General features: G+C 45.7%; 51 protein-coding genes (1 of these 51 running past the window's edge). 15 read left to right on the forward strand and 36 right to left on the reverse strand.

Going from position 1 to position 57,671, the window contains the following annotated elements; translation table 11 throughout:
• The first annotated feature begins 147 nt into the window (after nt 1-147).
• The 3 genes from A8O23_RS09175 (at nt 148) to A8O23_RS09185 (ending at nt 2,655) form a co-directional block, all read left to right on the forward strand.
• A complete protein-coding gene (locus A8O23_RS09175) occupies nt 148-1,293 on the forward strand; it encodes a cation:proton antiporter (RefSeq protein ID WP_153042136.1) in 1,146 nt (381 codons plus the stop codon).
• Nucleotides 1,294-1,458: 165 nt separating this feature from the next.
• Nucleotides 1,459-1,983: a hypothetical protein gene (locus A8O23_RS09180; protein WP_153042137.1), complete on the forward strand. Its 525-nt coding sequence runs from the start codon at nt 1,459-1,461 to the stop codon at nt 1,981-1,983.
• Nucleotides 1,984-2,139: 156 nt separating this feature from the next.
• Entirely contained in the window at nt 2,140-2,655 is a 516-nt protein-coding gene (locus tag A8O23_RS09185; protein ID WP_066619975.1) for a hypothetical protein, read from the forward strand.
• Between the two features lie 129 nt (nt 2,656-2,784).
• Here A8O23_RS09185 and sdaAA read toward each other — a convergent pair whose 3' ends face one another.
• Complete coding sequence (gene sdaAA / locus A8O23_RS09190; RefSeq protein ID WP_066619978.1) at nt 2,785-3,690, reverse strand: L-serine ammonia-lyase, iron-sulfur-dependent, subunit alpha; 906 nt, start codon at nt 3,688-3,690, stop codon at nt 2,785-2,787.
• Nucleotides 3,691-3,902: 212 nt separating this feature from the next.
• Here sdaAA and A8O23_RS09195 point away from each other — a divergent pair, with 212 nt between their 5' ends.
• Complete coding sequence (locus A8O23_RS09195) at nt 3,903-4,454, forward strand: Crp/Fnr family transcriptional regulator (RefSeq protein WP_066619981.1); 552 nt, start codon at nt 3,903-3,905, stop codon at nt 4,452-4,454.
• Between the two features lie 69 nt (nt 4,455-4,523).
• A complete protein-coding gene (locus A8O23_RS09200) occupies nt 4,524-5,093 on the forward strand; it encodes a DinB family protein (protein WP_066619983.1) in 570 nt (189 codons plus the stop codon).
• A gap of 131 nt (nt 5,094-5,224) precedes the next feature.
• Here A8O23_RS09200 and A8O23_RS09205 read toward each other — a convergent pair whose 3' ends face one another.
• Together A8O23_RS09205 and A8O23_RS09210 are read right to left on the reverse strand one after the other, a co-directional pair.
• Complete coding sequence (locus A8O23_RS09205) at nt 5,225-6,043, reverse strand: hypothetical protein (RefSeq protein WP_153042138.1); 819 nt, start codon at nt 6,041-6,043, stop codon at nt 5,225-5,227.
• A gap of 122 nt (nt 6,044-6,165) precedes the next feature.
• Nucleotides 6,166-7,590: a thioredoxin-like domain-containing protein gene (locus A8O23_RS09210; RefSeq protein WP_066619988.1), complete on the reverse strand. Its 1,425-nt coding sequence runs from the start codon at nt 7,588-7,590 to the stop codon at nt 6,166-6,168.
• Nucleotides 7,591-7,776: 186 nt separating this feature from the next.
• On the opposite strand from A8O23_RS09210, the gene A8O23_RS09215 reads away from it, so the two are divergent.
• From A8O23_RS09215 to A8O23_RS09230, 4 genes are all read left to right on the forward strand, one after another.
• The gene (locus A8O23_RS09215) at nt 7,777-8,238 is read left to right on the forward strand and encodes a hypothetical protein (protein ID WP_066619990.1); all 462 of its coding nucleotides are present in this window, start codon (nt 7,777-7,779) and stop codon (nt 8,236-8,238) included.
• A 160-nt stretch (nt 8,239-8,398) separates the two neighbouring features.
• Nucleotides 8,399-9,247 (forward strand): phosphatase PAP2 family protein, encoded by an 849-nt coding sequence (locus tag A8O23_RS09220; protein ID WP_074988350.1) that lies wholly within the window; start codon nt 8,399-8,401, stop codon nt 9,245-9,247.
• A 105-nt stretch (nt 9,248-9,352) separates the two neighbouring features.
• Nucleotides 9,353-10,138, forward strand: coding sequence for a phosphatase PAP2 family protein (locus tag A8O23_RS09225; RefSeq protein ID WP_066620437.1), 786 nt, complete (start codon nt 9,353-9,355; stop codon nt 10,136-10,138).
• A gap of 146 nt (nt 10,139-10,284) precedes the next feature.
• Nucleotides 10,285-11,790, forward strand: coding sequence for an NAD(P)H-hydrate dehydratase (locus tag A8O23_RS09230; protein ID WP_066620439.1), 1,506 nt, complete (start codon nt 10,285-10,287; stop codon nt 11,788-11,790).
• Between the two features lie 61 nt (nt 11,791-11,851).
• On the opposite strand, the gene A8O23_RS09235 is transcribed toward A8O23_RS09230, so the two are convergent.
• The 12 genes from A8O23_RS09235 to A8O23_RS09290 form a co-directional block, all read right to left on the reverse strand.
• Nucleotides 11,852-12,700: a UbiA prenyltransferase family protein gene (locus A8O23_RS09235; RefSeq protein WP_066619994.1), complete on the reverse strand. Its 849-nt coding sequence runs from the start codon at nt 12,698-12,700 to the stop codon at nt 11,852-11,854.
• A 189-nt stretch (nt 12,701-12,889) separates the two neighbouring features.
• A complete protein-coding gene (locus A8O23_RS09240; RefSeq protein WP_066619997.1) occupies nt 12,890-13,438 on the reverse strand; it encodes an inorganic diphosphatase in 549 nt (182 codons plus the stop codon).
• 52 nt (nt 13,439-13,490) lie between these two features.
• Nucleotides 13,491-15,161: an alkaline phosphatase PafA gene (gene pafA / locus A8O23_RS09245; RefSeq protein WP_066620000.1), complete on the reverse strand. Its 1,671-nt coding sequence runs from the start codon at nt 15,159-15,161 to the stop codon at nt 13,491-13,493.
• Nucleotides 15,162-15,361: 200 nt separating this feature from the next.
• Nucleotides 15,362-16,252 carry an ATP synthase F1 subunit gamma gene (gene atpG / locus A8O23_RS09250; RefSeq protein ID WP_066620003.1) on the reverse strand — a complete coding sequence of 297 codons (891 nt, stop codon included), beginning with the start codon at nt 16,250-16,252 and terminating at the stop codon, nt 15,362-15,364.
• 68 nt (nt 16,253-16,320) lie between these two features.
• Nucleotides 16,321-17,901: a F0F1 ATP synthase subunit alpha gene (atpA, locus tag A8O23_RS09255; protein WP_066620005.1), complete on the reverse strand. Its 1,581-nt coding sequence runs from the start codon at nt 17,899-17,901 to the stop codon at nt 16,321-16,323.
• 2 nt (nt 17,902-17,903) lie between these two features.
• Nucleotides 17,904-18,461 (reverse strand): ATP synthase F1 subunit delta, encoded by a 558-nt coding sequence (atpH, locus tag A8O23_RS09260; protein ID WP_066620007.1) that lies wholly within the window; start codon nt 18,459-18,461, stop codon nt 17,904-17,906.
• A gap of 69 nt (nt 18,462-18,530) precedes the next feature.
• Entirely contained in the window at nt 18,531-19,028 is a 498-nt protein-coding gene (locus A8O23_RS09265) for a F0F1 ATP synthase subunit B (protein ID WP_066620010.1), read from the reverse strand.
• Between the two features lie 127 nt (nt 19,029-19,155).
• Nucleotides 19,156-19,416, reverse strand: a complete 261-nt coding sequence (gene atpE, locus A8O23_RS09270; RefSeq protein WP_066620019.1) for an ATP synthase F0 subunit C — start codon at nt 19,414-19,416, stop codon at nt 19,156-19,158.
• 37 nt (nt 19,417-19,453) lie between these two features.
• Nucleotides 19,454-20,506 carry a F0F1 ATP synthase subunit A gene (gene atpB, locus A8O23_RS09275; RefSeq protein ID WP_066620441.1) on the reverse strand — a complete coding sequence of 351 codons (1,053 nt, stop codon included), beginning with the start codon at nt 20,504-20,506 and terminating at the stop codon, nt 19,454-19,456.
• A gap of 44 nt (nt 20,507-20,550) precedes the next feature.
• On the reverse strand, nt 20,551-20,934 hold the full coding sequence (locus tag A8O23_RS09280) for a hypothetical protein (protein ID WP_066620028.1): 384 nt from the start codon (nt 20,932-20,934) through the stop codon (nt 20,551-20,553).
• 9 nt (nt 20,935-20,943) lie between these two features.
• Nucleotides 20,944-21,180: an AtpZ/AtpI family protein gene (locus A8O23_RS09285; RefSeq protein ID WP_066620031.1), complete on the reverse strand. Its 237-nt coding sequence runs from the start codon at nt 21,178-21,180 to the stop codon at nt 20,944-20,946.
• 159 nt (nt 21,181-21,339) lie between these two features.
• The gene (locus A8O23_RS09290; RefSeq protein WP_153042139.1) at nt 21,340-21,744 is read right to left on the reverse strand and encodes a hypothetical protein; all 405 of its coding nucleotides are present in this window, start codon (nt 21,742-21,744) and stop codon (nt 21,340-21,342) included.
• 571 nt (nt 21,745-22,315) lie between these two features.
• On the opposite strand from A8O23_RS09290, the gene porW reads away from it, so the two are divergent.
• From porW to uvrC, 3 genes are read left to right on the forward strand one after another with little or no spacing between them, the layout of a single operon-like run.
• Nucleotides 22,316-24,886 carry a type IX secretion system periplasmic lipoprotein PorW/SprE gene (porW, locus tag A8O23_RS09300; RefSeq protein WP_153042140.1) on the forward strand — a complete coding sequence of 857 codons (2,571 nt, stop codon included), beginning with the start codon at nt 22,316-22,318 and terminating at the stop codon, nt 24,884-24,886.
• A 4-nt stretch (nt 24,887-24,890) separates the two neighbouring features.
• Nucleotides 24,891-27,185 carry a penicillin-binding protein 1A gene (locus A8O23_RS09305; RefSeq protein ID WP_066620037.1) on the forward strand — a complete coding sequence of 765 codons (2,295 nt, stop codon included), beginning with the start codon at nt 24,891-24,893 and terminating at the stop codon, nt 27,183-27,185.
• Between the two features lie 13 nt (nt 27,186-27,198).
• Nucleotides 27,199-29,004: an excinuclease ABC subunit UvrC gene (gene uvrC / locus A8O23_RS09310; RefSeq protein ID WP_066620038.1), complete on the forward strand. Its 1,806-nt coding sequence runs from the start codon at nt 27,199-27,201 to the stop codon at nt 29,002-29,004.
• 256 nt (nt 29,005-29,260) lie between these two features.
• Here the strand turns inward: uvrC and porN are convergent, their stop codons facing one another.
• The 10 genes from porN to lipB form a co-directional block, all read right to left on the reverse strand.
• Nucleotides 29,261-30,304 (reverse strand): type IX secretion system ring subunit PorN/GldN, encoded by a 1,044-nt coding sequence (gene porN, locus A8O23_RS09315; protein ID WP_239693373.1) that lies wholly within the window; start codon nt 30,302-30,304, stop codon nt 29,261-29,263.
• Between the two features lie 19 nt (nt 30,305-30,323).
• Nucleotides 30,324-31,922 carry a type IX secretion system motor protein PorM/GldM gene (gene porM / locus A8O23_RS09320; protein ID WP_066620041.1) on the reverse strand — a complete coding sequence of 533 codons (1,599 nt, stop codon included), beginning with the start codon at nt 31,920-31,922 and terminating at the stop codon, nt 30,324-30,326.
• A 59-nt stretch (nt 31,923-31,981) separates the two neighbouring features.
• On the reverse strand, nt 31,982-32,773 hold the full coding sequence (gene porL, locus A8O23_RS09325; protein WP_066620044.1) for a type IX secretion system motor protein PorL/GldL: 792 nt from the start codon (nt 32,771-32,773) through the stop codon (nt 31,982-31,984).
• Between the two features lie 75 nt (nt 32,774-32,848).
• Entirely contained in the window at nt 32,849-33,880 is a 1,032-nt protein-coding gene (gene porK, locus A8O23_RS09330) for a T9SS ring complex lipoprotein PorK/GldK (protein WP_066620443.1), read from the reverse strand.
• Nucleotides 33,881-34,080: 200 nt separating this feature from the next.
• Nucleotides 34,081-35,049: a PorP/SprF family type IX secretion system membrane protein gene (locus A8O23_RS09335; RefSeq protein ID WP_239693374.1), complete on the reverse strand. Its 969-nt coding sequence runs from the start codon at nt 35,047-35,049 to the stop codon at nt 34,081-34,083.
• Nucleotides 35,050-35,190: 141 nt separating this feature from the next.
• Nucleotides 35,191-35,982 carry a uroporphyrinogen-III synthase gene (locus tag A8O23_RS09340; RefSeq protein ID WP_066620046.1) on the reverse strand — a complete coding sequence of 264 codons (792 nt, stop codon included), beginning with the start codon at nt 35,980-35,982 and terminating at the stop codon, nt 35,191-35,193.
• A gap of 62 nt (nt 35,983-36,044) precedes the next feature.
• Nucleotides 36,045-37,172: a DUF4271 domain-containing protein gene (locus tag A8O23_RS09345; RefSeq protein ID WP_066620048.1), complete on the reverse strand. Its 1,128-nt coding sequence runs from the start codon at nt 37,170-37,172 to the stop codon at nt 36,045-36,047.
• A 3-nt stretch (nt 37,173-37,175) separates the two neighbouring features.
• Nucleotides 37,176-38,210 (reverse strand): MraY family glycosyltransferase, encoded by a 1,035-nt coding sequence (locus A8O23_RS09350; RefSeq protein WP_066620050.1) that lies wholly within the window; start codon nt 38,208-38,210, stop codon nt 37,176-37,178.
• Nucleotides 38,211-38,284: 74 nt separating this feature from the next.
• Nucleotides 38,285-38,689, reverse strand: a complete 405-nt coding sequence (locus tag A8O23_RS09355) for a hypothetical protein (protein WP_066620052.1) — start codon at nt 38,687-38,689, stop codon at nt 38,285-38,287.
• Complete coding sequence (lipB, locus tag A8O23_RS09360) at nt 38,673-39,407, reverse strand: lipoyl(octanoyl) transferase LipB (RefSeq protein ID WP_066620055.1); 735 nt, start codon at nt 39,405-39,407, stop codon at nt 38,673-38,675. Before lipB ends, A8O23_RS09355 begins: the two co-directional genes overlap by 17 nt.
• A 141-nt stretch (nt 39,408-39,548) precedes the next feature.
• On the opposite strand from lipB, the gene A8O23_RS09365 reads away from it, so the two are divergent.
• A complete protein-coding gene (locus A8O23_RS09365; RefSeq protein WP_066620058.1) occupies nt 39,549-39,902 on the forward strand; it encodes a YraN family protein in 354 nt (117 codons plus the stop codon).
• A 233-nt stretch (nt 39,903-40,135) separates the two neighbouring features.
• On the opposite strand, the gene A8O23_RS09370 is transcribed toward A8O23_RS09365, so the two are convergent.
• Both A8O23_RS09370 and A8O23_RS09375 read right to left on the reverse strand, forming a co-directional pair.
• Nucleotides 40,136-41,041, reverse strand: coding sequence for a toxin-antitoxin system YwqK family antitoxin (locus tag A8O23_RS09370; RefSeq protein WP_066620060.1), 906 nt, complete (start codon nt 41,039-41,041; stop codon nt 40,136-40,138).
• A 236-nt stretch (nt 41,042-41,277) separates the two neighbouring features.
• Nucleotides 41,278-42,078 carry a septal ring lytic transglycosylase RlpA family protein gene (locus tag A8O23_RS09375; RefSeq protein ID WP_066620062.1) on the reverse strand — a complete coding sequence of 267 codons (801 nt, stop codon included), beginning with the start codon at nt 42,076-42,078 and terminating at the stop codon, nt 41,278-41,280.
• Nucleotides 42,079-42,490: 412 nt separating this feature from the next.
• Here A8O23_RS09375 and A8O23_RS09380 point away from each other — a divergent pair, with 412 nt between their 5' ends.
• Nucleotides 42,491-43,399 (forward strand): DUF72 domain-containing protein, encoded by a 909-nt coding sequence (locus A8O23_RS09380; RefSeq protein WP_066620065.1) that lies wholly within the window; start codon nt 42,491-42,493, stop codon nt 43,397-43,399.
• A 344-nt stretch (nt 43,400-43,743) separates the two neighbouring features.
• Nucleotides 43,744-45,282, forward strand: a complete 1,539-nt coding sequence (locus A8O23_RS09385; RefSeq protein ID WP_082882973.1) for a tetratricopeptide repeat protein — start codon at nt 43,744-43,746, stop codon at nt 45,280-45,282.
• A 479-nt stretch (nt 45,283-45,761) separates the two neighbouring features.
• On the opposite strand, the gene A8O23_RS09390 is transcribed toward A8O23_RS09385, so the two are convergent.
• The 9 genes from A8O23_RS09390 to A8O23_RS09430 all read right to left on the reverse strand — a co-directional run.
• Complete coding sequence (locus A8O23_RS09390) at nt 45,762-47,066, reverse strand: sensor histidine kinase (RefSeq protein WP_066620068.1); 1,305 nt, start codon at nt 47,064-47,066, stop codon at nt 45,762-45,764.
• Nucleotides 47,050-48,432, reverse strand: a complete 1,383-nt coding sequence (locus A8O23_RS09395; protein WP_066620070.1) for a sigma-54-dependent transcriptional regulator — start codon at nt 48,430-48,432, stop codon at nt 47,050-47,052. The genes A8O23_RS09390 and A8O23_RS09395 overlap by 17 nt, the downstream gene beginning before the upstream one ends.
• A gap of 432 nt (nt 48,433-48,864) precedes the next feature.
• Nucleotides 48,865-50,046, reverse strand: coding sequence for an ABC transporter permease (locus A8O23_RS09400; protein ID WP_066620072.1), 1,182 nt, complete (start codon nt 50,044-50,046; stop codon nt 48,865-48,867).
• Entirely contained in the window at nt 50,043-51,284 is a 1,242-nt protein-coding gene (locus tag A8O23_RS09405) for an ABC transporter permease (protein WP_066620073.1), read from the reverse strand. Before A8O23_RS09405 ends, A8O23_RS09400 begins: the two co-directional genes overlap by 4 nt.
• A gap of 10 nt (nt 51,285-51,294) precedes the next feature.
• Nucleotides 51,295-51,987, reverse strand: coding sequence for an ABC transporter ATP-binding protein (locus tag A8O23_RS09410; protein ID WP_066620075.1), 693 nt, complete (start codon nt 51,985-51,987; stop codon nt 51,295-51,297).
• 339 nt (nt 51,988-52,326) lie between these two features.
• Nucleotides 52,327-53,787 (reverse strand): TolC family protein, encoded by a 1,461-nt coding sequence (locus tag A8O23_RS09415; protein WP_066620077.1) that lies wholly within the window; start codon nt 53,785-53,787, stop codon nt 52,327-52,329.
• An 11-nt stretch (nt 53,788-53,798) separates the two neighbouring features.
• Nucleotides 53,799-55,049 (reverse strand): efflux RND transporter periplasmic adaptor subunit, encoded by a 1,251-nt coding sequence (locus tag A8O23_RS09420; protein WP_066620078.1) that lies wholly within the window; start codon nt 55,047-55,049, stop codon nt 53,799-53,801.
• 243 nt (nt 55,050-55,292) lie between these two features.
• The gene (locus A8O23_RS09425) at nt 55,293-57,362 is read right to left on the reverse strand and encodes an insulinase family protein (protein WP_066620081.1); all 2,070 of its coding nucleotides are present in this window, start codon (nt 57,360-57,362) and stop codon (nt 55,293-55,295) included.
• 33 nt (nt 57,363-57,395) lie between these two features.
• Nucleotides 57,396-57,671: the 3' end of a M16 family metallopeptidase gene (locus A8O23_RS09430; protein ID WP_066620087.1), read on the reverse strand. 1,050 nt of this gene lie beyond the right edge of the window; the window shows 276 of its 1,326 coding nt (coding positions 1,051-1,326); its start codon lies off the right edge, out of view — the gene reads right to left on this strand; the stop codon is at nt 57,396-57,398.

A 57,671-nucleotide genomic window follows, 5' to 3' on the forward strand; every position in this document is an offset into this window, starting at 1 on the left:
TTATCTTTTTATAAGCAGAATTAAAATACTACACTGGCTCCTCCCATATCTATTACCGGAGAAGTCCGTATTTATCTTGCTACAGATAGTTACTGAATGACCTTAGACCCATACACCTTTCTCATAATTCTTAGCAGCCTTATTGTCATGTCATATTTGTTTGACATGGCTGCTAAACGCACCAAAGTGCCTTCCGTGATTTTCCTGTTGGCAACTGGCATTCTGCTGAAGTCTATTGCCGTCATGTTCAATGTTACCTTACCAGGGTTGCGCAACATCCTGGAACTCTTCGGAATTATTGGTTTGATCTTGATAGTACTGGAAGGAGCCTTGGATTTGGAGCTCACCAAAGAGAAGCTCCCGCTTATCCGGAAAACACTCATCACCGCCACGATCACGCTCCTGATCACTGCCGCGCTTATTGCCTGGTTCGTTAATTTCTGGCTACAGGTGCCTTATAAAGTAGCCGTAGTGAACGCAATTCCCCTAGCTGTGATCAGTAGTGCCATTGCCATACCCAGTGTAACCAACTTGTCTTTGGAAAAACGGGAGTTTATTGTGTATGAAGCCACTTTCTCAGACATAATAGGCATTATTGCTTTTAATTTTGCGGTGCAGAACGATACCATTGGTGTGGGGTCTTTCGTGACATTAGGCCTGGACCTAGTCAGCATCTTTATTATTTCTATTATCTGCACGCTTATCCTACTGTTCTTTATAGACCGAATCAAGAGCCACATCAAGTTCTTCCTGATTATTGCTATACTGGTACTGCTTTACTCAATAGGCAAAAAACTGCACCTGTCTTCTTTGCTCATGGTACTATGCTTTGGACTGATGCTGAACAACGCCGTGCTCTTTGTAAAAGACCGCTTAGCCAAAGTACTCAGCCTCCGGAACCTGGAAGAAGAGCTGATTCATTTAAAGCAGATTAATGGCGAGACCGCGTTTGTAATTAGAACCTTCTTTTTCCTGCTGTTTGGGTTCTCTATTAACCTGCCTGAACTCGCTTATTTAAACGTGTGGGTTTTAGGTTTCACTATCTTCACCATTACGCTTCTGGTACGGTACCTGTACCTACAGTTTGCGGCGAAAGTGCCTCTTATTCCAGAATTGTTTATAGCCCCCCGTGGCTTGATTACCATTCTGCTTTTCTACAGTATTCCACAGAAATACCAGATCATTGACATGAACGAGAGCGTGCTCTTCTTTGTGGTACTGCTCACCGCATTGCTCATGATGATCGGCTTGCTGCTTACCCGTAAACAGGTTGACGACATTCCGAATTACTGATAAAAATATGTGCTATTAGTTCATTTAAAAGAGAAACGCACGTGATCACGTGGCGTTTCTCTTTTAAATGAGGATAATACTTCTGTCTACAAACGGCACTGCCTTTCTCTTTGCAACTTATTTTAGTACCTTGATGATATAACTGCTTTATTGAAGCTCTTTGCCATGAAAAAGTTCTCCTGTATTCTTTCCCTGTGTATAATTACCTGCATGAATGTAGTGAGTCAAACTTTACCTAACATAGGCATGGTTATCCCGAGACCTTACCATGTTGGTATTTTAGCAGTCAGCACGCGCTCACAGGCTCCCTTGCTGCTTCTTGAAAACCAAGAAACCTCTTTTAATTCTCTTATTGTGGATCAGGAGGACATTTTGGTCAAGAAAACGTATACAGACTCTTTGTTACTGGTGTCTTTAGGGGAGAAAGCGAAACACGGCGTTGTAGTTGCCGAATTAAAAAGCAAGCGCCCTCTCTTCCGGTTAGAGCATGTGCTGGACTATTATAAAGTTTCTGCCGAAAAACGGCAATTGAGAGTGTTAGTAAACAACAAACTAGTAGATCCTAAACTGCTGCTAGCAGACATAACCAGAATAGCCAAAGTGGAAGTGGTGATACAGGACAAGCACAGCCCCATCCGCTACAGCTGGAATGAAAACGAAGAGTTCCTGAATATTGTGACGGTTAAGTAAGACAAACAGTAAATACCTTGAGTAGGGTAATATATTGGACAACTACAGCCCTATTAATAAAAGCTACAGAGGTAATAAGAAACTCTTTGAAAAATATTTTGTGTTGATATTCACAAATCCTTACTATTTATTCCACAATAGCCCGCCTTTGTTTAGATGAAAAAGCATATTTTATTGCTTAGCTTTTTCATAAGCTTATTGTTTTACAATCAAGCATTTGCAAGAGAGAAGGAAAGTAACTATTCCAGTGATAGTACGCTTATTTTACAAGAGGGATTAAAAATTGCTCTTTCTGATACTACATTCATTTCAATAGGCTCACTAACTACTTCTGTTAAACATAACAAACTTCTTCTTTTAGACTCAGTTCTATTAGTTTTACACGAGATTAGTAAGAAGAATTTACCAAAACTAAATAAGTTAAAATTTAAAGTTATCACAGAAGAATATGCTTGCAATTTAGCAAGCCAAGCCTCATCCTTAATGGTGTTGGAGATGGAAATACTTTCTATGACAGATGAAAAAGCCAGACTTAGAATTAAGAGAACCTGCGTAAGTTGGATTGATAATGAATGTAGGCTTAACTTTATGTGCGGGGCAGGACTGGGAATAGAATTAAATAAGAAGAATGATAATTGGGTTGGTGAAATTAAATCAAGCTGGGCCTATTAAATTATCAGCAGCACTATCATTAAAGGGCCACCTTAGTAACAACCTTGAATTATACTAATGCTGGAAAAATTAGAAGCGCCTGTTTTGGGCCTGTTTTCAAAAAAACGAGCCTAAAACAGGTATTTCTCATTACACATCCTCTTCATCAGGCAGAATTTCTACGTCCTGCACCAGCACCATTTTCTCTATTTCGCGACCTTTGGGGGTATTGGCCAAACCACCCAAGGCAGTTTCTTTGTACTTGGTTTCCATGCTTTGCCCTACCTCGCCCAAAGCCATCACGCATTGGTCAACTGGAATAACCGGGTTTACACCGGCTATGGCAATTTGAGCACTAGAGAACGCAATGGCTGCTGCACTGGCATTCCGGACAATGCAAGGCACCTCTACCAGCCCCGCCACCGGATCACAAATGAGACCCAGCATACATTGTATGGTAATGGCTACCGCTGCAAATGTCTGCTCTACGTTTCCGCCTAGGCAATACACAATGGCCCCTGCGCCCATGGCTGCCGCACTGCCTGTTTCAGCCTGACACCCACCTACAGCACCTGCCAGCGAGGCATTTTGTTCAATGATTAACGCTATACCAGCCGCCACTAGTAAACCCTCATGTATTTTGCGGTCATCTAGCCCATGCTGGTCTTGCAAAGTGGTGAGCACGCCCGGAAGAATGCCCGAAGCCCCAGCGGTAGGCGCCGCTACCACCCTGCCCATACACGAGTTTACTTCCTTGGCTCCTAAAGCCCGGCTAATCAGCAACTGAAATTCAGGCGACAACACCGTTACAGGAGCTGCAGCCACTTTTTTAGCACCGTTGTTCACCATACCTGAGCGGGAAGTCATGTCTTGGCTGAGGCCGGTTTTCACGGCATCACGCATGACATCATAGGCTCGGGCTAAGCCTTCCCATATTTCATCTTCTGAGCGGCCTTTCTGCTCTATCTCGTACCCCAGTACCGGTACGTACAGCGGTTCACCAGTAGATTGGCAATGTTTCTCCCAGCTCGCAAAATCATTAAAAAGTAAGGCCATATTTAAATTCTGATTTCAAAATGTAAGACAAAAAGCGTCATCAGCTTTTCAAGGCACAACTGCTTGCACAAGCGCAATTGACTTTTAAATTTACAGAAAAGATAAGTGATTCTGACGTTCCGCCCGCAAGTACCAAAGGCACAAAACTTTTACTTAGTTCCGAATCCGTTTTTCTTCTATTTTTCTGAAAACAGCCTTAAAACACCTTTCTCATGCTGGCCTCGCTGCTGAAACAGATTCCTTATTTTTCAGAAGATGACATTGCCGCCTTTGAGCCGCTCTGGAGAAAACGTGTCACCCTTAACCGCGGCGATTTCCTGATCAGGGAAGGGCAGGTGGAGCAGCATCTGTACTTTGTTTTGAGCGGCGCGCTTTGGCTCTACTACCCGGCGCAAGATGAAAATATCTGTGTCGGTTTTTCTTACCCCAATACGTTGGTGACAGCTTTTCCATCACTAGTGAGTCAGCAGCCTTCAACATACTGTATTCAGGCTCTCCGGAAAAGTGAGTTGTTGGCCATCTCAAAATCTGATTTTGAGGAGATTCAGGAAAAACGGCCGATATTCAGCAGGTTCTGGCGCCAGGAACTGGAAAAAGCCTTGGTGGGCAAGATGGAGCGGGAAATTGACTTACAACTCCTGAACCCCGAGCAACGCCTACAGCGCCTGCTCAACCGAAGCCCCCATATTTTTCAGTTGGTACCCCGCAAGTATATTGCCTCTTACCTGCGCATGACTCCTGAGACGCTGAGCCGCATCATGTAAATCTTGATTCTGGTCAAGGTTCGGTTTTGCCACGGCCTCTACCTTTGCCAAAAAGAAACAGAAAAAGCCATGAACACTACCTCTCTTCTCGCTCAGCTACAGACTCAGGTGCAGCAACTGAAAGCCTCCGTCACGTCAGAATTTCTGCCGTTGGAAATCGCTACCTTAAATTTCAAGCCCCACGCCACGAGCTGGAGCATTCTGGAATGCCTGGAGCACCTAAACCGCTACAGCCGTTTTTACTTGCCGCATTTTGCGAAGGCTCTTGCCGCCGCCCCCACCTTGGCCCTTCCGCAACCGGTCCGTTACTCTTGGCTAGGGAAAAAATCTTTAGACATGGTAAACCCAGGCAACGTGAAAAAGCATAAGACCCTGAAGCACATGAACCCGCACAACAGCCAGTTGACTGCCGCCGTGCTAGATGAGTTTTTACAGCACCAAGACACACTGCTCAAGTTGCTGGAAAAAGCCACCAAAGCCGATGTGAACAAGAAAACCATTCCGGTGGAATTTTTCCGCCTGCTGAAAATGCGCACGCTGGAAGCCTTTGAGTTTCTGGTTATGCACCAGCAACGGCACGTGCAGCAGGCGCAAAGGGTACAAGCACAGTCAAAGCAGCCTATTAGTTTGGTCGTGTAAGGTTAATCTATTCAATTATCCGGCCCTTGTTTAAAAAGTTTAAACCTCCTTCTCGCAGGTTCAAATAAAGAACTGAGCCCGAGGAAAGAAGGTTTAAAATTCACTACAAACTAGCAGAATCCAGGGGGAGATTAATCGCAGATATAGCTGTAATTGTGCGTAACAGATTGATTACCGCTGGTACGGATTGCTTCAGTTGGTACGCCTTGCGCATTGTAAGTATAAGCTACAGTGTAACTGTCTACCACTGCACCCGTTGATCGTCTTACAATTTTGTAGCTTGTAACATTTCCGGCATGCCAATTAGGGGCGGGGGCGTAAATCATGGTTCTATAATATTGGTTCAGCGGAGAGGCCGGAAGCAAGTTCTTTTTACCATCATATGCAATAGTAATGTCTTCTACAAAAAACGGAGGCGAGTTAGGCACTGATCCATCATACGCATAGGTAGTCTTCTCAATATGTGTGTTTACGCCATTAGTGTAGTCAAATTTAAACCGATATGGTATAGCCGTAGGCTCAGTTGCAGGGTGCACAGTAGTCTCTATTAATTGACCGGCACTGTTGTAGGTATGCAGATACACCTCAGATTCTCTGCGGTCTGGCAAGCGTGGTATACTTCTAGTTTGCTTTATAAGTTGACCTTGCGCATTGTATTCGTATTCATACAAATAGGTACCATCATTCGCGCTGCTAAGTTGCCCTTGCTCATTGTAGGTAAATTGTGTTATCCAGTTCACTGTATCACCAGTAATCTTGATCTTTACTAACTGATTCTGCTCATTGTATTCATATTGGGTGGCAAGCGGCGAGAAATGACCGCCTACAGCCACTGAAGAACTTATCCGGCAGTCGGCAAGTGGTTGGGGGTCTTCTTCATCTGTCTCCTTTTCAAAACAACTTACCAACACAACCGAACAGATCAATGGATAAAGTAATTTCCTAAACATGTTATTGAATAAATTATAGGATAATGACAGATTATATACTGTAAGTATACTATTTATTTCAATTAAAGTATCTGTTTATCAGCTACTTTAATTGAAATAAAACCAAAAACGCAAAGAGCCTTTTAGGACAAAGAAAGATGCACATCAATTATTTCACGCTCCCCCGTCTCAAGGTTCACCTTCCAAAGTTCGTGGGCGTTGGTGTTGGTAATCCAGAGAGAGCCTTGGTGGAATAATACATCATTAGGCTCATCCAGACCAGCCACAACCGTTTTAATTTGCTCTTTCTGCAGGTCAAGGACTTTTACTTTGCCGTTGTAGGTGTCTGCCAGATAAAGTTTCTTAGCGTGGTGTGTTATTCCTATACAGTGTTGTAGGTAAGCATCATAAAAATCACCGTCCTCATCTCCGAACTCAAACAGGCCACGGCCAATGAGGGTGGTGACAGTGCCTTGCTCCAGATTGACAGCACGCACGGCACTGGCTTCAGGATCAGCTACGTACAGGGTGCGGTCTAATATAGTGAGGCCGCTGGGCTGGTTAAAAGCTGCTTCGCGCAGAATACCATCGGCCAGGGCTTCGCGACCAGTGCCGGCAAAGCGGTATACTTTTTCTGTCTCAAGGTTCATGCAGAGCAATTGGTGATTGCCGGCACTGGCTATGTATAGATGGTCACCGTCCAGACATAAATCCCAGGGGCTGTTGGGGTGTACCGGTTCGTCTAGCTGATCAAAGAAAAAATAATAACTCACCTCACCCGTTCCGGCGGCAGTGGTCACTTCTCTAGTGGCTAAGTTTACCTTTCGGATGGCGTGGTTACCGGCATCAGCTATGTATAAAAAATCATTGTATATGGCCAAACCGTGTGGTTCACTGAAGCGAGCCTCAGCATTGTTCCCGTTCTCAAAGCCTTGTATTCCGCTGCCAATCACTTCCAGCACCTGTCCGTTTGTGTTCAGCTTCAGTATTCTGTTGTGGCCGCTATCTGAGACATAAAGATCTCCAGATTCATCGGCTATCAACTTTGAGGGGAAGCGCAGAAAACGGGAATTTGCCTTTTCTCTTTTGAACGGAAAAGGGGTACGGTCTATCTTGTCCCCGAATGATTGAATGAGCTCTTCAATGTGTGGCTTGATGATGTCATAGATTCCTTCGCCAGGCTTTTGCCCCACAATTTTGCCGTTGGGGTCTATAAGGGCCACGGTAGGCCAGGCGCTCACGGCGTACTGCTTCCAGACTTCAAAATCGGCATCATTCACTACAGGATGCTCAATCCCGAACTTCAGAATAGCCTGCCGAATTGCGTTCAGACGCTTCTCGGCGTCAAACTTACCAGAGTGCACGCCAATCACCACCAGTTCCTGCGGGTATTCCTTTTCAAGCTGCTTCAGGTCGGGCAGCAGGTGCTGGCAGTTGATACAGCCGAAGGTCCAGAAATCGAGCAGCACAATTTTGCCCCTGAAGTCTTTTAAAGAATAGGCCCGGTCGGTGTTGAGCCAGCCGTGGCGGGTGTTTATTTCTGGGGCATTAACGCGTCCGGTGAGCATAGTTTATAGTAGAAGCTTACCTAAGTGAACCCTGCTGCTGCTAAAAAGTTACGCCTCCGCGGGTAGCTCGCTTGCCCCAAGTCCGGCAGAAAACCTTATTTTTGCTTGTACCTAAATGGCTACAACACAGTCTAAAGAAGCTTACTTAAGAAGGAACGTTGGTTTCTAAACTCAATATACAGACGCATGAATAAGATATTAGATTTTGTAGCGCTTCTCTTTGACATCAGGACAAACCGAAATTCAGAAGGAAATTCTTACCGGCCTCGGCTTTGGCTTCCTGTTTTGCTGCATTACCTGAAGCTGGCAGTAATCATATTTGCGGGATCAATAGTGTTGCTCCTCATCATCAGCTTGTTGACAAAAACGTACTTTAAAGAGCGCAACACCCATCGGCAACTGGAAAAACTAAGTACCCAGCTTGTACAATACCAGCAGAAGCACAAGACGCTACCCATCACTTTAGAAAATTTTATAGCCAACGACCCGCTGAAAAGAGACATGACCATTGACAGCTGGGGGAATGGGATAAATTACACACCTAACCACACCGGACGAAGCTTTACCCTCACCTCACCGGGACCAGACCGGAAACTTCATACAGAAGATGATCTACAGGTACAATCAGCCAATAGGTCTGCTCTTTAGCTGCTAAGTACCGCCGTATTCATTGTTATACCCTCCACTAAACCGGAGCGCCTTACTGGTGGCTTTCTTACAGCTCTGGCATTTCTAGGTAAATTGCTAGCTGAACTAGACTGCTAAAACTCCGTACAAACGGAAGTTCTTCTCACCAGAATTAGATTGTATGACAACATTATTTACTCAAACTCCTCTTCGTCAATTGCGGCACCTGCTGTTAGTTCCTTGCCTTTGGTTCTCCTTTTTACCAACCACAACATTTGCGCAGGTTACTTCCACTGTTCCTGCTGATACCTTACAAGCAACAGAGGCAGTATTAGACACCACGCTAACTTCTACTAAGCCATTAAATCCTGATCTGCGGAAAGGTGAACTCAGGAAAAGAATTATTGCCCCGGCTATTTTTGTGGGACTTGGTCTGCTGATGATTGACAACCCCGTATACGACCGGCACGACTTCCGCTATGACCTGCGCACAAAGCCTTTCCCCAACTTCAAAACCGACATAGATGATTACACTATCTTCTTGCCGGCAGTTGGCTTGACCGCCTTCAATATTTTATCGTCGCAAAACAGGCACGACGTTACGCGGCAAATAGGGTTGTTGGCTGCCTCTGGCGCACTGGCTTCAGGTATTTTGTGGCCCCTTAAAAAGGTAACCGCCGTGCCCCGGCCCAATGAAGAAAACGCTTATTCTTTTCCGTCTGGCCATACCACCTATGCGTTTGTAGTAGCCACTATGGTGAGCCGTGAGTTCAAAGGAAAAAGCAAATGGATTGGAATTGCCAGCTACACCGCCGCCGGTACTACTGGTATGATGCGCGTTTTGAATGATGCCCACTGGTTTTCAGATGTGCTAGCCGGTGCCGGAGTAGGCATTTTGTCTACCAACCTGGTGTATTTAGCGCATGACCGCTGGTTCCGTAACAAAGGCTTGAACACTGACACTGCTATTTACCCCACCATACTGCCTAACGGATCGCCTGGGGTTGGCTTGGTTATTCACCTAAACTAATAATTCTGCTGTTTTAGCTTTGTTTTCTGAAAAACAAGCCTAAAACAGCTATTACCGTTGTGCTCTAATTATGTATACTTGCTGTTTCTCAAGCTAAATATTCACGTGAACATCAAGAAACTATTTGCGGTACACCTGTTGTGGCTGACGGTGGCTTCCAAGGCTTTTGCCCAAGTTGTTCCTGCCGATACAGTGGCAGTGCCGTTGCCAGACACTCCAACCTCACAGAAATTAGAAGAAAGCCACTCCACCGGCCGCTTTGTTAAAAGAGCAGTCATTCCGTCGGTTGCACTCATAGGCTTGGGCTTATCTACCATGAAAGACAATGGCTTTTACAGCAGCTATGACGCCAGTAGAGATGCCCGCCGCGCTTTCCCTAACTTCAACAACAACCTTGATGATTACCTTTTCTTTGTGCCTATTGCAGGTCTGTATGGCTTCAACCTTTTCTCGTCACAGAACCGCCACGACATAAGGAGACAAACTGGATTGGTATTGGCTTCTGGCTTAGTCACCACTGCCCTAGTATACCCTACCAAAATTTTAACGGCACAGGAAAGACCCAATGGGCTGCCCCGGGCTTTTCCCTCGGGCCATACTGCCTATGCCTTTACCATTGCCACCATTGTAGATAAAGAATTCAGAGACAAAAGCGTTTGGATAAGCGTGGGCAGTTACACCATTGCCACGGCCACGGGGGTTATGCGTGTGCTCAACAATGAACACTGGATGTCTGATGTATTAGCCGGCGCTGGCGTAGGTATTCTCTCCGTGAACACAGTTTACTTTATACATAACCGATTAGCCAAAGACAAAGGGCTCAACACCAGCCTTGTGCCTACGGTTTTACCCAACGGCAGTTTGGGCATGGGCATGGTAGTACAATTTTAATTGCTGATTGGTAGTTGTTTGTTGCTGTTTTGAATTCCTTTTTATGAGAGCTGTGGGTAATCATGCTTCTGAAAGATTTTCTCTTCAAAAGAAATCTTACGTATGAACAAATAACAATGAGCAAGGAACAACCAGCAATTAAAAAAATGAAAATTCTGACTGCCGCCCAAACTCGTGAGGCCGATGCTTACACCATTGCCCATGAACCCATTTCGTCTATTGATTTGATGGAAAGGGCCGCTGGCGCGTTAGTTCAGTGGATTGAAAAAGAATATGGGCCAGAGCAGCCTTGGTATATTTTCTGCGGACCTGGCAATAACGGCGGAGATGGATTGGCTGTAGCCCGCTTGCTGTTTCAAAGAGCTTATGATGTTCAGGTGGTACTCGTGACCGAAGGCCAGAACCATTCGCCTGACTTTCAACAGAACCTGAACCGACTTCCTACAGAAATACCGGTTACGCGCACCGCTTCTCCAGACGATTTACCTTCACTGCTCTCTTATGCCATGGTGCTGGACGGGCTGTTTGGCTCCGGCTTGTCCAGGCCATTGGTTGGTTTACACGCTCAAGCAGTACAGCATATAAATAACAGTGCGGCTACTGTCATCGCCATTGACCTTCCTTCCGGGCTTTTTGCAGACGCCCCAACTCCTACAGATAGTGCCGTAGTGGAAGCAGACGTGACTCTTTCCTTCGAAAGACCTAAACTGGCCTTTCTTCTCCCGGAATCAGGTAGTTTTGTGGGGAAGTGGCACGTGTTGCCCATAGGCCTACACCCTGATTTTCTGAACAAGGCAGATTCTCCTTATTCGTTGCTCACCCCGGAGCGCTTAAAGGAGGTTCTAAAGCCGAGGCTGAAATTCACGCACAAAGGAACTTACGGCAATGCGTTACTGGTAGGGGGCAGCTACGGAAAAATAGGAGCCATTACCTTGGCAGCGAAGGCTGCGCTTAGAGCTGGGGTTGGCTTACTGACAGTGCAAACCCCTATGGTGGGCTATTCTATTTTGCAGGTGGCTGTGCCAGAAGCCATGGCACTCTCTGATGCACATGAGCAGCACATCACTGCTTTTCCGGAAGAGGTAAACCAATACCAGTGCATAGGAATAGGACCCGGTTTAGGGCAGGCAGCAGATACGGCGCTGGCACTAGAAAAATTGTTCCGGCAGGCTTTGCCTCCTTTGGTGTTAGACGCTGATGCCCTTAATTTATTAGCACTTGACCGTCAGTTGCTGCGCAATTTACCTGCCAACAGCATACTTACTCCCCACCCTAAAGAGTTTGAGCGATTGGCTAGCCCAGCTAAGCATGACTACCATCGTCTGCAACTACTCAAAGACTTCTGTCAGGAACATGAATGTTACGTTGTGCTGAAAGGGTACCATACCTGTATTGGCACACCCACTGGTGAATGTTACTTCAACACCACCGGGAATCCTGGTATGGCTACAGGCGGCACCGGAGATACCCTTACCGGAATTTTGGCAGGCTTGAGAGCACAAGGCTTTTCTCCTTTAGACACTTGCCTGGTGGGTGTGTATTTACATGGTTTGGCCGGTGATTTGGCAGCGGAGCAAGAAGGAGAGTATGCTTTGATTGCTTCTGATGTTACTCAGTATCTAGGGAAAGCCTTTCAACAATTGCTGCAATAGGTTCTGTTGGTGGAAAACCAATGTTTTAGGCCTGTTTTCAGAAAAACAGCCCAGAAACAGATCAGCTGAACAGCCAAACCAGCAGCACTTGCACCAGCATCATTCCGTCAGCAGCAATCAGAAAGAAATATTGAGATCTATTTGCATGGGTTTTCCTGATGAGTGCCGCGGCTGCAACGCCTGACAGCGCCAAACCTAGTGCCTGCCACCATGTAGCACCAATAGGAGAGGATAACACAAATAGCAGCAGAAGCAATAAAGCCAACTTCTTTGTTCGTTCTACCCCCCATTTTACCGGAAAAGTTATCGTCCCCGTCAGTTGATCTTTGTTCACGTCTCTGATATCGAAAACAAGGGTAAGGGAAAAAATAAATAGGAAACGGCGCAGAAATAAGAACAGATTCTCAGGGCTAAATAAATCATGGGCGGCTTCCATCAGGGGCAGCTGTACAGTTATGGCTGTCCATACATACGCTATCATAAAAACTTTTAAAAGGGGAACATCCCGTAGGGGAATATACCGGTCCTGCTCAGGGATGAAGGGAACCGAGTATAACCCTGCCACCACCAATAAATGCAGTATGAACCAGAAATTGAGCTCAAACAGTGCGGTGTAGTATAATGTAATGGCACAAAGGGCACTTGCCATTGCAATTGTTTGTAGCAGCAGCCTGTTTTGCCTCACCCACTGTGTTCGCTGGCTTACCAGCTCTTCCTGGTTAAACTTGTAAGGCAAGAGACCATCAATGTTGTAAACAAACATTGTCCCGAAAAACACAATGGCTGCCAAACGAAGTGAGGCCGGTATTCCGCTAAGCAAATAGGTTTCATAGACAAGCCCAGCTGCACACCCCGATATGAACAGGTTGCTGTACAGAATTGTATTTAAAATGTTCTGGGCAAGCCTCATCTTATTGGTTTCTCAGATAGAACAGCTGTTCTGGCAAAAATACGCCTATTTTCTCCCGGTAAACAAATTGGTTTCATTGCCCTACCCCAAACTTTTGAGAGTATAGACTAAATAGGCCTGAAGCCACAAAAGAAAAGCGTCGCCTACCTATACGGGCAAGCGACGCTTTTAAAGGTAATTACTGCTTTGTTATTTACCTTCTCTGAAGGTAGTATTGTACAGCTCAATGCTTTGCTCAATAATTTTATAGGCATCTTCACGACCTAAGAAGTTTTCTACAATTACTTCTTTGTTTTCAAGCTTCTTGTAATCTTCAAAGAAACGCTGTATCTCAATAAGCGTGTGCGGAGGCAACTCAGAAATATCGTTGATGTGCTTTACAGACATGTCATTGGCAGCAACGGCTATGATTTTGTCATCTTCCTCGTTGTTGTCAATCATCTGCATTACCCCAATCACTTTGGCATCAATGAGGCACATGGGGGCCACATCAATAGAGCAAAGCACCAGAATGTCTAACGGGTCCTTGTCATCGCAGTAGGTCTGCGGAATAAAACCGTAGTTAGCCGGATAATGTACTGCTGAAAATAATACACGGTCAAGCTTAAGCATGCCGCTGTCTTTATCTAACTCATATTTTGCTTTAGAACCCTTAGGGATCTCAATGATACCGGTCACTACCTTTGGCGCATCTTCGCCGAAGCTCACATCATGCCACGGATTGGCGTTGTTTTTCATGTTGTTCTTTTAAATACGTATTAATCTTTCATCTATCACTTCTGCGGAAGTGTTACTTCCAAATATACTCTGTTAAAGGGCGACCCATGTTGCCATTGGGTTCTTGAATACGCAAAAACGCCGCTAAGCTAGGAGCAATATCTATAATTTCTGTTCTTACGTGAGATTCTCCTACCGGGATTTGCCAGCCGTACCACAAAAGTGGAATGTGGGTATCATAGGCCCAAGGGCTGCCGTGGGTAGTCCCTTTTACCGGAGCATTGCTGTACTTGGCATACCAGCCTGGCTCCAGCGCTACCAGCACGTCTCCTGAGCGATACGGCATATAGCCATTCTCCATTAACATGCCCAACCCACGTGACCAATGAGATTTCATGAGGGCATCAGCAGTCATGGTTCTTAATACACCAGGGAAGCGGTGCATGAACCGTGCTGTTTCCTCCTGCATTTCTACTAGACTTACCTTTTTACTTTCAATTAGCTGATGGTTTAGGTAAACCTGCTGGTTTGTAAAGGCGCTTACCCAATCTGCCGTACCAAACCTCTGGTTTAGGTGCTTTTTAAGGGAATCTGCCATGAGGCTATTCAGGGTATTACCAGCTGGAATGCGCAGCTGCTTCATGTGCTCCGGATTATGCGCAGCGCCATGATCGGCTGTTAAAAATACTAACACATTCTGCTTACCAATGTAGCCGTCCAGAAAAGTCAATAAATTAGCTATGTCTTGATCTAAGCGCAGGTAATTATCTTGTACTTCAATGGCATTTGGTCCGTACTGGTGGCCTATGTAATCTGGTGTTGAAAAGCTGAGCGCCAGAAAATCTGTGGCAGCCCCCTTCCCCATGTTCTCTGCCTGTATAGCAGCTATGGCAAAATCTTTGGTAAAGGTGTTTCCGGCTGGTATAGAGCGCAGCAGATCAAATGTAGTACCTCTCAACGCTGGTATGTTGTGCGGGAAAACTGGTTTTGCCTCTCCTCTGAAGGTACCCTCAAAAGATTGATCATCGGGTCCGCTTTCAGAATACTGCTCAATAGGCAGTAAAGTAGTCCATGGTTGGCTCAAGTACTGATCTGCTAGTTTCCGGTTGTTAAAAGCCTGTACCCAGGCTGGCAACTCTTGCATGTAATAGGTACTGGTGATCATGGCGCCATTGCTACCATCATACCAATAGGCACCGTTGGCGGCATGTCCGGCCGGTAATATTGAGCCTCTATCTTTTAAGCTTACCCCAATAACTTTACTCTGCAGGTTGCTGGCAATGCGCAGTTCATCTGTGATGGTACTGGCAATCATGTTTACCGGCGACATTTGCCCAGCATTAGACCCACTACCTACCGTTTTTACACTTTTGTCTTCGGCACAATAGATATTTTGCCCGGTGATACGGTTATACCAATCGTTTCCTACTATTCCGTGTATGGCTGGCGTAGTACCTGTATAAATGGAGGCATGGCCTGGCCCCGTGTATGTAGGTATGTAATTGTAATGATTGTTTCGGAAGTTGAAGCCTTCCCCCACTAACCTTTTAAAGCCTTTGTCAGAGAATTTATTCCAGAAACGGTACAGATAATCATACCGCATCTGGTCTACCACTATACCTACCACCAATTTAGGCTTTTCAGGTACTGTTACTTTAGACTTCTTTCTTTGGGATTCGGCAGCTCCGGCACTTATGAGTGACAGCGCCAAGATCAAACTTATCTTATAGATTCTGTTAACCATTGTGTCTTCAGTATTAGAGGTGTGTTTTCAGGCTACTTTTCTTAAATCTAGCCCAAACCTAAATATAGATAGGTAATGGTCTATTTCATCTGAGGGATCGCCTTAAATGGGTAAATTTAACACCTCAGTAACATTAGAACATCCCCTAAAAGCAAAACGCCCATTCTTCAATGGGCGCTGCATAAAGAGGTTTATAGTACTTATTTACCGGCTGCGAGCGCCTCGGCACCACCCACAATCTCAAGGATCTCAGTGGTGATGGCTGCTTGCCTTGTTCGGTTATAAGTTAGTTTCAATTGCTTCAGTAGTTCACCGGCGTTGTCAGTGGCCTTGTCCATGGCGGTCATACGGGCACCATGCTCAGACGCATTAGACTCTAACACGGCTTTGTATACCTGAATCTTCAAAGATTTAGGTATCAGTTGCTCCAGAATCTCTTGCTTTGAAGGCTCAAAGATATAGTCAGACTCCGCTTGGCTGGCATTCTGCTCTTCTTGATTTTCCTGAATTGGCAAGAACTGCTCTGTCCGGATGATTTGGGTAGCTACGTTTTTAAATTCGTTGTACACCAAATCCACCTGATCATAGGCACCGGTTCTAAAACCTTCCATAGCTAACTCAGCAGCTACACGAACGGTGTCAAATGACAGATTACCAAAAACGGTGGTAAAATCGCCGGCCATGGTGTACCCGCGCTTGGCGAAATACTCGTGGCCTTTTTTACCTATGGCCATGATAGACACATTACCAGCAGCAGCCTGTTGGGCATAACGCTCAGCAATGAGTTGGTTTACCGCTTTCTGCACGTTGCTGTTAAAGGCACCGCACAAACCACGGTCAGAGGTAACGGCAATGATAAGCACCCGCTGTACGTCACGCTTTTGGGCATACGCATTGGTGCCTTCTTCGCTTTGTACACCAGAAAGGTTTTCCAGAATGTTGTTCAACCGTTGGGCATACGGACGCATGCGCATAATATTGTCCTGAGCCCGGCGCAGCTTAGCCGCCGCCACCATTTTCATGGCTTTGGTGATTTGCTGAGTAGAGCTTACCGAAACAATGCGGTTACGTACTTCTTTTAAACTAGCCATTTAATAGTTAGTCAGGGGTGAGCACATGAATAGCACCAGTGTTTCTGGTGCTATTCATGTGTCTGATATTATTTACGGTATTTAGAAGTCAATTCGCTGGCTACTTGTCTGATAGTGTTGGTAACGCTATCATCAATTTTACCGGCTCTTAAAGCGTCCAAAGCACCGCGGTGCTGGGCGTTCATGGTCATGGTGAAGTCTCTCTCGAAGTTACGTACTTCGTTTACCGGAACATCATCAATCAAACCGTTGGTACAGCAGTAAATCATAGCTACCTGATCTTCTACCGCCACCGGAGAGAACTGAGGTTGTTTCAGAACTTCCAGGTTACGGCGTCCACGCTCAATGGTCAGTTTAGTAGCAGCATCAAGGTCAGAACCGAACTTCGCGAAAGCTTCCAATTCACGGAACTGCGCCTGATCCAGTTTCAAGGTACCTGCTACTTTTTTCATGGACTTGATCTGAGCAGATCCACCCACACGTGATACAGAAATACCTACGTTGATAGCCGGACGGATACCAGAGTTGAACAAGTTGGTTTCCAAGAATATCTGACCATCGGTAATAGAAATTACGTTGGTTGGGATATAGGCAGAAACGTCACCAGCTTGAGTTTCAATGATAGGAAGAGCTGTTAATGATCCGCCACCTTTCACCAAGTGCTTGATAGACTCTGGCAAATCGTTCATGTTACGAGCGATTTCGTCAGAGGCATTGATCTTAGCGGCACGCTCTAATAAGCGAGAGTGCAGATAGAATACGTCACCTGGGTATGCCTCACGTCCTGGAGGACGACGAAGCAACAGAGACACCTCACGGTAAGCCACGGCTTGCTTAGACAAGTCATCATATACTACCAGCGCAGGACGACCGGTATCACGGAAGAACTCACCAATAGCAGCACCGGTAAACGGCGCGTAGAACTGCAACGGAGCAGGGTCAGCAGCAGGAGCAGCCACAACTACAGTATAACGCATGGCACCCGCTTGCTCCAGAGCGCTCACAATCTGAGCAACAGTAGAAGCTTTCTGGCCAATAGCTACATAAATACAGAATACAGGCTCACCACGGTCAAAGAATTCACCTTGGTTGATGATGGTATCAATAGCCACGGCAGATTTACCTGTCTGGCGGTCACCAATGATCAACTCACGCTGGCCACGGCCAATCGGAATCATAGAGTCAATGGCTTTGATACCAGTTTGCATAGGCTCATTTACCGGCTGACGGAAAATTACACCTGGTGCTTTACGCTCAATTGGCATTTCATAGAGTTCGCCGGTCAAAGGACCTTTGCCATCTATTGGGTGACCCAATGTGTTTACCACACGGCCTACCATGCCTTCGCCTACTTTTACAGAGGCAATTTTATTTGTTTTCTTTACAGTGTCGCCTTCTTTAACGTCACTCCAGTCACCCAACAATACCGCACCTACGTTATCTTCTTCAAGGTTTAGCACAAGGGCTTGCAGACCGTTTTCGAACTCTAACAGCTCACCAGACTGTGCCTTAGATAAGCCGTAGATACGAGCAACACCGTCACCTACTTGCAAAACAGTACCTACTTCTTCTAGTTCAGCTTCTGTTCTGAAGTTTGACAGCTGTTCTCTTAAAATCGCTGATACTTCATCAGGTCTAACTTCTGCCATGATTATAGTTTAGTAATGTATGGATTTTCTTTAAACTGATTTTTCAATTTCTGCACACTGGTGCGGATAGTATCATCTATCTGCTGGTCACCAATGCGCAATACGTACCCGCCTATTACGGCTGGGTTTACCACCTCGTGCAGTTCTACTGTTTTGCCGGTACGCTCTTCCACCATTTTCTGGAAAGAAGCTCGCAACTCAGGCGTAAGCGGAACAGCCGTAGTCACAGTTGCTCTTTGAATTCCTTTTACCTCATTGTACTGGTTCACGAACTCTTTAGCGGCTGACTCCAGCACGGCTTCACGGTTCTTCTGAGTAATAATGCGGAAAAAGGCAGAGGTTAATTCGCTAACATCTTTACCGAAAACGGCGTTCAGAATGGCTAGCTTTTTATCGTGCTTTACAATGGGGTTGCCCAACACCAGCTGCAAGTCGCGGTTGGCGTTCAGGGTTTTGGTGAAGTACTGCATGTCTGCGTACACTTCTTCCAGAACCCCTCTTTCCTGGGCTAGCTCTAGCAGAGACTTGGCGTACCTGGAGGCAACTCTTATGTCTGACATTTGTATCTCTTCGTGGTTAAACGGTCTTGCTCTCTTTGGCTGGCGAGGAGCAGTGCGCCTATAATCTGCTTAGCTCAGGTGCGTTTCCTGCAAATATGCCTGCACCAGCGCCCGTTGGGCTTGCTCATCTTGCAATTCGCGCTTGATCAGTTTCTGGGCAATGTCAATAGACAAGGTAGCGGCCATGTTTTTAACCTCTGTTAAAGCAGCCTTTTTCTCATTCTCAATAGAAACACGGGCTTGCTCTACCATACGGGCACCTTCTTCAGAAGCTTTACTCTTTGCGGTTTCCACTATGTGGGTAGCGGCTTCAGAGGCTTCTTTCAAGATACGCTCACGCTCGGCACGGGCCTCTGCCAACAGACGCTCGTTGTCAGACTTTAACGCCTGCATCTCCAGCTTGGCTTTCTCGGCCATTCTCAGCGCCTCATCAATGTTGTTCTCACGCTCACGCAGGGCAGCCATAATAGGCTTCCAGGCAAACTTGGTCAACAGCAGCAACACAATCAAAAACGTGATTACCTGCCAGATAAGCAGCCCGACGTTAGGAGTTACTAATGGATTCATTTCTTTCTAGTTTATAATCTTGAAGGTTTCCCTCTTCTAACTAACGTATACTCTCTTCTTAAACTCATTTATCGCGTCTCCCGGTCCAGACCAATCGTCAGGACGGGAGATGCGATAAAACTCATTCTTAGCGAATGAAAGAAATCAGAAGGCAAACAACCACACCGAAAAGGGCTACACCCTCGATAAGAGCAGAAGCAATAATCATTGCAGTCTGGATCTTACCACCGGCCTCTGGTTGTCTGGCGATAGCCTCCATGGCAGAGCCACCGATTCTACCGATACCCAAACCAGCGCCAAGAGCCACTAAACCAGCACCGATACCGGCACCTAAAATGGCATAACCTGCGCCTTCAGAAAACGCTTGAAGCAATAATGCTAACAACATAGAAGTAGATATATATAGTTAAAAAAAGAAATACAGATTAATGATGCGCGTCTACGGCATATGGGGCATCGCCATGGCCCATATCGTCATGATGGTCGTGCTCCTCCACCGCTCCGCCAAAGTACATGGCGCTCAGCAGGGTGAAAATGTATGCCTGCAGCAAAGCCACAAACAATTCCAGGAAGTTCATAAACGTAGCAAAAGCCACACTCACCGGCCCAATGGCTACACTTTGGAAGATAAAGATCAAGCTAAACAAACTTAGGATGATGATGTGACCCGCTGTTATGTTAGCGAAAAGACGCACCATCAGAGAGAAAGGCTTTGTAAAGATACCGATCACCTCTACCAAAGGCATAATTGGAATACCCCACTTCAACCACCACGGAACACCCGGCGTGTTGAAAATGTGCCCCCAGTAAGATTTATTTCCGCTGAACACAGTGATTAACAAGGTCATCACAGCTAGCACCAGGGTAACGGTAATATTACCGGTTAAGTTAGCGCCACCAGGCATCAAGCCCAACAGGTTGTTAAACCAGATAAAGAAGAAGATGGTGAGCAAATACGGCATGTAACGCTCATACTTAGGACCAATATTGGTTTTGGCAATTTCATCCCGAATAAAGATGATGATTGGCTCAAAGAAAGACTGCAGACCTCTTGGCGCCTTGCCACGGTTCTTTTTGTATGCCCCCGCAATGGATAGAAACACCAGAAACAACAGCAACACGCTCAACAACATGGAGGCCACGTTTTTAGTGATAGATAAATCCAGAGGACCTTCTTTGTGCTCTCCTTCAGAGTTGGCGTAATAAATATGGCCATGCTCCATCACGTAACCCTTGTATGGCTGCAGCTGATGGTTCTCATCATAGAAGTTAGACGACATGAAAACATCCAATCCGTTTTCACCATACAAAATCACTGGCAACGGAAGCACCAACCCGTCAGCGAAATGCCAGGTATAATCATCACCAATGTGGTGCATGATCATATCTCCAGGGTTAAAATCTGCCCCTTCAGCCGATTCTGCAGCTTGGGCCGAAAAAGAAAGAATAGCAAATAGAAAAACGAGTATCTTCTTCATTAAGAGCAGGTTAAAAGGAAAGCTTAAAAAATTCAAACACTTCCTTATAATGGCTTTTTTGAATTTCGGCGCAAGTTACTCAACAAAGCGTAGATTTCAAATCCAGTATAAATAAAATAAAGCGCGAAAAAGTTAAATACGAATTGAACAATGTTCTCCTCGTGGAAATGCCTATATACAAAAATTGCTATTATCCCGAATACCATCCGCAAGCCCATAGCGCTGAAATAATAGGCTTGCAGATTCTCAGAATCTTGCTTTAGACCCAGTTGCGCCACATAATGCGCAAAGCCAGTGAGAAACACGAAGAACCCCAGAAGCCACCAAACATACTCATGCACCACGGTGTAGCCGGTAAAGAACACCAAAACCGAAACTACCAGCACTAGCAATCCGGTCAGCACAACCATTCCTCTAACAAATCCCACGCGCCTGCTTTATTTCTTTCTGGTTAAGGTCACAATGACCGAATACATAGACCCGAACACCGCCAACAACAGCAAAACAAGTGTCCACCACGGAATCTGGTTCTGAAAATACGCATCCAGCTTTCGTCCGCCCCAGGCCGCCACCGCCATAATGGCAATCATCTGAAAAGCCAAGCCCGAGTACTTCAGGTAAGGCTTTAGCTGAGCATCTTCTTTTTCTTTAGGAGACTGGGGCTTAGGTTCCATTTTTGAAAGGTGAACTGCAAAGGTAACAAACCTGCCGCAGCAATGGCAGAAATAAAAAACACGTTTTTGGCTTGTTTTTAGAAAAGGAGGTCGAAAACAAAAAAGCCTCTACCGAAAAAAGGCGCAACAAAAAAGAATCTAGAGCCTGATTTACAGGCTCTAATCGCAGGCGCAGGTGCCGAACTTATAGTCGAAGCGACCGTTGCTCAGCGTGATGGTTTTGCTGCCAGAAGACTCCTTCAGGATAAGGTGGAAGGTGCCGGAGATGATCTCGCTCTGCCGGTCGAAGCGGGTTATTAGGAAACTGCTGCCCGGCTGGGGATACCCGTATTCAATGCGAGGTGAATCTTCACTTTGAAAGGTAACGTGAAGAGAATCTATCTTTTCGCCCATGCCACTTACTGACGCTCCTCCATTAGTACCTATGGCGAAAAAAGATTTTTTATCCTTCACATATTTCCGGAAAGTCATCCCGATGGCTTGCTGTGCATTCGCCAGCGGGCTCACGTCTACATTCGCTCTCCCGCAGGGGTTGTCCAGCAGGGCGCATTCATAGTAAGGCACCCACACCTGCCCGTCTTCATAAGTGAAGCCGACGGTGTTCTTCCCCTCCTGGGTGGTGGCTGGCAGCTTGGCGTTCTTGGTGGGGTCGTCGTCTTTGCAGCAGGCGGAGAGGAGGAGAAGGCTGAGGAGTTATAATGGGATAAGCTTTTTCATGAAAGGGGGGGTTATGGTGATAGATAAAAAGATTTAATTTGTTATATGCTGTTTTATAGAAAGGTAAGGAGTTAATGTCATTTCTAAAAGGAATTGCCTCTGTGAAAATTCACAAGCCGTACTAGCTCTCGTTTCCGGCCTGTTTTTGGGAAAACAGGCCGAAAACGCAACTCCACTTTGACTCCCAGCAGAACAGCTTAATCTATTAAATACTGCTTGCCGTAATAGGTGAACTAGCGCACAAAAACGTAAATTTGTTTCTTGTATCTTTTGTGTGGGCTTGGAGATGCATGACCAAAGATCTCTTCAGCTTGTAAAGCTCAACAGAATATAAAATAAAAAAGGGCAGAAAACAGTTCTACTGTTACTCCATTACCAGACACATACGTTGAACCTGAATCGATTTTTTTTAATCATAGTGCTGTTGGCAACAGTGGTGGGCTGCGCTCCGGAGAAGCCATTCGGCCGCTTTTACCACAACCTGAACGCCCGCTTTAACGGCTATTTTCTGGCCCGCGAGAAAATGCAGGAGATTGAGGCTAAGATTGACGCGGCCAACATCAATGACTACAACAGTATTCTGCAGATTCTTCCTCCTCTTGACACCACTGTTCTTAAAACCCTCCGGCCAGAGTTGGAGGAAGTAATCAAGCGAGCCTCCTTCCCAATTGCCCGCCACCCAAAATCAAGGTGGGTAGATGACTGCTATGTACTTATTGGCAAGGCCCGCTATTACATGGGCGAGGAAGAAGAAGCCATCAGGGCATTTAGGTACGTGCAAACCACCAGCAAAGACCGCCATGCCAAGCACGAGGCATTGGTCTGGCTCATGCGCACCTACATCAGGCAGAAAGACTATGACAATGCCATTATGGTGTCTGAGCAGTTCCGGAAAGAGCGCATGAATGAGCAGAACGGTTTGGAGCTCCTGCTCACCCGGGCACAGCTGGCTAGTATTGAGAATGATTACCAAAGTATGATCCAGAACCTGGAGCGGGCCATTCCGTTTGCCGACAAAAGGGACCGGGAATCCAGACTCAGATTTATATTGGGTCAGTTGTACCAGGCCACTGGGCAAGACGCCAAAGCCTATGCCCAATTTGATGAGGTACTAGGTAAGAATCCTCCTTATGAACTAGGTTTTTATGCGAAGCTAAACCTTGCCCAGGTAACCGAGCTGAAAGACGCTACCACCAAAGAGGAGGTAGAGAAATTTCTGTTCAAACTAGCCAACGACGGTAAAAACCTTGAGTACCTTGATAAAATCTACTATGATTTGGCCAAGCTTCAGCTCAAGCAAGAAGAGTATCAAGATGCTCTTGGCTATCTGAAGCAGTCTACCGCCGCCTCTACTACCAACCGTAACCAAAAGGCCTATTCCTACCTGCTATCTGGTCAAATACATTATGAGCACCTGCAGCAATACAAACTGGCCCAGGCATACTATGACAGCACCTTACAACTACTGCCGCCAACTGCCTTAGGCTATGAAGAACTAGCCGACCGTAGAACCGTACTCACCGCCTTTGTACAGCAGCTGGAAATCATACGGACCGAAGACAGCTTACAAACATTGGCGCAACTTCCGGCTGCCGAGCGGGCGCAGCGCGTAGCCCAACAGATAGAGAGAGAGCAGGAGGCCGAACGGCAAGCGGAGCAGAACCTTGCCCTAGCGGCAGCCAATTCTACCCTCAGAAACAGCATCACGGCTCCTAACACCCCGCCTCCGGCTGGCCCCGGCGGCGCCAACAGCACCTGGTACTTTGACAATCCCGTGGCCATGGCCAGTGCCCGTAACGATTTTATTAGGGTATGGGGAGATAGGCCTTTGGTAGACAATTGGCGTCGGCGTTCTGCTTTAGGCAGTACCGATGCCGTAGTAGCAGGCCCAGCGGTGGGCAACACCACTGACAGTGCCGCTCTGGCAGAAGTGGTGAGTCAAAAAACAGAGACGTACCTGGCCGCCATTCCGTCTACTCCTCAGCAATTGACAGCGTCACATGAGCGGCTAGAGGAGGCATTGTTTACGCTGGGTAATATTTACCAGCAGCGGTTACGTGAACCAGAGCAAGCTACCGCCACTTTCTTGAAGCTTCTGCAGCGTTACCCGTCTACAGAACATGCCTCTGAGGCTTACTACAGCCTGTATGTTATTGCCCAGAGTCAGCAGCAAACAGAGCAAGCAAACAAGTATGCACAACTTCTGAAAGAGAAATTCCCCAACTCAAAATACAGCCGTTTAATTGACCAGCCCGACTTCTTACGCACCTATTCCGCCGAGACCGCTGCGGCTCATAGGCTCTATGACACTGCGTATGTGCTGTATGAACAGGAGAATTATGCCGAGGCCTCTTCTGTTTTAAGCCAACTTTCAGAAAAACACCCCGGAAACGAGTTCCCCGACCAGATCAGTTTTCTGCGGGCTCTCATTGTGGGACGGACTCAACCTCCTGCAACATTCAAAGCTGCAATGGAAACCTTCATCCAACAATTTCCAGACAGTGACCTAAAGCCTAAAGCGCAGCAGTACCTGGAAATGCACCAACGGTTTGAGAGCGGTGAATTGACCAAAGAGCCAGAAATGACGTTGAAAGACATTGCCGTGGTTGAAGCCCCAAAATATGAGGCTGCCCCAGAAGCTTTACATGCTTTTGCAGTAGTACATCCTGCTCAGGACTCGCTTGCTCTAAAAGCTTTAATGGCCAATTTCGTGCAGTACAACACCCGTTTCTTTGCCAAAAGGAACTTAAAGGTGGAGCCCGTTGCTTTAAACGACAGTACTGTGTTATTAACTGTCCAGAATTTTGCCGATGCTAAAGCCGCCCAGCAATACTCTAAGTTACAATCTACGCGTACCGCCCCAATGGCTACTGTAAAAGGTTCTAATTTTGCTACCTTTGTTATCTCTGAGCAAAACCTCAACCTGCTTCGGCAACTAAAGGATCTGGCACAGTATTTGGCCTTCTTTGAACAAAATTACCAAGAATAAACCCATGTCATCAACGCCTAGCAATTCGTTCCGGAAGATCGTTTCGGCGCTTTGGCTTTTCTTTGCCGGAGGATTCGTTTTCTTCCTGCTGTACATCTTTGCGGTAAGCATTAATTTTCTGAACCTGTTCGGAGATTTGCCTGACCTCAAAACGCTGGAGAACCCTAAAAGTGAGTTAGCCTCTGAAGTGTATTCTGAAGACGGCATGCTTTTAGGTAAATACTTCCGTGAGAACCGTACTCCCGTTACCTATGAGCAGCTGCCTCAGCACTTGATTGATGCCTTAATTGCTACAGAAGACATAAGGTTTGAAGAACATTCCGGCATTGACTTCAAAGGCACCTTGGCGGTACCTTATTACCAGATAACCGGAAAGCAAGACCGCGGCTCCAGTACCCTTACGCAGCAGCTGGCCCGTAACCTCTTCCGCACCCGCGACGACCTCAACGACGGCTTACTGAGCGACGTGAAAGGCCTGCGTATGCTCATTATCAAAACAAAGGAGTGGATCATGTCCATCAAGTTAGAGCGCTCTTATACCAAAAAAGAGATTCTGATGATGTACCTGAACACGGTAGATTTTGGCAGCAATGCATTTGGAATAAAAGTAGCCGCCAAAACCTTTTTCAATAAAAACCCTGAAGATTTAACTGTAGAAGAATCCGCCACTCTGGTAGGTGTGCTGAAAGGACCATCTTTCTATAGCCCAGTGTCTCGTCCTGAGCGCTCTTTGAACCGCCGTAATACGGTGCTGGATCAAATGCTCAAGTACAACTACATTGATGAGCCTGTTTACCAAGCTAGCGTAGCCAAGCCTTTAAAACTAAACCTAAACGTTGAAAACCAGAACAAAGGCTTAGCTCCCTATTTCCGGACTGAGCTCGGGAAAGAAGTATCTAGATGGGCCAAAGAGAACGGCTATGACCTGTATTCTGACGGACTGAAAATCTATACCACCATTAACTCCAAAATGCAAAAGTATGCTGAGGAGGCGTTGGAGCAGCACATGAAGACCATGCAGCAAGAGTTCTTCAAGCAGTGGAAAGGCAAAAACCCTTGGACAGACGAAAATGGTCGTGAGATCAAAGGCTTTTTAGAAAAAGAAATAAAGCGTACCGCCCGTTACCGCAGCCTTGATGAGCAGTATGACGGCAATGAAGACTCTATCAAGTTCCACCTGAACCAGAAGGTGCCCATGACGGTGTTCTCATGGAGCGGGGAAATAGATACATTAATGAGCCCTATGGACTCATTGCGGTACTACAAGCATTTCTTGCAAGCAGGTTTTATGGCCATGGATCCTTTAACGGGTCATGTAAAGGCATGGGTAGGAGGCAATAATTATAAATTCTTTAAGTATGACCACGTGAAACAAGGGGCACGCCAGCCAGGCTCTACCTTTAAGCCCTTTGTGTACACTGCCGCCATTGAAGCAGGTTTTTCACCATGTGATCAGGTAGCAGATGCCCCTGTGACCATCATTAATGAAGACGGGGTTCCGTGGACCCCTAAAAACAGTGATGGAAAGTACACTGGCAAAAGACTTACCCTGCGTGAGGCCTTGGCTTTTTCTGTAAACACTGTTACCACTCATTTAATGAAGAATATTGGGCCAGAGAAAGTGGTACAAACGGCTAAACGTTTAGGAATAACTACTAAGCTTGACCCTGTTGCTTCTTTGGCCTTGGGAACCAGTGATGTCACTCTGTATGATATGGTGGGGGCTTATGGCACCTTTGTCAACAAGGGAGTATGGACTGAGCCAAAATACCTGCTTCGTATAGAAGATAAAAATGGGAATGTTCTACAAGAATTCGCTTCTAAAACGTTAGAGGCACTTTCTGAAGAGACAGCCTATATGATGGTACACATGCTGCAAGGCGGTGCTGATATACGCGGAGGAACTTCTTATTATGGACTAAGACACCGTTACGGCCTTAAAAATGAAATAGGTGGTAAAACCGGAACAACTCAGAATCACTCTGATGCCTGGTATATGGGTATTACCCCAGATCTGGCAGCTGGTGTTTGGGTTGGCGGTGAAGACCGGAGTATTCACTTCCGCAGCGCTGCTTACGGGCAGGGAAATAAACTGGCCATGCCTATTTATGCTCTGTTTATGAAGAAGGTGTACGCTGATAAATCTTTGAACGTATCAAAGGCTTCATTTCCTAAACCTGAGGCACCCTTATCTAAACAATTGAACTGTTCTGAAGCCAATAATAGCCCTACTCCGGCAGATTCCGTACAACAAGACCAAACTCTGATTTTACCTGATAACATAGAAAAAGGATTTTAAGGGAAGCTTTGGTATGGCGATAGAGGAAAGTGCTAAGGATCAGATTAAACACTTGCCCCACCGCCCCGGCATCTATAAGTTTTATGATGACAAGGGCATAATATACGTGGGCAAAGCGGTTGATATCCGGAAACGGGTCAGCAGTTATTTTAACCGCTCTACCCAGCATAACAAAAAAACTCTGAAGCTCATTTCTCAGATAAAACGCATTGAGTTTACTATTGTAGATAGTGAGGCCGATGCCTATTTACTCGAGAACAACCTGATTAAGCAGCATCAGCCTAAGTATAATATCCTTCTCAAAGACGGCAAATCTTACCCGTACCTGTGCATCACCAATGAGCGGTTTCCCCGCGTACTAAGTACACGTAATAAAATAAATGATGGCTCGCGGTACTTTGGGCCTTACCCAAGCGTGACCAGCATGTATGTTATTCTGGAGCTGATCAGAACCCTTTATCCATTACGTACCTGCAGTTATAATTTAAGCCCTGCCAATGTGCAGGCTGGTAAATTCAAAGTTTGCCTTGAATACCATATTGGCAATTGCAAGGGCCCCTGTGAAGGCCTTTATGACGAAACAGAATACAACGCACACATACAGCAGATTAAAAACATTTTATCAGGTAACCTGAGCATTGCCAAGAATTACTTCAAAGAGAAAATGTCTGCCGCCGCGGCAGAAATGCAGTATGAATTAGCGCATCAGTTCAAGCAAAAACTAGACCTGCTCGATGATTTTCAGGCCAAGTCAACCGTGGTGAGCCATTCCCTCACTAATATCGATGTGTTCACCATTACCTCCAATGAGAAGTGTGCCTTCATCAACTATCTGCGGGTAATGAACGGTTCTATCATCACAACCCAGTCTCTTGAACTTCAGAAAAAGCTGGAAGAAAGTGATCAGGAAATTCTTGCCTCTATTATAATGAGGCTCAGGACTGAGTATGAAAGCACTTCCAAAGAAATACTAGTAAATGTTGAAGATTTGACTCTTCCGCTGGAAGGGATTGCTGTAGCTGTTCCTCAAATAGGAGATAAACGCAAGTTGCTGAACCTTTCTTTAAAAAATGCACTGTATCTGCGCAAGGAAAAAGAAAGCATGCAAGACAAATCCAAAGACAGCAATGAGGTTCGCATTCTGGAAACTATGAAGCGTGACCTACGCCTCACTGAACTGCCTAAGCACATTGAATGCTTTGACAACTCAAATTTCCAAGGCGATAATCCAGTGGCCTCTATGGTCTGCTTCCGAAATGCCAAGCCCTCTAAAAAGGACTACCGTCACTTTCACATTAAAACCGTAGTAGGTCCAGATGATTTTGCCTCTATGTATGAGGTTGTCACCAGGCGGTACAAAAGGCTTCTCGAAGAAGGGGCTTCCTTGCCTCAATTAGTCATTATTGATGGGGGTAAAGGTCAGTTAGGCATGGCCGTGAAGGCTCTTAAAGATTTAGGTATTTACGGGCAAATAGCAATTGTAGGTATTGCGAAACGCTTAGAGGAAATTTTCTATCCTGGCGACACCCTGCCTCTTTATATCGATAAAAAGTCAGAGTCACTTAAGCTAATTCAACGTCTCCGTAACGAAGCTCACCGGTTTGCCATTACATTTCACCGCTCTCTCCGTGACTCCGGCACTCTGCAAACAGAACTCACTAAGATCAAAGGTTTGGGCCCAGCTACTGCTGAAAAGCTTTTGACAAAATTTAAGTCAGTTAAGAAGATAGCAGAACTCTCTGAACCAGAACTTGAGGTGGAGGTAGGAAAGAGCAAAGCCAAACTTCTGTACAACTACTTTTCCAAGCCGAAGGACTAGCTCTTTTTAAGTGAAGTTTAGGTTAATTCTAGCCTTTAGTTACTCCTCTTTCGCTAGTCAATTGACTCGTGTATTTTTGGTAGGTAGTTTATGTATAGCTATTTAAAATAGTATTCTCTTCCACTACTTTTGTTCTTTTTTATACCTGTAAAATATTTAACTTTCTAGGCTATTCCAGCTGCCGGTTCTTCTTCGTATAAATAAAAAAAGGCACCGTAAGAGGTACCTTTTTTTATTTATACGAAGAAGATAATGATTAATAGCTCCAAAGGCTATACTCCCATTCTATTAAATCCTCCATAGCTTGTTGGGCTGCTAAAAGACCATTTTTGCCATTTCCTAATGGATCGCCAGTTGGGTTTGATACCTTCGTGATATATGAACTGAATAACCATAAATCAAAAGCATCTGCCAAATTCTTATGCTGAGCGTTATTCTGGGAATTGAACCAAATAGCTTCTTCAGGGTGTGCTCTGAACAATTTCACTAGATCGCTAAATTTGAAAGAAGCGATAGTTTTTTCGATACCTAATGAACCTGTGAATTTAGATGGCATCATCAAGGTTAAAGCTTGTGGATCATGATAAAGACGAGATCTCTTCTTATCAAAAACTACATCTTCTTTTAGCTCCATCCGATAAAGTTGATTTGGCAAAAGCTCAGAAGCTTCAGCTGCTACAGCTGCAGCAGCACCTGTTCCTGGTACTTCTTCCCCTGTATCTTCATATACAGTTCTGGTTATCGTTTTGGATGGATCCCAAGGATCTTTCTCTGTAATAGTTTTTGTTTTCCTATTACCACCGGCTGCTGGTGGAAAGTCTTGAGCTGGCCCAATGATGTTAGAAGACTGTCTCAGGTTTTCAGAAAAAGTTGCAATTGAAATAGGTGTGGCAAGAGAATCATTGGTATATGCCTGCAGCTCTCCTCTTTTTACAGCTTCAACTATCAACTTTGAAATCTGTCTCCCATTTGAGAACATTGGCTGATTCTGCTTTTCGCGTAAATCAATTGCTCTCCAAACGGTCTTTTTGAACATAACGTCTGAAGGAGCAATAGGCCTAGCAGATGGATTAGCAGCTAAAGAGGTTTCTCTTAATTGCTGAGCCGCAGCACTCTGCTGCTGCTCTTGCTGCTGACGCTCTAAATCTGCCTGACGTTGCCTCTCTTGTTCAGCGGAAACATTTTGCTGCGTTCTGGCGGGCGTAGCAGTTCTTCTGTTGTTGGTATTGCGTCTCTGTGCCTCTGTTACCAATGGCAACCCCATCAAACCAGCTAAACCTAAAACAATTAACTTCTTCATGTACTACGTATTTTTACTATTAATTAAGCTGAAGGTTCAAGTCCTGAACGTTTGCACCCACTGGCTTTGTATTACCGCGTGAATCTCTACGTCTTACTTCTTTCACTTCAACCGCAATTCTGTCTCCTGGACGTGCTAATTCAGCTATTCTTGTCAAATTGATAGTAGGCTGATTGCTTTCCAAGGTTAAAACTGGTCTAGTTCCACGCACTAAGTATACAGTATAATCAGTTACTCTGTACTGTGCTTCTTTAGGCAACATTTCAGCAAAGCTTTTGTCTGGTATTGCACGCATCTCTAGAACACGTGGTCCTGGAGCCGGCATACCTCTTTTCACATCAATTGGTTGACCATTTGCATAGGCTACAACTTGCGGCATAGGTACAGCCTTCACTGTAAACTCTTGGCTTCCAATTAAGTTCCCGTTGCTACTAACATTTAGCTTTACTACACGTCCAGTTGGGTAAATTGAAACATCCCCTTTCTTAGGCCCTTTACTTACAACCGCACCAGATGCACTAAAAGTAGGATCGTACAAAGCTCCTAACGCTGGCACTTGAACACTTAGTTCGTTCGCGCACTCATAATATAATGAGTTTACAGTAGCAGATTGTATCTGCATTACCGGCTTCGCCACAACATATTCTTGTGTTACATTGAATGTAGTATCCTGACCGTTTGCCTGACGGAAACGCACAGTACCCTTCCAGGTTTTTTTAGCATTTCCTTCGGCATCATAATCACCAGCTGAAGCAGTAAATTCAATCTGACCTCTTCCATTCTTTACAGGAACAGTACTACCATTCACTGTCATGGTCGGAGAGATTGCATCAGAAGAAGCTGCCAAGAACATTTCTGCTTTGTATTTTGTACCAGCAGCTACCGTTTTTGACTCAGCACTAGCCATGGCGAAGATATTTTCGAACTTGATAATATCTGCACCTACTTTTTGAGCTAACTGTGACAAGGTCTCTGCCTCATATTTAAGCACTTCTGATTCCATTTGAGCCAGAGTTGCCAAAGCCGCAACAATAGGAGTCTCAGAGAAATTTAGCTGAGCAAAATCTTTTTTCCGCTGCTCTTTGTTATTCTTCACCCTAGGGTCCTGATCTCCGTCTTGAGCTAGTTTTGCAGGCACATTTGTGTTATACTGATTCAAAAACTTAGAATACTCATTAAGCTTTTGCTGCAATTCATAACCTTTACCCTTTTTATTACCAGCTTCACCAACCATTAGCTGAGCAACTCCTGTTTGGTTTTCTGGGTTTTTATAAGCTCCGGTTGTTGCATCTCTGCCTTCTGCTAATTTCTCCAGTTCCGCACGCAGACCGTGAATATATGCTGTGATTTCAGCTGTCTCTTTTCTCACAGCCTCAGCATTTTGCACTACGCGTGTATCTTGAGCTCTATTACCTGACTCGCTTACGGCAGCTTTTATTCCTCTTAATGTTCCGCTGTTATCCTGGTTTGTTTTAGCGTTAACAGTTGTTAAGCTGTCATCGATAAACTGAAACTTCAAGAGTATTGCAGAGCTAACGTTCAAAGCCAACATTGCAGTAAGCACGAGATACATCATCCCGATCAGCTTCTGCCGTGGCGATTCTTTTCCTCCAGCCATATATCCTAAATAAAGCTTTTAATTCGATTAAATGGTTTAGTATAAAGGTTTGGCGAAGACTAGCCTCTCATTGCATTCAGCATATTGCCGTACACATTGTTCAATGAATGAAGATTCTTAGTCAAATTGGTTACTTCCTCTTTGAATTGCTCTGTATCACGGCTGGCATCAGTAAGATTCTCCATAGCCATAGTCAAGCTACCATAGAACTTATTCATTGATTTCAGGTGGTTGTTTGCATCTTGAAGCTCCATTTCATATACAGCGTTCAATGCACCCAAGTTCTTAGTGATATTTTGCACCTGCTGATGATAGGCTTGAGCATCAGTGGTAGCGTTAGCCATATGAGAGATAGCATCAACCGTAGAAGCATAGGCTTCATTAATTTTATCTAATGAACCTGCTGCAGTTCTCACACGAGTTGTATATTCTTTTGTGGCAACGGTTGCATCAGTAAGATCTGCCATTTGAGCAGTTGTTTCACTTAATCTGTTCAAACCTTGGCCTAATGAGCTGATAGTTGCTGGAGTTACATTAGACTCACGCAGCATTTTATCTAAATCACCAGTTAAAGAAGGACCTGAGGCAGCTGGTACAGTTGGAAGAGGACCATCATAATCATCTCTTAACTGTGGATAAACTTTTTCCCACTCTGGGTCATGAGGAATAGGCTGGAAGGCACTTAAGAAGAAAATCACAGCTTCAGTTCCAAGTCCCAACATCAACATTTGATCCGCTGGCCCAATGTGCAAAATTTTAAATAAAGCACCTAAAATTACTACTGCAGCACCAATACCATAAACTTTGGGCATCAACCCATCCCATAGCCAGTGTTTTTTTGATTTGCTCATTTTTTTTGACAGATTAAAATTGTAAAGAGTGTGTTTTTAAAAAAAGGGATAGTAAGAAATTTAGATTAGTGCAGATTAATAATTTCCAAAACCAAATTCACGACCAGAAGAACGGCCAATGTAGATCATAGCACTTCTGAAACCGATATAAGAGCTAGCAGAATCTTTATGCTCAAAATTCCGCACGCCTGTTTCCAAAAAGTAAGCTATATCTTTCCAAGATCCACCTCTCACAATTTTACGTACTTCAGCAGTATCATAGTATGTTGGGTTCAAATCCCAGGTGATAGGCACTGTAACTGAAGAATATGCATCTTCACACCATTCAGCCACATTACCAGCCATATCATATAGACCAAAATCGTTTGGATAATATTGTCCTACAGGAGCAGTATAGGTAAAGCCATCACTGTAGTAATCGCCACGTCCAGGCTTGAAGTTAGCCAACATACAGCCACTGGCATTACGAAGGTAAGGACCACCCCAAGGGTAAGTAGCTAAATCACGACCACCCCGCGCTGCATATTCCCACTCAGCCTCAGAAGGAAGCCTAAAGCCTGGCACTGGTGCCATGTCATTTGAGGCATTGAAGTCGTTTTTATGCTTCGTTCTCCACCGGTTAAATTCTTTTGCAGCATTCCAACTAACACCCACTACCGGATAATCATCAAAAGCAGGGTGTGAATAGTAATACTCTACCAGCGGATCACCCATGTGGTAAGTGAAGTCCTTTGTCCAAACTGATGTGTCTGGGTAAAGCACACCTCTCACATATGGTTCTCCAAGAATATCCAAAGAATCCGTCAGCATCACTTCCATGAACTGACGATATTCATTATTGGTAATCTCAGTTTCATCCATATAAAACCCACCAATAGTTACCTGCTTGTTCATATTAGACATACTAGCAGCAATGTCTTGATCTGTCTGCCCCATATGAAACGTTCCGCCCGGACAGGCGATCATTCCATAAGGCACTTCCTGAGGATTGAACTCAGGACGATCCTGCGCCCCTATCACATCACCTTGAGAGCCTCTCCCCATACCACAACCTGTCACAAAGGCGACACTCAACGCAATGGCAGAAACTTGTAAAAACTTATTCATAATACTGTACTTGTAAAGAAAAAGCGACATCACTAAGCGTAACTAATTTTAAGTTAGCAAAGATATACAACTGATTTCAAAAACAAAATTATTGTTATTCCTCGAACTTTATTTTTTTAACGAGATTATCAAATTATTATTTTAAGGGCTGAATAAATACTACATGGTCAACATGTTGCGCAATACCTACTTCTAGGTATTTACATGTTATATCTTGGGGTTCTGATTGGAGGTTTTGTAGTATTTTTAGATCTAGGCAGTCGGTAGCCTAACATAACCTCGTGAGAGGTAGGACTCTTGGCAGCAGCATTAACCACTGTATAATCAAAAGCATAACCAAAACTTAACGCATTGTTCTTCAATAAGTAAACACCTAACAAACCAGTCATTGCCTCTCCAAATCTATACCCGGCCCCACCCCAGAACTTTTCATTGAAAGTTACCCTTACTCCTGCCTCCACAGATGACACTCCTGCATTTAAATCTTGTTTTAATATTGTTGTAGGTGTTACGACCACATTTGAAGAAAGTTCAGCATTATAACCCGCTGAAACCATCAGGTGCTTTTCTCCGGTCACAATGCTACGATCTGATGAACGTGCCTCGTTTTCAAATTCGTATGTCGCTCCTAATAAATTTGTTACACCTGCACCTAAATACCATCTTTCGTGCTGGTACCATGCTCCAACTCCCAAATCGTACTTACGGTCAGAGCTATTGAAAGGAACACGAGGATCGCCTATGTCATTAGGCCTGTAGCCACCTTTACTCATATTCACAAGCATCCCCTGAACCCCTATCCCAAGCCTACCGGCACCAATAGGGATATGATGCGCATAAGAGAGTTGCGCTGAGAAGACATCTACCGCCCCAATTTCATCATTCATCACCACAAGCCCCAAACCACTTCTTAAGCCAGGCAAGGGAGCTGAAACTGAAAATAAAGCTGTTCTGGGAGCACCTCCGGCATCAAATGAACCTTCATAGCCAAGCCACTGGTACCGGTACAATACATTCAACTCCGTTTGGCCGGTTATACCTGCGTAGCCTGGACTAATGAACTGTCCGTTAAAAGAGTAATGGCTGAATTGAGGAAGCTGCTGCGCCAAACCTAACAAAGGCACGGCAAAAAAGAAGACAAACAGTGACAGGCGAAATTTGTGCATCATAGAGTGCAATAAAGAATGCAAGACTATATCAAAATAGCAAAGGGCTTAAGCTAGCAAATTGTCGATAAACCACCAAAGGTATCCACAATTCTTTAGCCATAGCCCTTGCTACGCACAAATTAAATAAAAGTAACGTTAAGTTTACTTTTTGCCAGAATGTTGTTGTATATAAACCTCAATGGCCCCCGTCATAGACGGAGCATTCGGCATTGGCGCCTCAATGTCAAGCTCTAACCCCGCATCTCTTACCGCCTGGGCTGTAGTAGGCCCAAAGGCAGCAATTCTAGTGCTATTCTGCTTGAAATCAGGGAAGTTCACAAACAATGAGTTAATACCTGAAGGGCTAAAGAATGCAATGCAATCATATTTTACTTCCGCCAGATCAGATAAGTCTGAGGCCACGGTTTTATACATGGTGGCTTCCGTGAAATCAAAATTGTTCTCACGCATGAATTCCGGAATATCTTCTTTCCTGATATTGGAGCATGGGTACAAGAATTTCTCTCCTTTATGCTTCTTGAGCACATCAAACAGATCTGACGCTGTTTTACCACCTACAAACAGCTTACGCTTACGCAACACAATGTACTTTTGAAGGTAATAAGCAGTTTGATCAGAAATACAGAAGTACTTCATCTCAGCAGGAACATCAATCTTGCCCTCGGAACAGATTCTGAAAAAATGGTCAACGGCGTTACGGCTGGTGAAAATAACAGCCGTATGATCCAGGATTGAAATCTTCTCTTTCCGGAACTCTTTATAAGGCACCGGCTCAATTTCAATAAAGGCCCTGAAATCAACCTTGATTCCGTATTTCTCAGCAATGCCTAAGTATGGCGAATTATCGTTTGCCGGCTTTGGTTGCGTGACCAGAATACTTGAAATCTTTTTTGAATGTCTGTCCGCACCCAACTCTTCTTTACCGTCAGCCATGTTAGAAGGTATTTTTAAAAATGCAATCTAAGATTACTAATAAATCTTTGAGTCAAAACCAATTACACAAAAACGATCAACTTGAGCAGAATCATCAATGGAATCACTTCTGTGGCGCAAAGGTACGAAAATAAATGTAGATTTTGGAGAGAATATTTATTACTAACCGTGATGAACGTTCTAATTACTGTAAAAATCAGCAAGCCTGTAATTGCAACATTGGCTACCCAATAAATCATTTCCGGGGTAGACTGTTCAAAGGCTAGATATAGGAGCATAACCATAGGAAGAAGACCACCCATTGCCAAAAGCGTGCGCAAAAACTCACGATATTGAGTTAGCACAACCTCCTCTACTCCAAATATAAAACCCATCAGCCGCAGCAATAGAAACTTGAGCACCACAAAAAGAAAGATGATGAGCGAGTAAAGCAGAATCTTGGAGATCAGGTCGGCCTGTGTGGCAGCAAAGAGCTGATTCAGCAGAGTAAGCTCTTCAAGGTTGGTGTGCACGGCCACAATCAATAATGCAAAAGACAAAGCAAAAGCCAGCACAAACAAAATGCTGGACCAATTACCTATTGGTTTGGCCAAAAGCCCCTCTTCCAGCGTAGAAAGCTTGGTAAAATTGTTTAACCTGAAAATACTGGCAAAGTCAGACGGAAACGTAAGCCTTAAGCTTCCATACATCAAGCCCACCACCAGCATAAACAGCACCAAAGCACTTCTGGGGGAATCGGTCTGTCTTGGCTTTACTTGCAGTAAAGTTTTCTGCGCCGCATTTATAACCTCCACATGCTCTGTAGCCGATTTGAATGACAGATAATTTGGCTGCAGTTGAGGGTGCCAGACCGTGAGCAGATACTTTTTGTCGGGCTGTAGAAAACGGGATAAGTCTATGGTATACCGAGCCGTGGAATCAGCTACGAACACTAATTTATTGTCTAGATACAAACAAAGGTTTTGCCGTGCCGCCAGTTCAATTTTAGGATTTGTGAATCGATCATAGGTCACCCACTGGTAAAGCGCCTGGTATTCATCATGGAAATCTGGCAAATAAGGTACCAGTTGATTTTTTGAGGATTGGTACACCAACCAATCAGTACTTAGCAGAGGTTTCTGAGGCCCAGGCTGAGCCTGAAGCTGCCCCACTGTTAACCAAAGAAAGAAAAAGGCTAACCAATAGCGCATATGTTATGGATTCTCCGCTGGCTTAGCTTTATATTCCCCCAGCACCAAACTAAGCACCACAGAAAACCCGACCAGACAAAGCAACAGGTTTAAATTACCCCAGTCAGCAAAGCTGAAAACAAAAACTATGACCAGTATATTCAGCAAGGCTAAAAGCAACACAGTACTAACCTGGCTGAACCCCATAGCCAGAATGCGGTGGTGAATATGGTTCTTATCAGGAGAGAAAGGCGAAACTCCTTTCATAATTCGGATAAAGGAAACGCGGATGGTATCAAAAAGAGGCACAAACAATACGCCCAATGCCACGGAAGGAGAGGACGGCACATAACGCATTTCTATAAATTGAATGGCCATAACCGACACTACAAAGCCGCAGAGCAATGAGCCGGTATCACCCATAAAAATACGCGCTTTGTAAAAATTGTAGCGCAAGAAGCCTAGCAATCCGCCAATTAAACAAACCGCCACACCTGCATAATTAGAATACGCCGGCATGTGCGACAAATAAAAGAAGGTGCCAAACGTGGCCACAATAATAGTCACAATAGTACCGGCCAAACCATCTAGTCCATCTATTAAATTTACTGCGTTGGTAATACCTACAATGGCAAAAAAGGTAAACCCATAGCTGAGCCCCTCCGGCAGTTCATAAATTCCGAAAATGCCTTGGAAGCTGGTAATTCTTATATCAGCAATAAACATGACTACCCCTGTAGCCAACACCTGCATAAAGAACTTCTTAAAGGCTGAAATAGACACTAAGTCGTCTTTAAGCCCCCCGAAAAAAAGAATAATACAGCCGGCCAACAGTTGCTGAACCCCGTTGTCAAGCACGCCAAAAATGGTAAGCGCAGACATGAAGCCAGCAAACACTCCCAAGCCCCCTAAACGAGGAGTTAGCGACACGTGCACCGTTCGCTTGTTGGGCTGGTCAAGAATATTTTTCAAGTGCGCCACATACACAATAGAAGGTATGGCAAACAGGGCAATGAAAAATGACCAGCTGAATGAGAGCAAATATGTGAAAAACTTCATGTTTAGGTCACTATTGTGGTGAAAGAGTAGAAGCCTCTGGTTTGATACTTCTGAGGCCTATTGCCCCTGATACCTTATGAATGCAATACCCCTTGTTTCTCTAAAAGCGTAATCTGAATTAAATTTTCCTCTACTATAGTTCCCGGAACAAACAAAAACTTTTTGTCATGAATTTCTTTGCCTATGTAGTAACTCACCCAGTACTCATTGGTTAGATGAAAGAGCCCCGGATCAATAGGTTCTACCTGTCTGAAGCTCCGCGGCTCAACGGTCTCATACATATGCCTTAAGACTGAAGTCTTCACCTCTTCCCCTTCATGGGTGCCATAGCCTTTTGAGGCAATCAGCACATTCTCAAGGTAAAAATTATTGTTATTGATAAAGTAGACATTCCACTCTTCCTGCCCTAACTCGTTTACTTCACGGGCTATAGCTATGGAGACACCTTCTACTTTATGAAAATCAATGTCTTTCTTCATATTGCTTCACCAAGATTTGGGCATCAAACAAGCGTTCAAAATGAACTAATAACTTTGCCTCTACCTCTTCTAGCGGCACTTTCTGACCGAGTTCCTGCTCTAAAGAAGTCACCGCTTTGTCAGTAATACCACAAGGCACTATGTTACCGAAGTAGCTTAAATCAGTATTCACGTTCAGCGCTAAACCGTGCATGGTTACCCAGCGGCTGCACTTCACACCCATGGCACATATTTTCCTAGGATTCTTTTGCTCCTCAAAATCTATCCAGACTCCGGTAAGCCCATCAATACGACCAGCGGCTATACCGTAATCAGCTAGGGTAAGAATAACGGCCTCTTCTAAGAAACGAAGGTACTTGTGTATATCTGTAAAAAAGTTCTCGAGGTCCAGAATAGGATAAGCAACCAGCTGTCCAGGACCATGGTACGTGATGTCACCCCCACGGTTGATTTTATAAAAAGAAGCTTCTTTTTTCTGAAGGCCTTCTTCATCTAAAAGCAAATGCTCTTCATGGCCACTTTTACCCAAAGTATATACGTGCGGGTGCTGGCAAAACAGCAAATAATTGGGGGTTGGCAACTGTTCCTCCTCTGGTAGCTGTCGGTTCTGAGATTTCACAGCCAACACCTCTTTCAGTAGTTGTTCCTGATAATCCCAAGCCTGTTGGTAATCTACCAAACCAAAGCGTTTAAGAAGTATGTTTTTGTTATGTACCACAGGTGTAAAAGTCTGGAGCGGCCGCTTAGCACATGAACCTGCCAAAGCATTGCTTCTTCACCGCTTACGGAGCTTTGCGTATAAAATGCTCAATAAGAGAAAAGTTATGCAAATTACTCAATTAACTATCAGCTACCAAAAATGGCACATAATACCCGCTTAGGCCAACAAGGCGAAGACGCCGCAGAGGCGTATCTACGGGCAAAAGGCTATCAGGTTTTGTCCCGCAACTATAGGTACAGGCGGGCTGAAGTAGATCTTATAGCAGTAAAAGACAAAATACTGGTGCTTGTAGAAGTAAAAACTAGGAGCACCCATTATTTTGGATACCCAGAAGAAGCAGTAACACCAGCCAAAGAAGAACTCTTATTGATGGCTGCTGATAATTATATTGAAGAAACTAACTGGCAGCACGACGTCAGATTTGACATTATTTCCATTCTATGGCAGAAGTCAGGGCCAATGATCTGGCATTTTGAAGATGCATTCCACTGACTCATTTCATAAACAATACTTAGCGATAGAGACCATTTACTGCTTTTTGCTTAAACACAATCAACAGCCGCATATTTCTTCATTTAACACACTCTTTCACTGTTGAATTACATCTAATTATAACTGACATAACAGTAGAATAATAAAAAGCCGTTTTCGGCCTCTTTTTAAAAAAAGAGGCCGAAAACGGCATATATGTTACCCACAGGGGTACTTAGTTTATCTACTTCTGGTTATTTCTTTTGAAAGACAGTTTGCCCATGGCGGTCATACTGTTTCACGAGCACTGGCTCAAACGGTTCGTCAAAGGCAGACTCTGGGTACTGTATCTCAAATTGCCGACGCCCTCTAAAGTCAAAGTAGTTTATCCAAATGCCAACTTTACGGCCCTTGTCATACTTACCCTGCCACTCTATCTGACCATTCTCATAAAACTTAAGATACTCGCCCTGCACTTCCCCGTACTGGTACGGAATAACTTCCTTTACCTTGGTTTTAGCGGCATCATAGTATGTAACCAGAGCATCACGCAAGAACCCCTTGTTATAATGTTGTTTGTCGGTAAGAATACTATCTGTACGGAACGTTTCCCACCGCAGGTGTTTGGCGCCCACATAAAAATACCCCTGCTCAATCACCACATCGCCTCTTGTTTTGGTGTAAGGCCCATGCAACACCAATAATTTAGTTTTAGAGGGATCTAGTTCATTGCGGGTTTTAAAGATCCTTTTTCTTTTAATGTCATAATAATGTTTTTCCAGCACATACTCGTTTGGCTGCTTGAACTCGCGCAAGTAATGGAAAGTCTCTATTATCTGGTTTTTGCCTTTGCCCTGCCGGGTGAAGGCTTTTTTTGTTCTATATCCAAAATAGACGTTCTTCTTGCCCTTCTTCTTTTTCTTATCGTCTTTTTCATCTACGCTGTCAGCAGATACCACCAGCGAGGGCTTCGCTAAAGAGTCTGCCATGAGCGCCGAATCTGTAGGATATACCACCACCAAAGGCTCCGACTTTTTCCAGAAGAGAAGCCAGTTCTTTTTCTCCTTGCCAATAATCTGCGCCTGGGCCTTCGGAGAAGCTCCCCCTAAAACCAATACGCCGATGACCAGCACGCTTACCCACGTTCTCACAAATGCCATGGAACTAATATTTTCAAAGTTTTACTGCCAATAACGCAAGATACCTGTTATCTGGTATACTAAAACTGTATACGGCAAATACCTGCCTCACTGTTAGACCTTAGATTTTACAACAAAAAAACACAGATTAAATTCAGAGAGCCGCGTTTTTTAGCCGTTTTTTCAAAAACAACCCTAAAACAGAACAGCCAAGCCTGCAGTGGCAGGCTTGGCTGTTAAAGATAATTTCGAAAAACTTATAGGGCACTAGCGAGAGAGGCAGCCTCAGCTATTTCTTTCACCAGACCTCCAAAGCCTTTGCTTTCCAGTTCTTTTTTTGCTTTCTCGGCTTCAGCACGGTTAGCGAAACGTCCAGCTATGATGCGGTGCACTGTTTTCCCGTTCACGATGTCTTCTTGGCGGGCAATAGGCATCTTCTGATATATTCTGCGCAGTTTTTCTACTTGCAGCTCAGCATTGCCTTGAGTACTGAAGGCACCCGCCTGAACAACAAAATACTTTTGTTGCGCCAATACACCAGCGGTTGCCGTAGAAGGAGTTGCTGCTACAGCAGCAGAAAGCGCCTCAGTGTTGGTGGCGGCCGTAGCGGCTATGGCATTTGCTTCTTCCTCAGCTTTCGCTTTTTCAGCGGCGCGCTGGGCTAGGAACTCGGCAGGCAATTCCACTACTTCTACCTGTACATTAATTAAACCTGATTTACGGGAGGCAATAGTTTTAAAAGCGGCCTCTGATAAATCAATGACCCGCGGGGCTCTGAATGGGCCAGTATCATTAACCTTAACAATAATACTTTTACCCGTTGCCATGTTGGTAACCTTTACCTTAGTGCCCATTGGCAGGCCATTGTGGGCGGCGGTGTGCTTAAAGCGATTGTATACTTCACCGCTAGCGGTGCGGCGGCCGTGGTATTTAGCCCCGTACCAAGAGGCTACTCCGGCTTGCTCATCGCCTACTTCTTGCCCTGAGGCAGTTGGCGCAAAGCTGAATGAAATAATGAAAAGAACGGCAATTGCATAGTAAATTTTCAGTTTCCCCATTATTGGTTTAGTTGGTGGAACATCAATTCGAAGGCAGCAAAATTAGGAAATATTTTTTCATTGCAACCACTCCTAGGTTTTCACGCTTCCGTCTACCTAGCATAAAACACTTTAAAGTTATATAATTCTATGTTTTTGTTCAAAATATTTAATTCAAAATATAACTAAATTCATAAACCGTGGTATGCCAAACTTAAAGGAAAACTTTAAGTCAGATTCTGCCTTTACAGTTACTATAGACGTGTTTTTACATTTTCATATTGATATAAATAGATATTTAGATTCTTAAAAAAATAGAATACCTGTTCTTAAAAATATTTTTTTTCTGAAAAAATTTGTGAAACAGATCTATTTATAACCGTTTTACGTAGACAAATAGTTTGCATACACCCAAACCCACACCTCCTTTCCTATGGATTTTGGACGCCTGCCAGACATAAGCAACGTTGATTTCAGACTACCCCAAGACCACCAGCAAACGGCTCATGTTTTAGCCCTTTCAGAGCGACCTACCAAACCATCCATCTACTTGGGCTGCCCTACCTGGACGAACAAGCCCTGGGTTGGCACTTACTACCCTGCCGGGGCACAAGACGCACAACTACTATATTGGTATTCGCGGCAGTTTAACACCTTAGAAATGAACACCACCCACTACCGCATACCCGACGCCTCAGCCATTAACCGCTGGCGCCAGGCCGTGCCGCCAGGTTTTGTTTTCTGCCCTAAATTACCGCAAATCATTAGCCACGACCAGTTACTGCAAAACGCAGGAGAACCCACCAAGCTTTTCTGTGATGCTGTTTTAGGCTTGGGAGAAACGTTAGGCATGGTTTTTCTTCAGTTGCCGCCTTTCTTCGGACCCGATGACTGGCCGGTATTAGAAAATTATTTGCAGCACTTCCCTAAAGAAGTTCCGCTGGCAGTGGAGTTTAGACACGAGAACTGGTTTAAAGATTCTGAAATAGTAGACGAGGCTTTCCAGATGCTCACTGAAAGACAGATAGCCACTGTACTGACTGACGTGGCTGGCCGAAGAGATGTGCTGCACATGCGCCTGACCTCATCAGTGGCTATGATCAGGTTCAACGGGCACGGGTTGGTTCCTTCGGATTTTTCAAGACTTGAGGCTTGGGCTGAACGGCTGCACCAGTGGTTGGAACAGGGTTTACACACTGTGTATTTCTTCATGCACCAGAAAGACATCATGCATGCTCCGCCTGCCATAGAACACCTCATAGACCAACTGGAAAGCAGAACTGGCCTGCACTTACAGCGCCCACAGAAGGTACAGCAATATGTGCAAGGGCAACTTTTCTAGTATGATTTTTTTAATATATCTGCTGCTTCTCTAGCAACATCATTGATTATAACAGTTAGAACTAGAAAAGAAAAATAACCCTGTTGCCCTACCTATTGAACTACCCTCCTAACCCTGATTATACTTAAAGAACAAGCTTTACAGCCCTCCTTTCTTCCAGCTGGGTTTTAGGCTTGTTTTTTTAATAAAAAGCCTAAAACAGACGCATCGCACAATACACATGTATAGCTAAAACAAAGCTCCTTATCTTCTGTAAGTTCCGCCGATTTTACCAAACAGTGTGCTGCCCTAAGCAACCATTGCCTACAGATGAGCATCTATAGCACTAGAAAACAGCTACTGCTATGACTTTAAAACAATTACTTCAGACCAGTTGCCTTGCATTAGGCATGTTCAGTCCTTTCTTAGTATCAGCACAAGCCAAAGCTCCATTATTACGCGCTCCGCAAGACACCGTGCAGGTTTTCATGAAAGAAAACAACTTCAGCCTAACTTTTAAAGTAAGTGAAGCGGGCAAGGAAAAGCTAGTGAGAATCGGGCCTAAAAGTCGGCCTAACCCCATACACGTGAACACGGGCACAGACAGCCTTGCCGTCATATACCAAAACAACCAACGGGAGCGCTTTTGGGTAACCAACGGCAAAGACACCACCAGTTTAGTTATCTCTTACTTTACGCCGCCTGCCCACACTGAACTAAACAAAAAAGCCAGCGAACTATACCACCAGAAAAACTACAATGAGTCCATTAAACTTTACCAACAGTCCTTGGCGGCTTCCCCTAAGGGTTCACACGTACGCAACACGTACTACAACATTGCCTGCAACTACGCTCTTATGGGCCAAAAGGAGCAAGCCCTTAACTATTTAGAAAAATCAGTGGCCGCCGGTTACAAGAACCTGTCTAACATGAAACGAGATTCTGATCTGGAGATTCTCAAGCAAGACAAAAAGTATCTTAAACTAGAGCAACAGCTAGAAAAAAAACATGCCCAACTAGGCGATCCTGACAAGGTTCAATTGGTCACCGCAGACGTACATAATTTTTGGAAAGCCTATGATTTAGCCGCCAGAGAACCAGCACGCCAGCAGGAAATATTTGAGAAGGAATATTTTGAAAAAGCATCTGTAGGGTTACAAGACTATTTTGAATTTAAGATTGGCTCTACCGAGTTGTTCCTGAATAACCTGAACAACAAAACTGCTTTCTTCCCAGCCATAAGAAAGAACACACTGCAGGCAGACAATATGAAAGCCGATATCTATAAGAGCTTTCATAAGATGAAGGAACTGTACCCAGCGTCAACGTTTCCAAACGTTTATTTTGTAGTGGGGCGTTACAACTCGGCCGGCACCGCCTCAGACAACGGGCTTCTAATTGGCATTGACCAGTTCTCCCGCTCAGAAGACGTACCCATGCATGAGCTAAACCTGTGGGAGCGAAACAATTTCAACTACATAAAAAATGTGCCGCCCCTAATTGCTCATGAGCTTATTCACTTCATTCAGACAAACAAGTCAGACACCACGCTGTTAGCAGGATCTTTAACCGAAGGAATGGCTGACTTCATTGGCGAACTTATTTCCGGCACCAACATCAACAAACGTCTACATGATTTTGCCAACCCGCGCGAAGAAGAAATTTGGGAGAAATTTAAAGCCGAAATGTACCTGAACCGATCCAAAAACTGGATTGCCAACGGCAATCAGGAGCGACCTGACTGGCCAGCCGACTTAGGCTATTACATGGGCTACAAAATCTGTGAAGCGTACTACAACAAAGCCACAGACAAAAAGCAGGCGGTGAAGGACATTTTAGAATTTCAAGACGCTAAAGCTTTCTTTGAAGCCAGCGGCTACGCCGATAAATTTTCTAAGTCTTAACAAGTACGCTTCTGAAGTAGAAGGCGTTTTAGGCTTGTTTTCCAGAAAATGGGCCCTAAATCAGAAGCGCTTTTAGACCTCACAGGTTATGAAACCTGTGAGGTGTTTTTTTTGATTCAGTTATAATTTGCGGCAGATGCCGACACACGCAGCTCTTGGAAACACTGCAAGGTCCTTTGAGTAGGCGTTTTCAGGCTAATTTTAGAAAAGCAGGCCCAAAAAGAATTGCAGGAGTCCCTTCTCCCTGAGGGAGAAGGGCTAGGGTGAGGGGCCAACGGTGGCTACAGAGAAACAGCTTTTGATTTACCCAAATCCATTTTCTTTTCCTGAACAACCACTTCTGCCATTCGAAACGTTTTCCCCCTCATCCTATCCTTCTCCCTCAGGGAGAAGGGACTCCTGCAATGTGTTTTGAGCCTGATTTTCGCAAAACAGGCCTAAAGCACATAAGCGGTGTTCCCCCTCGCACGGGAGAGAGGCTAAGGGGTGAAGTTTATTGCAAATGTAGTCACCCTATCAGCACCTGTTTGCAAAGAGAATTTAAACCCGTGCTGCAACAAAATTTCGCGCACCATGGTTAAGCCTATGCCCTGGCCGTTGGCTTTGGTACTGAAGAAGGGAGAAAATAGCTTTTCCTGCACCTCAGGCGCAATGCCTTTGCCATTGTCCTGGATGAGCAACTGCGGCGGGTTGGCTACAGTTCTTACCTTCACCCAACCACCAGCGTCTACAGCCTCTACCGCATTTTTCAGCACGTTGATCAGTACTTGCTCTAGTTGCTGCACATCTACTTCTACCGTGGGTGAATCGGCATCTAAATCCCATTGCCAGGCGACCTGCGCCCGTTCAAAGCTGGGCGTCATGAGCCGGTGAATGCTTTGCAGAAGCTCATGCAACGGCACCGGTCTCTTTACCGGCGGCGGAATACGCACCACATTGGCGAAGTTGGCCATAAAACCCGCCAGGTTTTGGTTACGGGTAATGCACACCTGCAGCGCCTCGTCAAAATCTGGGCGGGTAGCTGGGTCTAGCTGAGGCGAGAAATAAGAAAAGGAGTGAAGAATAGAATTTACCGCCCCAATGGAGTTGTTGATCTCATGCGACATCATTCTAATCAGCTTTTCATAGGCATTCCGCTCTTTCTCCAGGAGCTCTGCCGTCAGTTCCTCTACCAGAATAAAGTACCGGTGGTAGCCGCGGTCAAGAAACCGGATTTTACGGCAGCGGTACGTCTGTATGCCGTTGGGTCTGATCACGCGTTGCTCGTCTTTAGGGAGCTTGCCTAACGAATCTCCCCAATGCCCGGGCAGTTCCGGTAACGGTTTCCCTACTACCTCTTTTCCTGAAGTCTGCAATAAAAGGGCCGCCGCCGGGTTTAGGCCCGCTACCCGGTCATGAGTGTCTAACAGAATAATGCCAGAAGGCGAGGCTTCAATAAGGCGTTCCAGTAAGAAATGTTTTTCGGTTTGCACCACGCGCTCCTGCCGCAGCTCGTCCATCATCTGGTTGTACACTTGTATAAGCTGGTCTACCTCTTTCTGGCCGGTTTCTATAAATTTGATGGAAAAGTCACGGTCTTTGATAGACTCTATTCCGGCGGCAATAAGGTTAAGAGGCCGCACGAAGGAGGTGTACAGTTTGGCAGTGAAGACAATGCTGGCGATAATCAGGATTTCAGCGGCTACAAACAGTGCTTTGTTGTAGTCCAGCAACTGCCAGGCCAGCGTCACCAAGGCCAGGTGCAACAGTACAGCCGCTACAATAAACTTACTCCGCAGCCTCATATGGAATGTTGAACTTCTCTAGCCGCCGGTACAAGGCTCCCCGGCTTACCCCCAAGGCTTTGGCCACTTTGCTGACATTGTTCTGGTAATAGGCCATGGATTTCCTGATCATATTGGCTTCCATTTCCTCTAAGGTCATCGTGCCTACACTGGGCAACTGTTTCTCTTCTATTCTGCGGCTGCCGCCCTGCAACTGGCTCTGAAAATCTTCTACTTCCAACAGACTCTTGCCAGACACCAGTACCGTGCGTTCCACCAGGTTCTTCAGTTCTCTGATATTGCCGGGCAACGGGAGCTCGCTCAGCCATTTCAACGCCTTGTTGCCCACCTGCAGTTCTTGCTTGTGGTAGGTTTTGCGCAGGTTGTTTACAAAGTGCTGCACCAACAGCGGAATATCCTGGTTGCGCTCGCGCAGGGCCGGCAGTTTTACCGTGATCAGGTTAATTCTATAATAAAGGTCTTCCCGGAACTTGCCTTCAGACACCATTTCTTGCAGGTTGCGGTTAGTGGCGCAAACTACCCGTATATCCAGGTTTCGGGAGCGGCTGTCGCCGAGCACCTCATAGGTGCGGTCTTGTAGCACGCGCAACAGCTTTACTTGGCTGGCCATATCCAGCTCGCCAATCTCATCTAAAAAGATGGTGCCCTTGTTGGCCATTTCAAAGCGGCCCAAGCGGTCGGTTTTGGCATCGGTGAAGGCACCTCGGCGGTGTCCGAACATCTCGCTTTCAAACAAGCTAGCGGAGATGCCGCCCAGGTTCACTTTTACAAAAGGTGCCTTGCGGCGGTGGCTGTTCTTGTGCAGGGCCTCGGCAATGAGCTCTTTACCAGTGCCGCTGTCTCCTTCAATCAAAACAGAAGCGTCAGTGGCACTTATCTGGCCAATGTTGCGCAGCACCTGCAACAGCCCCGGATCTTCGCCCACAATCATGGAGAAGTCAAATTGGTCGTCCAGTGCTTTGCGGGTGAGTTTACCGGTGGAGATTTCGGCAGAGGGTTTGGCTAGTTCCAGTGCGGTTTTAACAGATTGCAACAGCGCCTCGTTGCTCCAGGGTTTGGTAATAAAATCGGCGGCACCACCTTTGAGGCCTTCCACTGCCAGGTTGATAGAACCCCAACCTGTTATCAGAATAACTGGTACCGCTGGGTACAGGTGCTTGATTTGATCTAACAAACGCAGCCCATCCTCACCGGTGGTTTCCATGGAGAAGTTCATGTCCATTAACACCAACTGAGGCATTTGCCTGTGAGCAAATTGTAGCGCCTCCTCTGGCCCGGCAGCTTGGGCCGTAGCATATCCGGCTTGTTTCAGCAACAAACTTAAGGAAGCACGTACGGCTACGTCATCGTCAATAATCAGGATCATGGGTTCTTGGAGCGAGTAAGTGAAGGTAGCGATTTTGGGTTGATTTTGGAAAAACAGGCGAAAAACGGGAGTGGCAGTTTTTGTTGATCAAAACCGAAGACACTGGCAGGTCTTAAAGACACTGCCAGGTCTGGGCGAGTTCTGGCGCATTTGCGGCTCGCTCCAAGTGGCTTCAAGGGATTAATCCGTTCTCGGGCTCATTTCTGAAAACGAACCCAAAAACGCTCTTCCCCGATAGCCCCCCCCTCTCAATTGATGAGCAGGGTCGTTTCATTCTACCAGATCCAGGTAATCTTAAGGTTCAGAAATGCGAATTCTTGAGGCTAACGCCTCACTGAAGTTGAAAACTTCAGTCATTATAGGTCCAAGTTGAAAACATGAACCAGAAAATAATTAGAATGAAACGACTCTACCATTGGAAGGGATGGGATTCTACTCCTCGTGCAAGGCCACCGCAGGGTAGATTTTGGAGGCTTGGTAGCTCGGGTAAATTGCGCATATGGTGGCCAACAGAAAAATAAGGAAGGCGGCGGCGGCAATGCTTTCCCAGTAAATGGCGGAGGAGAGTTGAAAGACCTGCAACAGCGGGAACTGTACCGCCAGCAATAAGCCTAACAGCAACCCGAATGTGGCAATCACCAGCACTTCGCCTACAAACTGATTCCGGATTTGCTTAGAAGACGCGCCAATGGCTCTTCGTAAACCAATTTCGGCGTAGCGGCGGTTAATGTTGTACCAGAGTACCCCGAACAACCCTAAGGCGACATTGAAAACCAGAAAACCGCAAACCAAACCTAAGGCTACCATGGGCACGGTTGTCATTTTGGCTTTGCTTTGGCGCATTTTCTCCAGGGTAGTTACTTCAATGGTCCAATCTTTGGCAATGCGCGAAAGCTCCCGCACCATTTTCTCCTCAAAGGCCACGCCAGCCCCCGGTTTAACTTTCATGACCAGACCGTTCCAGAAATAGCTTTTCTCCTCATCTAAATTGATGCACTCAAAATAGGCAGCCTCTTCTGGGTCAAACTCACTATAAGAGCGATAATGGTCTATCACTCCAATTACCGCATATTGGGAAGAATCATTTATCGGAAGCAATTTTCCGATGGCCTCTTCGTCGCCAAACAATTCTTCTTTTAGCTTTTGATTAATGACAATGGGTTTGTGCAAGCTTGCCTTGTCTTGTGGTCCAAACCAGCGACCTTGGCTAACTTCCAGGCCAAGTACCTTCTGGTAATCGGCTTGCACGTTAAAAACGTTGGCCTGTATGTCTTTTTTCCCACCATAAGACAAGTTGTTGTTCATTTGGCTAAAGGCAAAGGGCGTGTTGGAATTAGAGAGCGAGGCATGTTCCACTTCCGGAAAACTTTTCACCCGCTGAATCAACTCCCGCTGAACGGCTAGGTTATGTGCTGTGGAGTCAGTCTGCGGATTCAGCCAAAGCTGCCACACGTTGTCATAAGTAAAACCCAAAGGTTTGGTGTAGTTGTGGTAATTGTAGATGCCGAAACTAAGCACCGCGAAGAGCACCAGAAAAGAAAAGAAGATTTCAGTGATCAACAAGAAATTGCTTTTCTTCTGATTCCAGATCAGTTTAAACAGATGGCGTATCATTTTGAACCTCCTTTGAGTGCCTCAACGGCGTTTAAGCGTGACATTTTAAAAGCGGGGTACACCCCAGAAACCAATCCGAACACAAGGCAGAGCAACAAGCCCCAGGCAAATACCCGCAGGTTCAGCCCCAGATCGGCGTAAGCAATAATGCCGCTGTTGTTGATTATCTCCAGCACTCCCGCTGAGATCAGGAAGCCCAACATGCCGCCCAACAGCGTAAGAAAAATGTTTTCCACAACGAACTGTCCAATAATAGTTTTGGAAGAGGCCCCAAACGCTTTGCGCACGCCAATTTCAGAGGAGCGCTCCATAATGCGACTAATGTTGATGTTCACCAGGTTAATGGTGGGCAACAGCATAAATAGAAAAGCCGCCCCAGCCAATATCATGTATAAAAAAGTTGATTTATCCTTCGTGCCGCCTCCCAGAAAGCTGCGGGCGAAGGTTCCGAAGATATTGTCTGCATAAGAATGCACCTCCTTGTCCTCCTTGGAAACTTGCTTGTTTAACTGTTGCATCATCTGCCCATATTCGTCTTTGATCTTAGGTACATCGCTTGCCTTTTTGGCTTTGATCGTGGCGAAGTAAGATCCCCTTAGACTGGTCCTTTTGAAGTCCTGACTCTTCAAGGTGATAGGCACCCACAAATCAGCGTAAGAGTGCAGACGCAGGGCTGGCACATCTTTTACCACCCCAATCACCTTGTATTTCACCTGGTCCACCTCTATGTACTGGCCCACGGCTTCTTTGTCCCCGAAGTAACTTTTTCTGGTGTTCTGATTGATGACCGCCACCCGGGTAGCATTGGCCACTTCCTGAGCACTAAATGGTCGGCCTTCCAGAAAATTAAATTCCAGGATTTCCCAAAACGCTTCATCGGTAAATTTTAAGTCCAACGTCAGCTTTTTGTTGTTTACATAGCTGTTCACCGTGGTAAAGATGGAGTTTATAGAAATGTTTTCCGGTGTTTTCAAGGAACGGACGTAGCGGTCCAGAAAATAATAACTGGGCGGCCCACTACTCATACCATCATTTTTGAATTGCTCTCGCAAATTGTTTACAAAAAGCAATCGGTCAGATTCGCGCTCCGGCATTTGGGGGCCAAACACGTGGTCAAAGAGCGAGGTCACCACCATGAGCACCATTAAGGTAAAGCTGATCCCGAAGAGGCTGATGAAGGTGAAGAACTTGCGGCGCTGTAATACCGCCCAGGCAATTTTCAGATAATTCTTTAACATGGCTGTAGCGTTAGATCTGGGCTTCTAGTACTCTTGAATCTGCCACTTGCTGCCCGTCAAAAAACCGAATGAGGCGGTTGGTTTTAAGGGCCATGTTCTCGTCGTGGGTCACCATCACAATAGTGGTTCCCTCTTCTTGGTTCAGGCGCAGGAGAATATCCATGATTTCCTCGCCCATCACGCTGTCCAGGTTACCGGTAGGTTCATCGGCCAGAATAATCTCTGGATTGCCTGCCAGGGCTCGGGCTATGGCCACCCGCTGTCGCTGCCCACCGGAAAGCTGGTTAGGGAAGTGTTTGGTGCGGGCACTTAACCCTACTTTCTCCAATGCTTCCAATGCTCGCTTCCGCCGGTCACTGCCAGACACGTTGCGGTACAGGAGTGGCAATTCCACATTATCCACCACACTCAGGTCATAAATAAGGTGGTAGCTCTGGAACACAAACCCAATTTTCTCATTGCGTAGCTTGGCCAGCTTACTGTCTGAGTGGGTTTTCACCGGCTGGCCGTCAATGGCCACGTGGCCGCTGGTAGGCTCGTCCAACAAGCCCATGATGTTGAGCAACGTGGATTTCCCGCAACCCGAAGGCCCCATGATGGACACAAACTCACCGCGTTCCACGTGCAGGTTCACGCGGTGAAGGGCTACCGTTTCTATGGTTTTGGTGCGGTAGACTTTTTCAATGTCAATTAACTGTATCATAATATTATGTGCTAAAGTGCTAATTTTTCAAGGTGTTATACTTCTGTTCAATCTGTTACTTTATCTGCTGCTTCTACAGATTCTCCCCTTGAGGGGAGCGAAGAGGGGTGTTTACATCTGCTGACATGGCATTCCCAACTATGACGCGGATTTACTTCCGTGACTAAAGATGAAAGGAAAGTCACTTCCGCGCCATAGAAAGCAAATGCGGTTCAGCAATGCGTGCTCTCCTGTGTAAACATCCCCCTGCCCCCTTCAAAGGGGGAATTTGCGTTTGGCAAAGGTGCTTTATGTTTTCGGCCTCTTTTCTGAAAACTAGGCTAAAAACAGCCGTTTTCACTACTCTGCCAGCAGCGGTTGTCCTTTTTCAAAATCATATAAAGTAAGTGCTCGAAGCCTATAGTAGGCTACCCAGAAATCTTGCAGGGCTTCAATGTAGGCGCGGCGGGCCTGGTCTTTCTCTTGCAAAGCTATGTTCAGGTCAGTGATGCTGATGCGACCCACCAGAAACGTGGACTTAGTGATGTCATAGCGTTCTTGGGCAATGGAATCTGCGGAGGCAGTAATGCGGAGGCGCTCTTTGAGCAAGTCAATTTGGTTTACCTGGGTCAGCACGCTCTGCTCAAAATTTATTTGCTCCTGCTGCACGGTGTACTGCGCCAGTTGCAGCTGCGCTTGGGCAGTTTTTACGTTGGCTTTCTGTCTTCCCCAGTCTACAAGAGGCACACTAAACCCGAGGGTAACTTGCTGCTGGTTTTCTGGCTGGGCGTAGCTTTCTGAGAAATTATTGGCGCTCTTGGTCAACCCAAAAGTAGCGTATAAGTTTGCATTAAAGCCGCCTTTACCACGTGTCTCGGCTATTTTCTGTTCTGCCTCTAGCACTTGCCGCTGGTATTGAAAACGCTCTTTGCGGTTCAACCTAGCCTGTGCCAGCGCCAACTGTTCCTCTACCTCCAGCGTGGGTATCTCCACTGGTGCCTGCACCGCTACTTTCTCCCCCTGAGCAATACCTACATAAGCGGCAAACTGCATGGCTACTGTTTTAAGCTCATTAGAGGCCTGTGCCTGTGCCAGCTGTGCGTTCATAAGGCTAAGTTTAAGCTGCAGCAGTTCATTTCTAGACAATCTACCCAGCCGATACTTTTCTTCGGCAATCTTGAAAAGTGTCTGATTGTTCTCCACGTTTTTGCTGGCAATCTCAAAGTTTACCTGCTGCAGGAGTACGTCAAAAAAGCGCTGGGTAGCAGTGGTGGCTATCGCTTCGCGGTCCTCCAGGTACTGTCGTTCAGATTCAGCGTAGCGCAATGGCTCTATTTTCTTAGCCCATGCCAGTTCGTTGTACCCAAAAACAGGCTGCCGAAAGCCTATGATGGCCGGGAAGGTATTGTATCGCTGAAGCCCTTGGTTGAAGTCATCAAACCGTTGACTCTGGGAAGAGATAAAGAACTGCCCGCCCGTAAGCCCCACCGCTTGGCTCAGCGACAGCCCCACCTCTGAGTTGCTGATAGAAACAGCTCTGAAATCAATGGTTCCGTCTGGTTGCGTAACGGGAATAATACTTCGGGAAAAATCTGGCATTGTGCCGCTCAACGAGAGCTGCGGACGGTAATTGGCTTTGAAGGTGCGGTACTGCCAATAATTGCTGGTTTTATTAGTAACCGCCTGCTTGGCGGCAATAGAAGAAGCCAAGGCTAATTTAATAGTTTCCTGCAGCGTGAGCACGCGGCCAATCTGCTGCGCCTGCGCTGTTGCCAAATGCCAGAGCAACCCCAACCCTATACAGAATAAAGTCTTTTTCATAGTTTGGCAGCTTAGTCGTTTGAAAGTAGCAGCTCCTTCAGGTGCACGTACTCCTTGGTGCTGGAGATAATGATTTCTTCACCTGCCGCTATGTTGCCCTGCAGTTCCACGTAATCCAGGTTATTTGCACCGGTTTTGAGCATACGCCGCACAGCTTTGTCGCCTTGTACCACAAATACTGCCTGCTCAGAAGCACCCGTGTAGAAAGGACCGTTTTTCACCCGCAGCACATTCGGTCTGAATTCGGTGAGCACAAATACCTCCACCCTAAGATTGGACCTGAGCGCCTGATGGCTTTTCTCCTGCAGCCGCACATAGAACGTGATAATGCCGTTTTCTACCTTGGGCTGTACACTGGCTATTTCACCGCGCAAATCCGCATCATTTACCCTTACCACCACGGGACCGCCGGTTTTCACCTGCTCGGCATAAGAGTCAGAGATAGTGGCTTTTATTCTGAAGCTGCTCAAATCGGCTACGCGGGCCACGGGCTCTCCGGCGTTCACGGTAGCACCTATTTCTTCGTTTACCCACGTGACCACGCCTTTTTTAGTAGCTTTTATATCTGCCTGCTCCAGCTGGCGCTGCAGTTGGTTAATGTCCCGGCGCTGCATTTCAAGCTCAAAGCCCACGGCTTTCATGTCTATTTGCGCTGCATCTTGTTCGTCTTGAATCTGGCGTTTTAGCTGCTCCAACTCCAACGCAGCTACTTTTAGATCTAATTCAGCCTTCTTCACGTTTTCCTGAGTACCGCCGCCAATGGAGAGTAGGTACTGCTCATCTGATAGTGCGGCTTGCAGGCTTTTCACGCGGACTTCTTGCACGGCATAGCGGGAGCGGAGTTGGTTTACATTTTTTTGTAGGCCATTCTGGAGCTGGTCCGTTTTGTTTTGCTTAAGATGCTGCTCGTCTCTGAGTTTTTCTAGGGTGGTATGTGAGGACTGCTTGTCTAGTTGCACCAGAGGCTCATTGGCTGCCACATGGTCGCCGGGCCGGTGCAGCACGCGCTCAATTTTAGCATGAATGGGGCTGGCTATAACCTCTTCCGCCTCCGGCACCACCATGCCCGTAGCGGTCAAGGAAGATTCAACGGCTCCTATCTCCACGGTGGCATAACGTAGTTCTGATTTGGCCACTTTGGTCTTCAGCACCGTCCGGAACGCTAGCACAACCAGTAGCACTACGGCAACAGCCGCGCCTATTTGCCAGATGCGGCGGCGCTTGCTTTGCTGAACAACAGCCTGAGGTAATTCTCTATCCATTTTTTACATGATTGGTAAAATCAAGTATCCAATGGTTGTGCCAGTTTATAAACACCTCATATACTGGCAATTACTTACTTTTAAATAGTATATCAGTGTCCAAGATTGGACACTTATTCCAGAAATGGGCAGATTTTGCCGCGTCTTTACGAGTAACGTAGCTACAACAAAAAACCGACCCTGTTTCCGGCCTCTATTTCTAGAAAGAGGCGAAACAGGGCCGGTACACCAACTTAAAAATGATTAGTTTACCTTGAAAACTTCATCTTTCAGGTTCTTGTTTACTTCTACGCTAGTCACTATAGATGGCAACACTTGTCCACCAACGTGCACCTCAATTTTGTGCGGAAACTTGATACCGTTCACTTCACGATAGTCTTTCAAATCAGTGGTCTGAGAGGCAGTTCCTATGGCAGTTTGCTCAGTTACTACTTCACGCACTTTCAATCCGGTTTCCTTATCAAAATAATGGAATGACTTTTTACCGCTTGGCAGGGTCAGTTCCAGTTTGAAGGCATCACGGCCGTCTACTTTTTCCATTTGGTTCAAAGCTAACTGCACACCTAAGCGGTCGTAGTTCAGAAAGCTCAGCCACAGGTCCATTTTCTGGTCTTGCACCTCATACTGATCCAACTCTTTTAAAGTACCCTGGCTACGCATTTGCCCTTTCGGTCCATTCACCACCACGCGGTTGATTTCATTGCCGGAGTGGCTTACTGTCAGAACCATTTTGTCTATGCCTTTCTGCTGATGCTTCACATTCAGTTGGCCGCCTGGCATGTTGATGGTACGGTTAAAAGTTACATCTTTCACGTTCTCCAGAGCAGCTTTTCCGCCTAAGGCATTGATGTAGTTAGCCAATACAGTTTGCACGGTCACTCCGGAAGGAAGAGACATCAGAGGAGCTTCTACTTGCTCACCATAAGCATTGAAATAAGCTATGGGCTGGCTAGTATTGAATTTCTTTAGCCTATCAGCAATCTCGCGGGCGTTACCTACGGCTATTAAATGAGCGTTCTGCGGCTGCAGGTATTTTTGCGCTACCCGCTGCACATCTGCTGGCGTAACAGCGGCCACATTCTTCAGGTAGTTCGCGTAATAATCTTTAGGCAGGTTGTAACGCGCAGTATTAATAGCGAACATGGCCACTGTGAGCGGGTTCTCCAGAGAACGGGCAAAAGAGCCAATCATCATGTTCTGCACCTTCTGCAACTCCTCGGCCGAAACCGGTTCTTTGCGCAGGCGGTCCATTTCAAAAATGATTTGGGTGAAAGCGCTGTCGGTTACGGCATTCCGAACACTGGCGTAAGCCACAAACTGGCCCGCCACACGGTCTGAGGTAAGCGAAGAGTTAGAACCATAGGTATAAGCATGCTTCTCACGCAGGTTAGCATCTAAGCGGGCAAATGAACCACCTAAAATGCTGTTCATAATGGTGGCGGCAATGGCATCTGGGCTACCTGGCTTCAAGTCTGCCACGTGCGTAACCGAGATAGAAGACTGCACTGAGTTTGGTCTGTCTATAATGGATACTTTGTTGCTGCTGGCCAAAGCTGGAGCGGCATAAGTAGGCTGCGAAACGCTCCCTTTTTTCCACTTGCCAAAGTACTGCTTTACCAGCTTCTTAGCTTCTTTCACGTTGATATCACCCACTATAGCCAAGTAACCAATGTTTGGTTTAAAGTAGGTGTTGTAGTACTGCTGCACATCTGGCAGGGTGATGTTCTCCACCGTTTTCTCGGTCATAATTTCACCGTACGGATGATTCTTGCCATACAGCAAAGTTCTTTGGGCGTTGTTTTCCATGGCCTCTGGGTTGTCTTTGGCAGAGGCAAGGTTAGAGAGAGCCTGCTTTTTGAACTTGTCAAGCTCTTCTTGCTTAAACTGCGGGTTCAGCACCACATCGGCACTTAGCTCCATTAGTTTTGGCAGGTGCTTTTTGAGGCCTCCGGCCGAAAACCCGGTAGCCGTTGTGTTCAAAGTGGCACCAATAAAGTCAATCTCCTCGTCTAGCTGGTCTTTTGTACGGGTTACTGTTCCGCTACGCATCAGGTAACCAGCGGCACTGGTAAGACCTACCTTTTCTCCTTCCACCACGGGTAAACGGTCAAGCACCAGGCTCATGGTAACTGTGGGCAATTTGCGATTCTCTACCACATACACCTTTAGGCCGTTGGAGAGGGTGAAATATTCATACTTGCCTAACTCAATAATTGGAGCCGGACCGGCAGGCGGAGGCGTTTGTTTAGTTTGGGCCACACTGCCGAAAGAGACAGTAAGCGCCAAAAAGAAAGCTGAAATATATTTTTTCATGAAACTCTTAAAATAAAGGAATGAACCGACAGTTTATCTGGCTTGCGCTGCTTTGGGCAGGTAATGCAGCACCGAACGGCTTTCTTTGGTGAGGTATTGATTGGCTACCCGCATGATGTCTTCTTTAGTAACGGCCAAGAACTTATCAAGCTCTGTGTTGATCAGGTTGGTGTTGCCATACAGCGTGTGGTAAGAAGCCAGTTTCTCGGTTCGACCTTCTAACGTAGCCAAACCATTGATGTAGTCGGTCTCTATTTTATTGCGTAGCTTTTGGAATTCCTGATCAGAGATCGGCTCTTTTTTCACGCG

Source organism: Rufibacter roseus (genome assembly GCF_001647285.1).
GTDB lineage: Bacteria > Bacteroidota > Bacteroidia > Cytophagales > Hymenobacteraceae > Nibribacter > Nibribacter roseus.

Bases quoted from the DNA above. Each gene is read 5' to 3' on its own strand.
- A8O23_RS09175 (WP_153042136.1), top strand. From the start codon at position 148: ATGTCATATTTGTTTGACATGGCTGCTAAACGCACCAAAGTGCCTTCC.
- A8O23_RS09180 (WP_153042137.1), top strand. From the start codon at position 1,459: ATGAAAAAGTTCTCCTGTATTCTTTCCCTGTGTATAATTACCTGCATG.
- A8O23_RS09185 (WP_066619975.1), top strand. From the start codon at position 2,140: ATGAAAAAGCATATTTTATTGCTTAGCTTTTTCATAAGCTTATTGTTT.
- sdaAA (WP_066619978.1), bottom strand. From the start codon at position 3,690: ATGGCCTTACTTTTTAATGATTTTGCGAGCTGGGAGAAACATTGCCAA.
- A8O23_RS09195 (WP_066619981.1), top strand. From the start codon at position 3,903: ATGCTGGCCTCGCTGCTGAAACAGATTCCTTATTTTTCAGAAGATGAC.
- A8O23_RS09200 (WP_066619983.1), top strand. From the start codon at position 4,524: ATGAACACTACCTCTCTTCTCGCTCAGCTACAGACTCAGGTGCAGCAA.
- A8O23_RS09205 (WP_153042138.1), bottom strand. From the start codon at position 6,043: ATGTTTAGGAAATTACTTTATCCATTGATCTGTTCGGTTGTGTTGGTA.
- A8O23_RS09210 (WP_066619988.1), bottom strand. From the start codon at position 7,590: ATGCTCACCGGACGCGTTAATGCCCCAGAAATAAACACCCGCCACGGC.
- A8O23_RS09215 (WP_066619990.1), top strand. From the start codon at position 7,777: ATGAATAAGATATTAGATTTTGTAGCGCTTCTCTTTGACATCAGGACA.
- A8O23_RS09220 (WP_074988350.1), top strand. From the start codon at position 8,399: ATGACAACATTATTTACTCAAACTCCTCTTCGTCAATTGCGGCACCTG.
- A8O23_RS09230 (WP_066620439.1), top strand. From the start codon at position 10,285: ATGAAAATTCTGACTGCCGCCCAAACTCGTGAGGCCGATGCTTACACC.
- A8O23_RS09235 (WP_066619994.1), bottom strand. From the start codon at position 12,700: ATGAGGCTTGCCCAGAACATTTTAAATACAATTCTGTACAGCAACCTG.
- A8O23_RS09240 (WP_066619997.1), bottom strand. From the start codon at position 13,438: ATGAAAAACAACGCCAATCCGTGGCATGATGTGAGCTTCGGCGAAGAT.
- pafA (WP_066620000.1), bottom strand. From the start codon at position 15,161: ATGGTTAACAGAATCTATAAGATAAGTTTGATCTTGGCGCTGTCACTC.
- atpG (WP_066620003.1), bottom strand. From the start codon at position 16,252: ATGGCTAGTTTAAAAGAAGTACGTAACCGCATTGTTTCGGTAAGCTCT.
- atpA (WP_066620005.1), bottom strand. From the start codon at position 17,901: ATGGCAGAAGTTAGACCTGATGAAGTATCAGCGATTTTAAGAGAACAG.
- atpH (WP_066620007.1), bottom strand. From the start codon at position 18,461: ATGTCAGACATAAGAGTTGCCTCCAGGTACGCCAAGTCTCTGCTAGAG.
- A8O23_RS09265 (WP_066620010.1), bottom strand. From the start codon at position 19,028: ATGAATCCATTAGTAACTCCTAACGTCGGGCTGCTTATCTGGCAGGTA.
- atpE (WP_066620019.1), bottom strand. From the start codon at position 19,416: ATGTTGTTAGCATTATTGCTTCAAGCGTTTTCTGAAGGCGCAGGTTAT.
- atpB (WP_066620441.1), bottom strand. From the start codon at position 20,506: ATGAAGAAGATACTCGTTTTTCTATTTGCTATTCTTTCTTTTTCGGCC.
- A8O23_RS09285 (WP_066620031.1), bottom strand. From the start codon at position 21,180: ATGGAACCTAAGCCCCAGTCTCCTAAAGAAAAAGAAGATGCTCAGCTA.
- A8O23_RS09305 (WP_066620037.1), top strand. From the start codon at position 24,891: ATGTCATCAACGCCTAGCAATTCGTTCCGGAAGATCGTTTCGGCGCTT.
- uvrC (WP_066620038.1), top strand. From the start codon at position 27,199: ATGGCGATAGAGGAAAGTGCTAAGGATCAGATTAAACACTTGCCCCAC.
- porN (WP_239693373.1), bottom strand. From the start codon at position 30,304: ATGAAGAAGTTAATTGTTTTAGGTTTAGCTGGTTTGATGGGGTTGCCA.
- porM (WP_066620041.1), bottom strand. From the start codon at position 31,922: ATGGCTGGAGGAAAAGAATCGCCACGGCAGAAGCTGATCGGGATGATG.
- porL (WP_066620044.1), bottom strand. From the start codon at position 32,773: ATGAGCAAATCAAAAAAACACTGGCTATGGGATGGGTTGATGCCCAAA.
- porK (WP_066620443.1), bottom strand. From the start codon at position 33,880: ATGAATAAGTTTTTACAAGTTTCTGCCATTGCGTTGAGTGTCGCCTTT.
- A8O23_RS09335 (WP_239693374.1), bottom strand. From the start codon at position 35,049: ATGATGCACAAATTTCGCCTGTCACTGTTTGTCTTCTTTTTTGCCGTG.
- A8O23_RS09340 (WP_066620046.1), bottom strand. From the start codon at position 35,982: ATGGCTGACGGTAAAGAAGAGTTGGGTGCGGACAGACATTCAAAAAAG.
- A8O23_RS09345 (WP_066620048.1), bottom strand. From the start codon at position 37,172: ATGCGCTATTGGTTAGCCTTTTTCTTTCTTTGGTTAACAGTGGGGCAG.
- A8O23_RS09350 (WP_066620050.1), bottom strand. From the start codon at position 38,210: ATGAAGTTTTTCACATATTTGCTCTCATTCAGCTGGTCATTTTTCATT.
- A8O23_RS09355 (WP_066620052.1), bottom strand. From the start codon at position 38,689: ATGAAGAAAGACATTGATTTTCATAAAGTAGAAGGTGTCTCCATAGCT.
- A8O23_RS09365 (WP_066620058.1), top strand. From the start codon at position 39,549: ATGGCACATAATACCCGCTTAGGCCAACAAGGCGAAGACGCCGCAGAG.
- A8O23_RS09370 (WP_066620060.1), bottom strand. From the start codon at position 41,041: ATGGCATTTGTGAGAACGTGGGTAAGCGTGCTGGTCATCGGCGTATTG.
- A8O23_RS09375 (WP_066620062.1), bottom strand. From the start codon at position 42,078: ATGGGGAAACTGAAAATTTACTATGCAATTGCCGTTCTTTTCATTATT.
- A8O23_RS09380 (WP_066620065.1), top strand. From the start codon at position 42,491: ATGGATTTTGGACGCCTGCCAGACATAAGCAACGTTGATTTCAGACTA.
- A8O23_RS09385 (WP_082882973.1), top strand. From the start codon at position 43,744: ATGACTTTAAAACAATTACTTCAGACCAGTTGCCTTGCATTAGGCATG.
- A8O23_RS09390 (WP_066620068.1), bottom strand. From the start codon at position 47,066: ATGAGGCTGCGGAGTAAGTTTATTGTAGCGGCTGTACTGTTGCACCTG.
- A8O23_RS09395 (WP_066620070.1), bottom strand. From the start codon at position 48,432: ATGATCCTGATTATTGACGATGACGTAGCCGTACGTGCTTCCTTAAGT.
- A8O23_RS09400 (WP_066620072.1), bottom strand. From the start codon at position 50,046: ATGATACGCCATCTGTTTAAACTGATCTGGAATCAGAAGAAAAGCAAT.
- A8O23_RS09405 (WP_066620073.1), bottom strand. From the start codon at position 51,284: ATGTTAAAGAATTATCTGAAAATTGCCTGGGCGGTATTACAGCGCCGC.
- A8O23_RS09410 (WP_066620075.1), bottom strand. From the start codon at position 51,987: ATGATACAGTTAATTGACATTGAAAAAGTCTACCGCACCAAAACCATA.
- A8O23_RS09415 (WP_066620077.1), bottom strand. From the start codon at position 53,787: ATGAAAAAGACTTTATTCTGTATAGGGTTGGGGTTGCTCTGGCATTTG.
- A8O23_RS09420 (WP_066620078.1), bottom strand. From the start codon at position 55,049: ATGGATAGAGAATTACCTCAGGCTGTTGTTCAGCAAAGCAAGCGCCGC.
- A8O23_RS09425 (WP_066620081.1), bottom strand. From the start codon at position 57,362: ATGAAAAAATATATTTCAGCTTTCTTTTTGGCGCTTACTGTCTCTTTC.